Annotated in this window: 55 protein-coding genes (2 of these 55 cut by a window edge); 18 read left to right on the forward strand and 37 right to left on the reverse strand. The window is 44.5% G+C overall.

Translation table 11 applies throughout. The annotated features are described in order from the left end of the window. From AC2YHV_RS18425 to AC2YHV_RS18450, 6 genes are all read right to left on the reverse strand, one after another. Nucleotides 1-779, reverse strand: the 5' portion of a protein-coding gene (locus tag AC2YHV_RS18425; protein ID WP_048687495.1) for an ABC transporter ATP-binding protein. 286 nt of this gene lie to the left of the window's left edge; only the first 779 of its 1,065 coding nucleotides appear in the window; it begins with the start codon at nucleotides 777-779; its stop codon lies off the left edge, out of view. A gap of 15 nt (nucleotides 780-794) precedes the next feature. Next, nucleotides 795-1,583 (reverse strand): ABC transporter permease, encoded by a 789-nt coding sequence (locus tag AC2YHV_RS18430; protein ID WP_048687496.1) that lies wholly within the window; start codon nucleotides 1,581-1,583, stop codon nucleotides 795-797. A gap of 6 nt (nucleotides 1,584-1,589) precedes the next feature. After that, on the reverse strand, nucleotides 1,590-2,414 hold the full coding sequence (locus tag AC2YHV_RS18435; RefSeq protein ID WP_487373789.1) for an ABC transporter permease: 825 nt from the start codon (nucleotides 2,412-2,414) through the stop codon (nucleotides 1,590-1,592). 24 nt (nucleotides 2,415-2,438) lie between these two features. Then, a complete protein-coding gene (locus AC2YHV_RS18440; protein ID WP_098863931.1) occupies nucleotides 2,439-3,368 on the reverse strand; it encodes a nucleoside hydrolase in 930 nt (309 codons plus the stop codon). A gap of 21 nt (nucleotides 3,369-3,389) precedes the next feature. Then, nucleotides 3,390-4,427: an ABC transporter substrate-binding protein gene (locus AC2YHV_RS18445; RefSeq protein WP_487373790.1), complete on the reverse strand. Its 1,038-nt coding sequence runs from the start codon at nucleotides 4,425-4,427 to the stop codon at nucleotides 3,390-3,392. Nucleotides 4,428-4,619: 192 nt separating this feature from the next. Next, entirely contained in the window at nucleotides 4,620-4,970 is a 351-nt protein-coding gene (locus AC2YHV_RS18450; RefSeq protein WP_095679093.1) for a DUF2294 domain-containing protein, read from the reverse strand. 360 nt (nucleotides 4,971-5,330) lie between these two features. Here AC2YHV_RS18450 and AC2YHV_RS18455 point away from each other — a divergent pair, with 360 nt between their 5' ends. From AC2YHV_RS18455 to AC2YHV_RS18465, 3 genes are all read left to right on the forward strand, one after another. After that, nucleotides 5,331-6,866, forward strand: coding sequence for a maltose/glucose-specific PTS transporter subunit IIC (locus tag AC2YHV_RS18455; RefSeq protein ID WP_487373791.1), 1,536 nt, complete (start codon nucleotides 5,331-5,333; stop codon nucleotides 6,864-6,866). Between the two features lie 31 nt (nucleotides 6,867-6,897). Further along, nucleotides 6,898-7,590, forward strand: a complete 693-nt coding sequence (locus AC2YHV_RS18460) for an N-acetylmannosamine-6-phosphate 2-epimerase (RefSeq protein ID WP_057278335.1) — start codon at nucleotides 6,898-6,900, stop codon at nucleotides 7,588-7,590. 154 nt (nucleotides 7,591-7,744) lie between these two features. Beyond that, on the forward strand, nucleotides 7,745-8,587 hold the full coding sequence (locus tag AC2YHV_RS18465) for a MurR/RpiR family transcriptional regulator (RefSeq protein WP_057278473.1): 843 nt from the start codon (nucleotides 7,745-7,747) through the stop codon (nucleotides 8,585-8,587). Between the two features lie 121 nt (nucleotides 8,588-8,708). Here the strand turns inward: AC2YHV_RS18465 and AC2YHV_RS18470 are convergent, their stop codons facing one another. From AC2YHV_RS18470 to AC2YHV_RS18545, 16 genes are all read right to left on the reverse strand, one after another. Next, entirely contained in the window at nucleotides 8,709-9,158 is a 450-nt protein-coding gene (locus AC2YHV_RS18470) for a YfmQ family protein (protein WP_063575182.1), read from the reverse strand. Nucleotides 9,159-9,367: 209 nt separating this feature from the next. Next, nucleotides 9,368-9,562 (reverse strand): hypothetical protein, encoded by a 195-nt coding sequence (locus AC2YHV_RS18475; RefSeq protein WP_063575181.1) that lies wholly within the window; start codon nucleotides 9,560-9,562, stop codon nucleotides 9,368-9,370. Between the two features lie 1,150 nt (nucleotides 9,563-10,712). Continuing rightward, nucleotides 10,713-12,143, reverse strand: a complete 1,431-nt coding sequence (gene pdxR / locus AC2YHV_RS18480) for a MocR-like pyridoxine biosynthesis transcription factor PdxR (protein WP_487373792.1) — start codon at nucleotides 12,141-12,143, stop codon at nucleotides 10,713-10,715. 168 nt (nucleotides 12,144-12,311) lie between these two features. Next, nucleotides 12,312-13,880: a SagB family peptide dehydrogenase gene (locus AC2YHV_RS18485; RefSeq protein ID WP_487373793.1), complete on the reverse strand. Its 1,569-nt coding sequence runs from the start codon at nucleotides 13,878-13,880 to the stop codon at nucleotides 12,312-12,314. 23 nt (nucleotides 13,881-13,903) lie between these two features. Further along, a complete protein-coding gene (locus tag AC2YHV_RS18490; protein ID WP_487373794.1) occupies nucleotides 13,904-15,847 on the reverse strand; it encodes a TOMM precursor leader peptide-binding protein in 1,944 nt (647 codons plus the stop codon). Then, on the reverse strand, nucleotides 15,844-17,787 hold the full coding sequence (locus AC2YHV_RS18495) for a putative thiazole-containing bacteriocin maturation protein (RefSeq protein WP_487373795.1): 1,944 nt from the start codon (nucleotides 17,785-17,787) through the stop codon (nucleotides 15,844-15,846). Before AC2YHV_RS18495 ends, AC2YHV_RS18490 begins: the two co-directional genes overlap by 4 nt. A 146-nt stretch (nucleotides 17,788-17,933) precedes the next feature. Then, a complete protein-coding gene (locus AC2YHV_RS18500; RefSeq protein ID WP_268938442.1) occupies nucleotides 17,934-18,206 on the reverse strand; it encodes a heterocycloanthracin/sonorensin family bacteriocin in 273 nt (90 codons plus the stop codon). A 278-nt stretch (nucleotides 18,207-18,484) separates the two neighbouring features. Next, entirely contained in the window at nucleotides 18,485-19,780 is a 1,296-nt protein-coding gene (locus AC2YHV_RS18505; RefSeq protein WP_095679052.1) for a uracil/xanthine transporter, read from the reverse strand. After that, the gene (locus AC2YHV_RS18510; RefSeq protein WP_487373796.1) at nucleotides 19,777-19,983 is read right to left on the reverse strand and encodes a hypothetical protein; all 207 of its coding nucleotides are present in this window, start codon (nucleotides 19,981-19,983) and stop codon (nucleotides 19,777-19,779) included. Before AC2YHV_RS18510 ends, AC2YHV_RS18505 begins: the two co-directional genes overlap by 4 nt. Nucleotides 19,984-20,204: 221 nt before the next feature. Beyond that, nucleotides 20,205-21,452, reverse strand: coding sequence for an amidohydrolase (locus AC2YHV_RS18515; RefSeq protein WP_487373797.1), 1,248 nt, complete (start codon nucleotides 21,450-21,452; stop codon nucleotides 20,205-20,207). Between the two features lie 27 nt (nucleotides 21,453-21,479). Further along, nucleotides 21,480-22,730: an amidohydrolase family protein gene (locus AC2YHV_RS18520; RefSeq protein ID WP_487373798.1), complete on the reverse strand. Its 1,251-nt coding sequence runs from the start codon at nucleotides 22,728-22,730 to the stop codon at nucleotides 21,480-21,482. A 24-nt stretch (nucleotides 22,731-22,754) separates the two neighbouring features. Next, the gene (locus tag AC2YHV_RS18525) at nucleotides 22,755-24,002 is read right to left on the reverse strand and encodes an amidohydrolase family protein (protein WP_487373799.1); all 1,248 of its coding nucleotides are present in this window, start codon (nucleotides 24,000-24,002) and stop codon (nucleotides 22,755-22,757) included. Between the two features lie 164 nt (nucleotides 24,003-24,166). Then, a complete protein-coding gene (locus AC2YHV_RS18530; protein ID WP_487373800.1) occupies nucleotides 24,167-25,732 on the reverse strand; it encodes a glutathione ABC transporter substrate-binding protein in 1,566 nt (521 codons plus the stop codon). A gap of 101 nt (nucleotides 25,733-25,833) precedes the next feature. Continuing rightward, nucleotides 25,834-27,333: an amidohydrolase family protein gene (locus AC2YHV_RS18535; RefSeq protein WP_487373802.1), complete on the reverse strand. Its 1,500-nt coding sequence runs from the start codon at nucleotides 27,331-27,333 to the stop codon at nucleotides 25,834-25,836. Between the two features lies 1 nt (nucleotide 27,334). Then, nucleotides 27,335-28,843 (reverse strand): amidohydrolase family protein, encoded by a 1,509-nt coding sequence (locus tag AC2YHV_RS18540; RefSeq protein WP_454861753.1) that lies wholly within the window; start codon nucleotides 28,841-28,843, stop codon nucleotides 27,335-27,337. Nucleotides 28,844-28,909: 66 nt separating this feature from the next. Beyond that, nucleotides 28,910-30,466 carry a glutathione ABC transporter substrate-binding protein gene (locus AC2YHV_RS18545; protein WP_487373803.1) on the reverse strand — a complete coding sequence of 519 codons (1,557 nt, stop codon included), beginning with the start codon at nucleotides 30,464-30,466 and terminating at the stop codon, nucleotides 28,910-28,912. Between the two features lie 210 nt (nucleotides 30,467-30,676). On the opposite strand from AC2YHV_RS18545, the gene nikC reads away from it, so the two are divergent. From nikC to AC2YHV_RS18580, 7 genes are all read left to right on the forward strand, one after another. Next, the gene (nikC, locus tag AC2YHV_RS18550; protein WP_063575165.1) at nucleotides 30,677-31,579 is read left to right on the forward strand and encodes a nickel transporter permease; all 903 of its coding nucleotides are present in this window, start codon (nucleotides 30,677-30,679) and stop codon (nucleotides 31,577-31,579) included. 12 nt (nucleotides 31,580-31,591) lie between these two features. Continuing rightward, on the forward strand, nucleotides 31,592-32,512 hold the full coding sequence (nikB, locus tag AC2YHV_RS18555; protein WP_034304259.1) for a nickel ABC transporter permease: 921 nt from the start codon (nucleotides 31,592-31,594) through the stop codon (nucleotides 32,510-32,512). A 12-nt stretch (nucleotides 32,513-32,524) separates the two neighbouring features. Then, entirely contained in the window at nucleotides 32,525-33,547 is a 1,023-nt protein-coding gene (locus tag AC2YHV_RS18560) for an ABC transporter ATP-binding protein (protein WP_377330929.1), read from the forward strand. After that, nucleotides 33,547-34,536 carry an ABC transporter ATP-binding protein gene (locus tag AC2YHV_RS18565; RefSeq protein ID WP_063590112.1) on the forward strand — a complete coding sequence of 330 codons (990 nt, stop codon included), beginning with the start codon at nucleotides 33,547-33,549 and terminating at the stop codon, nucleotides 34,534-34,536. The genes AC2YHV_RS18560 and AC2YHV_RS18565 overlap by 1 nt, the downstream gene beginning before the upstream one ends. Nucleotides 34,537-34,624: 88 nt before the next feature. Next, nucleotides 34,625-35,389 (forward strand): sensor histidine kinase, encoded by a 765-nt coding sequence (locus tag AC2YHV_RS18570; RefSeq protein ID WP_034304264.1) that lies wholly within the window; start codon nucleotides 34,625-34,627, stop codon nucleotides 35,387-35,389. Then, complete coding sequence (locus AC2YHV_RS18575) at nucleotides 35,386-36,084, forward strand: response regulator transcription factor (RefSeq protein ID WP_057278356.1); 699 nt, start codon at nucleotides 35,386-35,388, stop codon at nucleotides 36,082-36,084. Before AC2YHV_RS18570 ends, AC2YHV_RS18575 begins: the two co-directional genes overlap by 4 nt. Nucleotides 36,085-36,087: 3 nt before the next feature. Continuing rightward, nucleotides 36,088-37,413 carry a sodium:solute symporter family transporter gene (locus tag AC2YHV_RS18580; protein ID WP_477590185.1) on the forward strand — a complete coding sequence of 442 codons (1,326 nt, stop codon included), beginning with the start codon at nucleotides 36,088-36,090 and terminating at the stop codon, nucleotides 37,411-37,413. Nucleotides 37,414-37,472: 59 nt separating this feature from the next. On the opposite strand, the gene AC2YHV_RS18585 is transcribed toward AC2YHV_RS18580, so the two are convergent. Then, nucleotides 37,473-38,060 carry an NAD(P)H-dependent oxidoreductase gene (locus AC2YHV_RS18585; protein ID WP_487373804.1) on the reverse strand — a complete coding sequence of 196 codons (588 nt, stop codon included), beginning with the start codon at nucleotides 38,058-38,060 and terminating at the stop codon, nucleotides 37,473-37,475. A gap of 121 nt (nucleotides 38,061-38,181) precedes the next feature. On the opposite strand from AC2YHV_RS18585, the gene AC2YHV_RS18590 reads away from it, so the two are divergent. After that, nucleotides 38,182-38,610: a MarR family winged helix-turn-helix transcriptional regulator gene (locus AC2YHV_RS18590; protein ID WP_063575161.1), complete on the forward strand. Its 429-nt coding sequence runs from the start codon at nucleotides 38,182-38,184 to the stop codon at nucleotides 38,608-38,610. Between the two features lie 83 nt (nucleotides 38,611-38,693). On the opposite strand, the gene AC2YHV_RS18595 is transcribed toward AC2YHV_RS18590, so the two are convergent. Both AC2YHV_RS18595 and AC2YHV_RS18600 read right to left on the reverse strand, forming a co-directional pair. Further along, the gene (locus AC2YHV_RS18595; RefSeq protein WP_487373805.1) at nucleotides 38,694-40,151 is read right to left on the reverse strand and encodes a protein adenylyltransferase SelO; all 1,458 of its coding nucleotides are present in this window, start codon (nucleotides 40,149-40,151) and stop codon (nucleotides 38,694-38,696) included. A 346-nt stretch (nucleotides 40,152-40,497) separates the two neighbouring features. Beyond that, on the reverse strand, nucleotides 40,498-40,917 hold the full coding sequence (locus AC2YHV_RS18600) for a hypothetical protein (protein ID WP_264895603.1): 420 nt from the start codon (nucleotides 40,915-40,917) through the stop codon (nucleotides 40,498-40,500). Nucleotides 40,918-41,648: 731 nt separating this feature from the next. Here AC2YHV_RS18600 and AC2YHV_RS18605 point away from each other — a divergent pair. After that, the gene (locus AC2YHV_RS18605; RefSeq protein ID WP_082854530.1) at nucleotides 41,649-42,347 is read left to right on the forward strand and encodes an FHA domain-containing protein; all 699 of its coding nucleotides are present in this window, start codon (nucleotides 41,649-41,651) and stop codon (nucleotides 42,345-42,347) included. 95 nt (nucleotides 42,348-42,442) lie between these two features. On the opposite strand, the gene AC2YHV_RS18610 is transcribed toward AC2YHV_RS18605, so the two are convergent. After that, complete coding sequence (locus AC2YHV_RS18610; protein WP_487373806.1) at nucleotides 42,443-44,245, reverse strand: hypothetical protein; 1,803 nt, start codon at nucleotides 44,243-44,245, stop codon at nucleotides 42,443-42,445. A 190-nt stretch (nucleotides 44,246-44,435) separates the two neighbouring features. Between AC2YHV_RS18610 and AC2YHV_RS18615 the strand changes: the two genes are divergently transcribed. After that, on the forward strand, nucleotides 44,436-45,824 hold the full coding sequence (locus AC2YHV_RS18615) for a hypothetical protein (RefSeq protein ID WP_487373807.1): 1,389 nt from the start codon (nucleotides 44,436-44,438) through the stop codon (nucleotides 45,822-45,824). Nucleotides 45,825-46,181: 357 nt separating this feature from the next. Here the strand turns inward: AC2YHV_RS18615 and AC2YHV_RS18620 are convergent, their stop codons facing one another. After that, nucleotides 46,182-47,147, reverse strand: a complete 966-nt coding sequence (locus AC2YHV_RS18620) for a quinone oxidoreductase family protein (protein WP_098187588.1) — start codon at nucleotides 47,145-47,147, stop codon at nucleotides 46,182-46,184. 116 nt (nucleotides 47,148-47,263) lie between these two features. After that, nucleotides 47,264-47,410: a hypothetical protein gene (locus AC2YHV_RS18625; protein ID WP_100298038.1), complete on the reverse strand. Its 147-nt coding sequence runs from the start codon at nucleotides 47,408-47,410 to the stop codon at nucleotides 47,264-47,266. 157 nt (nucleotides 47,411-47,567) lie between these two features. On the opposite strand from AC2YHV_RS18625, the gene AC2YHV_RS18630 reads away from it, so the two are divergent. Beyond that, entirely contained in the window at nucleotides 47,568-48,092 is a 525-nt protein-coding gene (locus AC2YHV_RS18630; protein WP_063575155.1) for a GNAT family N-acetyltransferase, read from the forward strand. A gap of 234 nt (nucleotides 48,093-48,326) precedes the next feature. Here AC2YHV_RS18630 and AC2YHV_RS18635 read toward each other — a convergent pair whose 3' ends face one another. Next, entirely contained in the window at nucleotides 48,327-49,157 is an 831-nt protein-coding gene (locus AC2YHV_RS18635; protein WP_328118127.1) for an STAS domain-containing protein, read from the reverse strand. 118 nt (nucleotides 49,158-49,275) lie between these two features. Then, nucleotides 49,276-49,707 carry an Lrp/AsnC family transcriptional regulator gene (locus tag AC2YHV_RS18640; RefSeq protein ID WP_034304284.1) on the reverse strand — a complete coding sequence of 144 codons (432 nt, stop codon included), beginning with the start codon at nucleotides 49,705-49,707 and terminating at the stop codon, nucleotides 49,276-49,278. A gap of 149 nt (nucleotides 49,708-49,856) precedes the next feature. Between AC2YHV_RS18640 and AC2YHV_RS18645 the strand changes: the two genes are divergently transcribed. Together AC2YHV_RS18645 and AC2YHV_RS18650 are read left to right on the forward strand one after the other, a co-directional pair. Then, nucleotides 49,857-50,441 (forward strand): DJ-1/PfpI family protein, encoded by a 585-nt coding sequence (locus tag AC2YHV_RS18645; RefSeq protein ID WP_063575154.1) that lies wholly within the window; start codon nucleotides 49,857-49,859, stop codon nucleotides 50,439-50,441. A gap of 220 nt (nucleotides 50,442-50,661) precedes the next feature. Then, complete coding sequence (locus AC2YHV_RS18650; RefSeq protein WP_487373809.1) at nucleotides 50,662-51,042, forward strand: hypothetical protein; 381 nt, start codon at nucleotides 50,662-50,664, stop codon at nucleotides 51,040-51,042. Here the strand turns inward: AC2YHV_RS18650 and AC2YHV_RS18655 are convergent. After that, nucleotides 51,030-51,185, reverse strand: a complete 156-nt coding sequence (locus AC2YHV_RS18655; protein ID WP_487373810.1) for a hypothetical protein — start codon at nucleotides 51,183-51,185, stop codon at nucleotides 51,030-51,032. The two genes, AC2YHV_RS18650 and AC2YHV_RS18655, sit on opposite strands and share 13 nt — an antisense overlap. Before the next feature lie 61 nt (nucleotides 51,186-51,246). Further along, complete coding sequence (locus AC2YHV_RS18660; protein ID WP_156500248.1) at nucleotides 51,247-51,417, reverse strand: hypothetical protein; 171 nt, start codon at nucleotides 51,415-51,417, stop codon at nucleotides 51,247-51,249. A gap of 321 nt (nucleotides 51,418-51,738) precedes the next feature. On the opposite strand from AC2YHV_RS18660, the gene AC2YHV_RS18665 reads away from it, so the two are divergent. Next, nucleotides 51,739-52,170: a DUF1641 domain-containing protein gene (locus AC2YHV_RS18665; RefSeq protein ID WP_048687523.1), complete on the forward strand. Its 432-nt coding sequence runs from the start codon at nucleotides 51,739-51,741 to the stop codon at nucleotides 52,168-52,170. Nucleotides 52,171-52,208: 38 nt separating this feature from the next. Next, entirely contained in the window at nucleotides 52,209-53,390 is a 1,182-nt protein-coding gene (locus AC2YHV_RS18670; RefSeq protein ID WP_063575153.1) for an NAD(P)/FAD-dependent oxidoreductase, read from the forward strand. Nucleotides 53,391-53,501: 111 nt separating this feature from the next. Here AC2YHV_RS18670 and hxlB read toward each other — a convergent pair whose 3' ends face one another. The 5 genes in view from hxlB to AC2YHV_RS18695 are tightly spaced (each overlapping or abutting the next) and all read right to left on the reverse strand, a layout consistent with a single transcriptional unit that may run on beyond the window. Then, nucleotides 53,502-54,053, reverse strand: coding sequence for a 6-phospho-3-hexuloisomerase (gene hxlB, locus AC2YHV_RS18675; protein ID WP_487373811.1), 552 nt, complete (start codon nucleotides 54,051-54,053; stop codon nucleotides 53,502-53,504). Then, nucleotides 54,050-54,682 (reverse strand): 3-hexulose-6-phosphate synthase, encoded by a 633-nt coding sequence (gene hxlA / locus AC2YHV_RS18680; protein ID WP_098936235.1) that lies wholly within the window; start codon nucleotides 54,680-54,682, stop codon nucleotides 54,050-54,052. The genes hxlB and hxlA overlap by 4 nt, the downstream gene beginning before the upstream one ends. Beyond that, on the reverse strand, nucleotides 54,679-55,962 hold the full coding sequence (locus tag AC2YHV_RS18685; RefSeq protein WP_268565154.1) for an MFS transporter: 1,284 nt from the start codon (nucleotides 55,960-55,962) through the stop codon (nucleotides 54,679-54,681). Before AC2YHV_RS18685 ends, hxlA begins: the two co-directional genes overlap by 4 nt. Continuing rightward, a complete protein-coding gene (locus AC2YHV_RS18690) occupies nucleotides 55,944-56,915 on the reverse strand; it encodes a sugar kinase (protein ID WP_106028579.1) in 972 nt (323 codons plus the stop codon). Before AC2YHV_RS18690 ends, AC2YHV_RS18685 begins: the two co-directional genes overlap by 19 nt. Beyond that, a protein-coding gene (locus tag AC2YHV_RS18695; RefSeq protein WP_063575149.1) for a sugar phosphate isomerase/epimerase family protein crosses the window boundary here: on the reverse strand, nucleotides 56,902-57,671 show its 3' portion. 1 nt of this gene lie beyond the right edge of the window; only the last 770 of its 771 coding nucleotides appear in the window; only part of the start codon is in view: it crosses the right edge, with 2 bases visible at nucleotides 57,670-57,671; it ends in the stop codon at nucleotides 56,902-56,904. The genes AC2YHV_RS18690 and AC2YHV_RS18695 overlap by 14 nt, the downstream gene beginning before the upstream one ends.

The raw sequence follows: 57,671 nt of genomic DNA on the forward strand, positions 1-57,671 counted from the left end.
GAGTATCCAGATTTGTTCAGTTCGATTTTACCGTCATGATCTGTCCGCTTATCGAAGTCAATGAAGTTCTTGAAGCCGATGAAGTCCGCGACAAATTTGGTTTCAGGATATTTGTAAATGGTCGCAGGGTCACTAAGCTGTTCGATGATCCCTTTATTCATGATCGCCACCTGGTCGGATATCGAAAAGCATTCTTCCTGGTCATGGGAAACATATACCGTTGTAATCCCCAGCTCTTGTTGGATACGGCGAATCTCGACTCTCATATTCACCCTTAAGTTGGCATCAAGATTACTCAATGGCTCGTCAAATAAGAGGATGTCCGGCTCAATCACCAGCGCCCTGGCAATCGCGACCCGCTGCTTTTGCCCTCCGGAAAGCTCTTGGGGATATCGTTTTTCAAAACCTTTTAAATTAACGATTTCGAGTACATTCATTACTTTTTTTTCGATTTCACTTTTTGAATTCTTTCTCAGACGGAGACCGAATGCAATATTATCGAATATCGACAAATGCGGAAATAATGCATAGTTTTGGAACACAAAGCCAAAATTCCGCTTGTTGACGGGCACTTTCGTATAGTCCTTTTCCTTGAATAAAAACTTCCCTTCATTCGCCTGTAAAAACCCGGCAATTAAACGCAGTGTCGTCGTTTTCCCACAGCCGCTCGGGCCAAGAAGGGATACCAGTTTCCCTTTTTCAATCTCAAGATTGAAATCCTTTAATATATTCTGTTTGTTATAGGCTACAGATATATCTTGTAAAGTGAATAAAGCCACCCATCATTACCTCCTTTATCGTTTTGTGAAATAAGACAATCCCATGAGCCGTTCCACTATAAACATGAAGAAAGCGGTTATGAACATGAGCAATACGGAAATGGCCGAAATGGTGGGATCGAAGTAGTTCTCCACATACGTCAGCATCTGAATCGGAAACGTACTTACCCCAGGGCCTGTCATATAAACTGAAATGTCTACATTATTGAAGGATTCCAAGAAGGCGATCATGACTGCCGCCAGAATTCCTGATTTTATATTCGGGAGGACGACTGTAAAGAATGTGCCCAATTTACTCGCTCCGAGACTCTCGGCCGCTTCTTCAATGGAAAAGTCAAAGTTTGATAAGCTTGAAGAAATCACACGGATGATGAAAGGCAGCATGATAACAGTATGTCCCACAAACAGGGCCGCATATATCGGAAGCTGATAAGTCCCCACAATGTAACGTAAAAACGCAAAGCCCAGCACAATTCCCGGTATTAATATCGGAGAAACGAAAAAGGCATTTATCACGCTTTTCCCTTTGAAATCAAATCGGCTTAATGCATAGGCAGCCGGCACTCCCAGTAACAGTGCCAAAAGGTTGCCACCCAGTGAAACAAGGATGGACGTTTTAAAAGCGACCAAAAACATGTCCACATTAAAAATATTTTCGTACCATCTGAAAGAAAACTCTTCTGGCGGGAACTTCAAAATATTTCCGCCTTCAAATGACGTAACGGATATGATAAGCAAAGGCCCTAGTAAAAAAAGGAACACCAGGAATGTAAACAGGGCCAATCCTCGATTTTTTTCCTGCATACACCTCTACCCCTTTGGATTTAATTTTTTTGCCAAACCATTCATGATCGATATGATAAGGACGGTCACGGCAATCATTATCGTAGCGACTATCGATGCCACTTGCCATTCGTTCAATGTAATCGCGTTTTGATAAAGAAAGGTCGAAATGACCCGCTGTTTCCCGCCTAATAAAGCAGGCGTAGTATAAGCCGTGAAGCTTCCTACGAAAACAAGGATGCTGCCAATGACCAAACCTGGAACCGAAAGCGGAATGATCACTTTTGAGAATACGGCCAACCTTGATGCTCCAAGGCTCTCCGCCGCTTTTAATAAGTCCGTCTCGATGTTCTCCATCACACCCACCAGCGTCACGATGATCAATGGCAGGAATAAATGGACCAATCCGATGATGATGGCAGTGGGCGTGTACAATATATCAAGCGGCTTCTCAATCAAGCCCATGCCCATCAGCAATTTATTCACCACACCGTTTTTACCGATGATCACCATCCAGCTGAATGAGCGGACAATAGGGCTTGTTAATAGCGGGAAGATCGTCAGCAAAAGCATGATGGCTTTTTTTCGTTGTTTCAGTTTTGAAATATAATAAGCTGCTGGAAATCCCAATAGAATACAAATGATTGTCGTGAACAGACTCACCCTAAGTGTCGTCAGCAGAATTTCAATAAAGTATCGGTCTTGGAAAAAGTCGAGATATCCTTGTATGGAAAAACCGCCGCCTTCATGAAAAAAGGTCGTGCCAATCGTCATTAGGATCGGAATGATCATGAAAATCGTTAAAAATAGAACGCCTGGTAACAGCAACAGGTATAGATAGCGTTTCTTCACCTCGGAACCCCCTGTTCGTATTATTTATGAATTGATTATGCGAATGAACAGGTCGAAAAACGCTTCCGCATCGACGTCCAGACAAACTTGTGCATTCGGCTGCTTCATCAGCCTATTTTGAAAGTCGCAAACCATCTGTCCGTCACAAAGCTCGCTTTTTGTTTCAACATCCACATAATATTCTTCTCTGGTGACAAGATCTTCTTGCAACGCAATGGCTACAGCTAATGGATCATGCATCGCACATGCCCATATGCCGTTACGTTCAAAATACCTTTTCCGGTAATCTGATGTACTTTGCCTTATATAGTCAGCAAGTTCATGATTTTGAATCAATTGGATATGCTCTTCACCCAATAGAACCTTTCTCGTGACATCAAGACCAACTTGCGTGATGGATGCGAATCCCGCCTGTAATACGATTTTGGCTGCTTCAGGATCGACATACGTGTTATATTCAGAGGTCGGCGTGACATTGCCAACCCCTTTGATCACTCCGCCCATGAAAATGACTTCTTTAACGAGCTTGGTGATTTGCGGACATTTTTTCACCGCCAATGCCAAATTCGTAAGAGGTCCCGTCATGACAAGCGTCACTTCACCAGGAAAATTCAAAATGGAATTGATGATGAAATCAGAAGCAAATCCATCATCAGGCCGCTTTTTGACTGGCACATCCTTCAAGGCTCCGCCAATCCCGTCTTCGCCATGGATCCGGTGTTCAAAAAAGGGGCTCCTGATAATCGGGCTATCTGCCCCCTTTATGACTGAAATGTCCTGTTCATTCAATAAATCCAATATTTTGCATGTATTCAATGTGGCCGTATCAAGGGATACATTCCCGTTCACCGTTGTGACCGCCAATATGTCGAATTGACGGCTTTTAACAGCAAGAATGATCCCGATCGCATCATCTATTCCAGTATCCACATCAAGAATCATTTTTTTCTTCATCAAGCACACCTCGTTTCTTTCTTAGTGTGTAAGCTCACGATTCCAGCGATCGATCCATTGTTTCGAGTTTTCATTAACAAACTTCATGTCCAATACACGCAAGCTGTCAATGACGTCATCTCCATAGGTTAAGCCTTTCGCTTCCGTTTCAGAGAGTTTGACTTCCATATTGACTGGAGAATCCACTTTCGCTTTCGCTGATTTTTCCTGAACTTCCTTGCTTAAGATGTAATTCATGAATTCGCCGGCCAATTCTTTTTGATCGCTGGCTTTAACAATATTCACCGTATTCATCACTGCGTAGCCGCCTTCTTGAGGGGAAATGAACTTAGCATTGGGAACGGCTTCCTGTAAATCGCCAAAATACATTTCCATGATCGGGCCTGCAGCGATTTCCCCTTGCGAGAACATGTTGACGAACTCTGATGTTTGCCCATATTCCTTCACCGCATTCGGCATGATCTTTTTCATTTGATTGAACGCTTTATCCTCATTGAACTCTTCACTTCCGCTAGCTTTTGAAGCGGCATCCAAAAACATCGGTCCAGTTGTCGAAGTGATGGATGGGATCGTGATCTTCCCTGCCATATCCTTGCTCCAAAGATCTTTCCAAGAGGTGATCGGTTTACTCAATTCATCGGGATTATAGGCAATCCCAAATTGCGCAATGGTATAGGCTGGTCCATACTCAGCACCATTCGGCGCTTTTGCTTTGTCGTAGATATGATCAATATTCGGAATTTTGCTATGGTCAACTTTCTCAAATAACCCTTCATCGATGCCCTGCTGTGCATAGTAGTCGGATAAATAGATAACATCCACATCGCTATTCGCTTGGCGCACTTTGTTCAATCGATCTGCATTATTTCCTGAATCAACGACAATCTCGACATTATGCTTCTTTTCAAATGGCTCATAGATTTCAGGACGGAAGAAATCATCGGCGAATCCCCAAGTGGAAACGACCAATTTAGCTGGTTTTTCCTTTCCGTTGTCCTTTGAAGAGCATGCAGCTAAAACTAATGTGAACAGTGATAACATCATCAATATTTTTTTCATCATCCAAACCTCCAAGTTCATATTGTTTAAAATTTCCTTTTTACTGATTTACATGTAAAAAAAGACAATCTTAAATAGAATTGAAATTCTACCCAAGATTGTCTTTTCTTTGTAAACAAAGATAAAACTTATCATTTGGTTCTCTAGTGGCGTCCCCTCCAGATAAATCCGAAGGGAAATCCACTTATATGATTAAATAATTTTTTCCTTCAATACTATATTGGTGAATGCCAGCTGCGTCGCTGAGTCATAATCCCTCAGGACAGCTTCGATATCCCAATTCGTTTGCGTTTCCAGCTTTTGTTTCAGTTTCTTTTTATAAAGCAGGGACATATGGAAGTCTACCTCCTGCTTCAGGCTGGGAACTTCCCCTTCTAAAGCTTCAGAGCGCGGGGCACGTCGATGTTTGGCCTGAAATGTAATCACATTCTGCTCAACAGTAACCTTCAGCAGCGTCGTACCAAAGCCGAACAATTCCTTCGATACCTCATTATACATATGAGAAAGCAATTTCTTCGTTTCGTTAGCGTTTATCGGTAAGATGACTATCACCTGCCAAACTATCGTTTGAGGTAATTATATATACTTTTTTTTGATTGCACAAGATAATATTCGGATTTTGGATAAAAAAAATGTTTTTTCTTATTAAATAGTACGTTTACTCACCAATACACGAATTATAAAAATAAGCAATAAAGATTTCAATATATTCATATAACTTTTTATCCAATCCAGCACCTTCTATTATTGAAAACTTTTTCAGAGAAATAGGCACAAGATTGAAAACAGTTGATATAACCTTACATCGCATTGAAAACGCTCTCAAAGGGATTTAATATAGCTAGTATAGAGCGATAAAAAATAAAGAGTATCAAAGGCTCGTTAAATGAGGGAGGAATATTTATGAAGAAAGCATTCGAGAAAGCGCAACAATTCGGTAAATCTTTTATGCTCCCGATTGCCGTTTTGCCAGCGGCCGGTTTATTACTGGGAATTGGCGGTGCTCTTTCCAATCCAAATACAGTTGAGGCTTATCCATTTTTAGACTTTGCTTGGCTGCAGGCCATTTTCACGATCATGAGTTCTGCAGGAAGCATCGTATTCGGCAACTTGCCGGTTATTTTTGCCGTAGGTGTTGCAGTAGGCCTGGCACGTTCGGATAAAGGGACCGCTGCATTGGCAGCCATGATCGGCTATTTCGTCATGAACAGTTCAATCAATGCACTGCTTCAAATAACCGGGGAACTTGCCAAAGAGAATTTGGCAGGTGCCGGACAAGGAATGGCCGTCGGGATCCAAACACTGGAGACCGGTGTGTTCGGCGGTATCGTAGTTGGGATCGTTGCCGCACTTTTGCACAATAAATATAATAAAATTCAGCTTCCGCAAGTGTTAGGATTTTTCGGGGGTTCCCGTTTCATTCCCATCATCGTTTCCTTCGCATCCATCTTGGTTGGAGCCGTGCTTTTTATCGTATGGCCTTATTTCCAACTTTTCATAAACCAATTAGGTGCGCTGGTAACGAGCACAGGTACGATCGGGACTTTCTTTTACGGATTCATATTACGGATGCTCGGGCCGTTAGGGCTGCACCATATTTTCTACCTTCCCTTCTGGCAGACAGCTTTAGGCGGAACGATGGAAATTAAAGGGCAGCTTGTCAGCGGGACCCAGAACATCTTCTTTGCACAATTGGCCGACCCAACTACCGTCAAGTATTATGAGGGTGTTTCCCGGTTCATGTCGGGACGGTTCATCACGATGATGTTTGGTCTGCCTGGCGCGGCATTGGCCATTTACCATTGCGCTAAACCTAAAAATAAGAAAGTCGTGGCCGGTTTGCTGCTTTCAGCTGCCTTGACCTCTTTCTTAACAGGCATCACCGAACCGCTTGAATTCAGTTTCTTATTTGTCGCACCGATCCTTTATGTTTTTCATGCCTTGTTTGACGGACTTGCCTTCATGATGGCAGATATATTCAATATCACGATCGGTCAAACCTTTTCTGGAGGATTCATTGATTTTACTTTATTCGGGATACTCCAGGGCATCGGTAAAACAAACTGGATTTATGTACTTTTCGTCGGAATTCCGTGGTTTTTCCTATACTACTTCACTTTTAAATTCTTGATCAGGAAGAAGAATTTGAAAGTGGTTGGCCGTGAAGATGATGAACAGGCCGCTGTTACACAAGTAACGGCATCAGAGAGAACCCAGACCATCGTTAACGGATTGGGCGGACAGGAAAATATCGAGATCGTCGATTGCTGTGCAACCCGTCTCCGTGTCACGGTAAAGGATGAAACATTGGTGAAAGAAGACGTCATAAAACAAACCGGTTCAAAAGGTGTCGTAAAAAAAGGAAACGGCATTCAAATAGTTTACGGTCCCCAAGTGACGATCATCAAAAATGAAGTGGAAGAATTCTTGGGACATTGAGAATATAGACAACGATAAGGACGTGTTAAACATGCAACAGGTGCTGGATAAAATTCACAAGGGCTTAATTGTATCATGTCAAGCATTGGAGAATGAGCCGCTGCACAGCTCTTTTATTATGGGACGCATGGCCATTGCTGCCAAAGAAGGCGGTGCGAAGTGCATTCGCGCAAACTCTGTAGCTGACATAATGGAAATCAAGAAAAATGTGGACCTTCCAGTCATAGGGATCATTAAACAGGTGTATGGACAAAACGATGTCTATATCACTCCCACCATGGCCGAAATCGATGCATTGATGGAAACCAAAGCGGAAATCATTGCGACGGATGCTACAGCCCGGGTAAGGCCGGACGGTAAAACGCTAAAGCAGTTTTATGGTGAAATAAGGGCAAAATATCCGGATATCCTGCTAATGGCGGATGTATCCACCATTGAGGAAGCCAAATACGCTGACGATTTAGGATTCGATATTGTGGCGCCCACTTTATACGGCTATACGAACGAAACTCTCGGAGAGAAAATATATCAGGATGACTATGCTGTGCTCAAAGAGATTGTAAAAGCAGTGAAAAAAGCGAAAGTGATCGCGGAAGGAAATGTCATCACACCAGAAATCGCCCGCTCTGTATTGGATATGAACGTCCATGCAGTAGTGGTGGGCGGTGCCATTACCAGGCCGCAGCAAATCACCAAAAGATTCGTGGACGCTATCCAAGAATAGAAAATGACACATGGTAATGAAAAGACCCAGACTGGTAACAACAGTTTGGGTCTTTTCTTTTTCATATTCCTGTTTCCGTTCCTCCGGTTATTGACGTCCCTGCTGGATACATTAAACTATAAATACAGATAAGAAATCCGAAATGGGTGATCAAATGGAATACCTAGCAGAAAACCTCATATACGGCATAGAGTGCAGCATGGACAAGTTCACCAAAACAGAGGAAGAATTGGCCCATTATATTCTGCAGCGCCCTGAAGAAGTAAGTCAGTTAACGATCAGTCAAATAGCTAAAAAGCTCCATATTTCACCTGCAACCATTACGCGTTTCTGCCAGAAATTAGCCTTTTCTGGGTTTAATGAGTTCAGGCATGAGTTAAAAAGGTTCGTCGATCTCCGAAATACGCCGAAAAACATGAAGAACATCAAGCAGGTGGATTATTTCGCTAAATTGTATCAAGATCACTTAGGTATCATTGATAATACCTTTCATATAACGACATATGACAATATCCAAAAAGCTGTCTCTTTCCTTACAAAGGCAAATAAGATTCATGTATATGGAATAGGGAGTTCCGGTATAGCGGCCCAGGAGTTCAAGTCCAAGTTCTTTCGTATCGGCTTAACTGTCGAAGCCATTACAGACCCCCATCAGTCCATGATGGATGCAGCTTTAAGTAACGAGAATAGTGTTGTCATCGGCATTTCCATTTCCGGAACGACGAAAGAAGTGATTTCTGCAGTTAAAATCGCAAAGAAGCAAGGCGCATGCATCTTGGTCTTTACTGGAGATAAGAATTCCGCACTCTCCCAGCTTGGCGACCTAACACTATTGGTCACAAGCAAAAACAGCATGCATATGGGACAAAACATCTCTCCATTGCTTCCGCTCCTTTTGCTTTTTGATTTATTATATACAGAGTTGGTAGCTAAAGATTATAAAAACCGGATAAGCATCAGGGAAAAGACTTTAAAGGTATTAACCGAGACCGACTGACTTTCGGCATCTGAAAGTTATCAGTTTGCTTGCTTAGCTGAACCTTGTGCAATAGTCCTTGTCGTTATTCTTCATAAAAAAACTGCATCTCCAATTGGGGTGCAGTTCACTTTTATTCCTTTTAAACTAAATTCCTTATTACTGGCATGGAACGTTCTTGGAGGCTCTCGGAAAGAAGACTATACGCCACTACTTTATTCTTGTACTGTTTGACTACGTCCACATGGTCGTTGTACATGTACACATATAATCTAACATCGTTTTTCCCTCTTTTTACATCCATTATAATGGGAGTCCCGCTGTTCTCTGGATGTAAAAACAATTTCTCGTTCCCGGGAAATATATGATTTTTTTTCAAAAACTTAGCTTCGTTAAAATAATGAAGCACTTGAACTTTATCTTCACCTTCCAAACGCTTTCCATCAAAGGTCACGATTGCATCCGCGTCACTAATTTCAGAATGTATTTTAAATTTACTCATAATCCAATTCACGGCATCGGTTGGAAGACACGTAACTAATAATTTAAGCAAACTTAAGATAATTGTCAAAATCAATACTGGCCATGTCATATCTGATCATCTCCGCTACTCTATTATTTAATGATTCATCTATATTTTTTTCATCCATAATTATGTCGAAAGGATTGTTCACTCAGCTTACAAAGGTATTGTTTCCAGGTATCGATCAGATTCTTTTCGTTCATATTTTCGACACATTTGTGAACAAATTCACATTTCCATTCATTTTGATAGGCTATTATATAATCATTCACGGTATCTTAGGCTGATTTTATTACGAAGTAGATGATGCCCACAGTTAATATTAGGGCGAGACCGATATAAATATAACTAAGGTTCAATAAATTCCCTCTCGTTGCTGCAGAATAATCACTATCACTTTTCCCCGTTAATGAAAGGGTGCCGACCAGGGCAACTAAACAAATGACCACCACTGCTATTACACTTACCGTCATGAATCAACGCCTCCCAATATTATTTTCTATTTCCTTGAACCATTTAAAATCCTTCCGCTTCTCATCCTATTTCGCAGTGTAACTACATAAAGATCGCACCTAATTTGCATGTCAAAATGACAGGTAGATCGCTCTTTGTGTTTACTGAGTAAATATATTAGTAAAACCCTTCCCCTCTATAATAAAAGAACAACCATTTTTAGGACCATCCAATTCAGTAAAATTTCCACCATCCACTTGTTGATTTCCACTCCAGGCACTCGCTTTCCGCGGGCGGGCGGGAGCCTCCTCGGCGCGCCTGCGGGGTCTCCCTTCGACGCGCTTTTCCCACAGGAGTCTCGTACCTTCCGTTCCCATCAACTTTGTTTTAACATTCAGATGAAACCTTTTTTGTCGACAACAGGAATATGCCATGATGCACCTTACAACTGTAGATAAATTCGATAATAATGGCGTTGCCTACCCTTTTTATATGGCTTGTACAAAGTAGATATTGATTTCCACTCCAGGCACTCGCTTTCCGCGGGCGGGCGGGAGCCTCCTCGGCGCGCCTGCGGGGTCTCCCATGCCACGCTTTTCCCGCAGGAGTCTCGTACCTTCCGTTCCAATCAACTTTGTTTAACATTTAGATGAAACCTTCTTTGTCGACAACAGGAATATGCCATGATGCACCTTACATACTGTATAAATTCGATAATACTGGCGTTGCTTACAGTTTTTTATGGCTTGTACAAAGTAGATGTTGATTTCCACTTCAGGCACTTGCTTTCCGCGGGCGGTCCGCCCTCGGCGCTCGCCTGCGGGGTCTCCTATGCCACGCTTTTCCCGCAGGAGTCTCGTACCTTCCGTTCCAATCAACTTTGTGTTTTAAAATAAGAAACTGTTGGCTCGTCTTATTCCAAACACTCTTTAAGACTAGCTTATCCTTCATGTTTTTCTCCTGTACTCCTTAATGGATGGAAGAAATTTGCGACACTCCTGCCGAATTACTGGCTTGCCGAGACCCCACAGACGCTTGCGTCGAGGAGGCTTGGCAGACAGTCGGCGGAAAGGGAGCGGATTTCTGAAATCAACGGAAATTTTTTAATAAAAAAAACTGCAGGCAAACTTGAGTTTTCATCAAGTTTGTCTACAATCTGGAATCATATGATTATAAACTTTTTACCGCCTCTGCAAACCTTTTGATGCCTTCGTGAATGGAATCCTCATTTTCCCTTCCAAATGTAAAGCGTACGTATTCCTTATTTGTACCTAGCGTTGAACCCGGAACATATATGACTCCTCTTTTGATGGATTCCTCCAGTAACTCTATTTCGTTCAATGGCACTTTCAGCTTACACCACAAATGAATTCCGCCATTTGGCGAATGATAATCTACTTCCTTTTGCAGGAATTGTTGAAGACTCGAAACCATTGCATCCCTTCTTTTTTCCAGTTGCCCCCTTAAGCCGGCAAGATGGGCAGGAAAATAATCTGAATCCAAAAAATCATTCGCTATCCATTGAGTGAATGAGCCATGACCGAAGTCAACCTGCTGCTTAGCATCCGATAGTCTATCTATGACTGACTTCGGTCCAATTATCCACCCAATTCTTAAACCGGAAGCAACAATTTTTGACAAAGAGCTTATGTATAAAACATTTCCGTTGTTGTCCATCGATTTAAGAGTGGAAATTTCTTCCCCGGCAAAGGACGTTAAACTATAAGGATCGTCTTCTATGACCGGTATTCCATATTCGGATGAAAGCTCAAGAATCCTTTTACGGCGGTTGATATGAAGGACAGTTCCTGTAGGGTTTTGAAATATAGGGTTCAAAAAAATCATCCTGATCCGATGTTTTTTATGGAGTTCCAGTAAATCCTCTGGGTTGATGCCATCTTTATCAACCGGCAAAGGAAAGGTTCTTAGCCCCGCGGATTGAAAGATGGGAAGGTTGTAACTATATGATGGGTCTTCCAATACAACGGCATCCCCTGGCTTTAACAAGCATTGGACAACCAGATGCAGGGCTTGCTGTGCACCAGAAGTAATGAGTATAGAAGATGGATCCGTGTCAATTCTCCTATACTGTTTAACATGATTGGCTATCGTTTCCCTTAAAATCGCATTGCCTTGAGGGTGATCATAACCTAAGCTGCCAATGAAGGATCTATTGGAAATGATCTCACGTAAGGATTGGACTGGAAATAAGTCTTCTGAAAGCTCCCCGCTAGCTAAGTTAATAAGGTTATGCCCTTCCGTCTCTTTACGTATTTTTTGGGTTACTGGCATATTGGGCAAAAAAGAACCCGCTTCGATATATCTATTCCAGCTAGGGATACGTTTTCGGGTAATTCCCCAGATATCTTTGCTGATCATCGTTCCGCTTCCTTTTTTTCGTTCAACCAGCCCATTTGCTTCCAATTCATCATAAGCCGCAACAACTGTGCTTCTGTTAACTCCCAGTTCACTTGCCAGGAAGCGTTCAGACGGTAACGGCTTATCCAATAGGAACGTTCCATCAGCTATGCCACTCTCGATGTAAGCGGCTATTTGTTTATATAAAGGCTTCTTGGATTTTCTGTCCGTTTTCCATTCCATAAGCTACATCCTTTAAAATGTTTAGTTAAAAGCGTACTGCATTAATACTTTATCTACTTATTCATTCAGTATAATCTTCAGCAGAGATTATTGCACTCTGCCATACTGCAATATAAAAATGAAGGCCTCCATTCCTTAAATGAAATGGAGGTTTTCGTTTCATCTTCTTCAACTATGCAGACTCCCCTTCAGCCAAGGGCGATTCAGAAAGTGTCCGATAGGGATTTGAATCAGGCTCGTTTTCCTTTGCGGACCGTCTATCTTATAAAGCTCATCACACATATTCACATCAAAGCCGAGCAGCGGGTGCCCATTCATTCCAAGGGCTGACGATGCCAGCAGTAATTTCTGAACGAGCATCCCCGCCTCCATTTGCTGGATGCGGTATCCTCTATATCCAAGTTGCGTTTTGGAATGGTCCCGCTCACCAACTACATGCATGCAGATCGGCACTTGCTGAAAGTTCATGATATCGAGGGACATTCCGTATTGCAATAGGAGCCGATGATCTCCTGGTTGTATCTGCCGTAATGAATGTGTGGTGTTGTCATAATGGTAGGCACCATCTTGTATGTCTTCCACATTATATAAACAAGCATAGAGGGAAACGCGATTTCCATTGTTCCCGTTTGTACCATCCAAGTCATTTCGATAGGAGAACGAAGCGGTTGCCTCCTGCAGGAGAGCGGCCAGTTGCGATTGACTGACTTTCCCGAGTACAAAGTCCATTTCAGGTGAAAATCTCTTCCGGCAAACTGATGCCAAGTCATAGGACAACCGTTTCACGATAGGAAGGGCTACAATTTCCCCTTCTGATTCCGTCCCATTCTTTGGATGGATCCGCCGGAATGATTGGGTGGATTCGATCATGGATGCTTCATTCATTTTGGTCAGCATCGGAAATTCCTTGATCCTTTGCGACCGAACATAGTGCTCAGGTTGAATTCCCTTCAATTCCAGCAATAATTCCGTCGAAGTGACAGGTCGGTCCATACTCCTTTCTTCCCTAAATCTCCAAGAAGGCTCTGATGATAAGGGGATCGCCACATACGTGCTCTCTTCGTCCTCCGAAAGCCCGAGCAGATGATTGATGGCCCGATCAAGGAATTGGAAGCACACCCCGGCAGCGATTCCAAAGCGTTTCGCCACTTCGAGCAACTGTCCAAGAAGCACCCCTGCATCAAGACCTTGCAGACGGTATGAAAAGTTATTATATTTGTAGAAGTTTTTCCAAAACATCGTCGATACGAAAACCGTGCCAAAGCAAGCGGACATATCAATGGTTCCACCAAGAGCCTTTGTTACATATGAATCGAAATTCCCTTCCCGCAGCAAAACCAGTCGGTGGTGTGCCGCATCATAATGGTATACGCCAGCAGGTAATCCCTCGATCTTCAAGTATACGTACAATTCGCTTGGATACAAAGCTCCCCCTGATGGCGGAAAACGCCGGAATGACTGCATGAGGTCCTCAGATTCCGAGGATCTCGGTACCTGACTGATTTGGGTTAGGCCATAGGCATACCAGAGGAAATGACCGATTCCTTCGAAGTCCTGCTTTGAAGGCCCGCTCTCCCCCTCGAGCGTCAGCGGCACCTCCAGTGATAGCGGAAAAACAGGCAAGTCACGGTAAAGCTTATACGTTAGCGGTGCATCATCCCAATCCACTTCCCAATCCGGCGGACTTGCCTTTTCGATATCAAAATGTAAATTGTGCAAAAATGCCTCTAGACTCATCCTCCAACCTCCTACGTCACCGCTTATGGAAAAGGATGCGGATGCGGATTGAGCTGTTCGAAATCAAGCGGCCGTTCAGCATATCCAAGTTCCATCGGAACCCTCAGTATTCTCTCAAGCCCCGTTATGCGGGTAAGATGATGGCCGAATGTCATCGGCAGCATCCCCGGGATCAGGACTTTCACGCAATGTAATCCATTCCGTGCAATCTCCGGTGTCGTCTGATCCACCACAATCACCTCGAGTTGCAATCGGCGAAACTGCTGAAGGATTTCCTGCAAATCTTCCGTCAAGTCCGGATGGTTCACCTTTTCCCCATATTCTTCAGCGAAGGTTCTCATCGGGCGGTCATCATCCAGCAGAAACTGCAGTCGCTCTTCGGCTAGCGGTAAACCGTACAGCATGCCATGATCATCCATTTTCCGTACCAGTGAGGAATCCTGCAGCATTTTCTCAACCTCATCCCGGTTCTCTTCCAATTTATCGTCAAGTGTCAGCATCATGCCGGCCATCTCGAAGACTGCGCTTTTCACAGCCCGGACCGGGTCGAGATGGGCCCCTGCCGCACAGATGATATTCAATCCTTTTTGTTTCCTGTTTTTCGCCAGCGCCCATACGCTCGGTATACCATGTTCCATTGTCGCATTAAACAAATGGATGTCATATCCCGCTGCCGCCCTCGCCCTGTCAATCATCAGCTCAAGTTCTTTGTCATTTGCAGAATAAGGGTCAAGGCGTGTGAGTGGCAGCTGCGCATACCAGGTCAGAAGGAACGAATCACGTTCGACCACTTCCATGATGCCGTAGAAAATGGCCTCCTCCAAACTTCCCCCTAAAGCACAGCCATTGGAAGTTTCATAGACAAATCCATGACCGCAGCCCAAGCTGTAATAGGAAAGTAATTCCGGGACCAAGATCGGCCTCTCTTGCAAGAATGAGTGGCCCCATACCCAATCTATCGAGCGGTCGGGATTAAACGGTTGAAACGGGAAATCATGCTGTGCGTAATTTTCCTTCGAGTGCACCCCGATCCTGGTGGGGTCGAGCGCAGAATCTTTCAGGTTGTTGTAGCTGTCATGTATGACTGTCCGTTTACCTCGGGGCTCCATTCCGCAATACCTTTCCAATCCCTCCAATATGGCCGTCATCTCACTGACCGCATATGAGAGAGTCCGGCCAGCCGCCCCCTCATCGCCTATGAATAAAGGCAAATTAACACTTACATCGGCAAATGGCGGCACAAGGTCTATCATTTTATTATTCAGAAATCCTGTGCGGTGGTCCAAGTAATCCTTGGCCAGCACTTCATTCAGCTCATCCATTGAACGGGTTCGGTAACTGTCGGGACTGATTTTCGGACTTGGCTGCAACGAAATTCTTGCACGCTCTTTCGAGTCATCAGGTAATGTTGAGCAAACCGGACACAATGGATCTGGTAAAAAGGAATGCCAAGAACCATTCAGCGTTTTCAGGCTGATTAAAGATACATGCCCTTCCGAACGGACGCGCTCTCCTTTCATCACCTTCCTTACCTCTGCACAAATCAAGTGGGCCATCTGTAAAAGGCCAGTGCGGGATGCCGCCGGATCACGCTCCATCCCCCCATTTTCCTCCAGCTGCTGGCGGATTCCCCACATTTCTTTTCGATCACGCCCGGCCATGAGATGCCTTTGGTCCGCACACTGTGAGCAGCCAGGAACACCAGGGTGCACCAACGGCCCTACCACTCCCTCTCCAAATGATACGAACCCCCGCAGCCATGGAATGCCCGCTTGCCTTATCACCTCTTCCGCCTTTACATGGACAGCGGGATTCCAAGCATCTTGCAGCAGAAGGACCATCGCCGTGGTTTGCGGGATTCCTGCCTCGAAATCGGTTTGGCGATTCACCTGATATTGGCCGGACAGGTCCCCATGAACATGGTCGGCCAACACTCCTTCCCCGACAACCAATACGTCAGTTTTCACCCTGATTCCTCCTCTCGCAAAAACACCCCGAACACACCTGCCATTTCTTCCTTCAAGAAAGGTTCCAGATCCATTTCGAAAACGTGAATTCGCTTACTGTTCTTCTTCAAAACTTGAATGGCGGACTGTACCAGTTCGGAATTCCCTTTCACCCCGCATGAAGGAATCACAAGATCCACCTTTTCTTCTTCAAGAACAGGTGATGCCACTAAACCTGGAGCTGTTAAGCAAACGGTCTGGTTTTGGACTTTCATGACGGCCTTTTGCAATGCGTTCCGTAATGCGATCGTTACATTCAAACCGACAGCGCCGGACCAGCCATCGCTCGTTCCTGCCCAAACTACCGGGAAGCCTGACACTCCCTCACCCAAGGCGATGATCGGATCTCCCTGTAGCCGGGTCAACGCTTGTAGATAATACCTGCAGCGCTCATCTTCCACTTGAGCCAATTGCACCGTCACAAGTTTCTCTTGGTTGAATCGCTCATTTAAAAACTCTGTATCCAAACTGCTTTGCAGTCCACGGCAGACACATTCAGCAAATGTTTCCCCTGCTCCGACACCGATCGATTCCTTTATTTCATCTGTTCCCTGAACCGGAGGAAGAGTCGCAACGAGCTGGCTGAGCGTTCTGGATGCATATGCTTCAACTCCTGCAAGACCGGTTTCCCTCCTCGCTTCCTCATGCGTCAGATCTGAACGGATGATTTCGGGCAGGAGTCCGGCCGGACCGGATGATAGCGGATCCACGACCTGAACGCGGCATTGAGCCAGCGGCAGCTGTTTTAAATCCCCCTCATCCCAACGATGAAAGATACCGGATTCCGCGGATGTCAACCGGGTGAAATACATAAATACTTTCCCCGGTTCAACCGGGTCCGAATTCTGTTCAAGCCGCCGTTCAAAATCTTCAACCCATTCAGCAGTCCCTTTACCCGTCACGCCAGGGTGGGGAATGAACGGATGCCATTTCCCCTCCAATGTATCCATATCCAACAGATAAAATTGATTGGCTTGTTCTGCTGTCGTAACGCCTGCAGCGTCTTTAAACCATTCGAATACCATTATATTGGCTAACATCGCTCCGGCTGTGGCGGAAAAAGAAGATGATGCCTGATTCTTTTCCAGCTCAGCTTGATGTAAACGATGCCACGCTGACTCCCAGCACCCCTTGGAATCCGGATGGACGAGCGGTCCAGCCATGCCTGCTTGATTGATGATCAACGCAGGAAACAGGATCTTTTCCCCTTGCCTGCAAACCGAATGAAGTTCTCTTAATTCCTCTATATCACCATCCTGTGACACATATAAGATCGAGTCAAAAGGCCGCACGATCTCCCGCCATTCAATCTCATTTCCCTTTTCAAGCATGACCTCCTCTATGGCAACCTCGTCGTCTGTCTTACGGGCATGTGCCACGATCTCGTTCAATCTTTTTCTATTGGTCGGTACCGTGTCCGTAATGAAGATATGGAAAGCAGGCAATCCGGATTCGATCAGGGAGGACACCAATGAAAGGAACAAGGGGCCAGAGCCTATGGCCAACGCCTTTTGCTTTCGATAAGTTTCAAAACGGTAAGCCCCCGAATCGCCGCAGCTTTCCAGGAATTCGATTTGCGAAGCATACCTTTCAAGAACTTGTTCCCTTAATTGATGGGGACTGTCCTGGCTTACATCCCGAACAAACCCATTCCCGTACAAAACCTCGGCAATTTCCATCACCCGCTTCCGGTATGGGTCAGGCAATCCATCCGTCAACTCGCTTAATGTATGGTTCCCGTTGAACATCGGCAATAACTTTTCAATCCACTGGACGATCGAGCTGCCTTCCATACGGAACGAACTTATGTTATTCCTGAAATACACTCCTCTGTTTGGTTCCGGAAGAAAAAACGTATCCCTTTTCACTTTCAAACGCATAGAAGGGGTCAAATTCACCATTCCGCTCCTCCTAACCCGAAGCATTCTAAGTTCTGCTTCATCAATTCACTATCATCCTATGTACGACAATTTGTCTCTTATGTCTAATGCCATAAAGAAAAGTCCCTGCTGCACCGCAGGGACTTTTCTTTAGAAGACCTGAAACCTTAACCGCCGCAACGTCCGCAACGACCGGCGCACCCTCCGCAACGACCGCCGCACCCTCCGCAACGTCCGCATCCACCACAGCGTCCACAGCGACCGCCGCAACCAAAGCAACCGAAGCACAAGAAACAGCCAAAACAACCAAAGCCGCCCACACCAATGAATTGCCGGGACGAATCATCCAAACTATACTGGTTTTGCTCCCAAGGAACTGGCTGAGTCACCTGGAAATCATCGACATTCAGATTTTGCAATTGATTTTGAAATTCATACATTTTATATAACCTCCGTTTATTATTTATAAGGTAGAGCTTAGATTAGAAAGGGAAGCGAGAACGAAATGGTCAGGGAATTAACACCACGTCAAGTATTCCCTCCAACAAAATATGTAAAGGGAGTGGGTATTGCTACTGATTAAAAGGCCCATTTCACATTAAAAGACCAATGAAAAAACAGAAAACCGGAAGGGTAATACCCTTCCGGTTTTCTTGATCGCCTCTTCAATTAGCATTGTCGTTTCCCTTTATGTATAGCCTTTTCAATCAAAGTCCCATTAGTTATGCAGTTGTTCATAACGAGTCCAGTTGACCGATTTTTCCAGCACGATTGATATCAATACTCCCATTATGAGCCCATTCGTCAAAAAGGGCTGTAATAGCGCGGGCAGGTTCGAAAATGCAGTAGGCAGGACATTCATCAAACTCACGCCAATCAATACTGGTACGGCAAGCCTGAATATCGTGTCTGAAGTGAAATTCTGACCCTTGACGCTGTTGAAAGCCGTACCGAACAGCTGAAGGTACGCAACGAACAATACTGCATTCCCGACTGTTATCGGCATCGTGGCCAGGAAAGAGATGAAAGGGGGAATGAGCCCGATTATGGTCAATAACATGCCTCCAAGCAAGAAGGGCTTCCGCTCATAGATTTGGGTGCTCTGCAAAAATCCAATCGATGAAGTAAAAGGTGTATACGGAACAAGGCCAAGCAGCGGAGCGAAAATGGTAAATCCGCCAGTCATGAATAAAGAATTTCGATACTGCTTGTGTTCAGCTTCATCACCGATTAATTCCGATGCAGCCTGAATGGAAGCGAACGTGTTGCACAAATTCAGCAATCCTGCAAAAAAGGAAATCGCTATGATCCCGAATTGAAGGTTTGGAGCACCTAATGGGAAAAATGAAAAAGCGGCACCCGTCGATCCCATTTCTCCCCCGGCCTCCGGAAATAGCAGCTCGTAAAAAATCCATCCCACTATAATCCCGATCAATATCGAGAAATTGCTTATTGTCCTTGGTCCTTTTATTTTTAATATACTGACTAGAAGTACAATCCCCACTGATAGGAAACTGACCGGGATGTTGATTTCGCCATTCTCCGTTATCCCCAGCATCCCCTTAAAGAAGACAAAAATGAGCTGGAACGTCAAAAGGAATAAATAAACCGTCATGACCATGGGAGTGAAAATCTTCTGGACATGAGATATCAGGTTGAAGGCAGAAATAATGAGGGTCACGACACCCGCAGCAATGAGGCCAGTAGCTATGCCCCCTCCTATCTCAGCATAACCGAGACCTATGGATGGTGCAGATAAACCTAAATTAAGCATCACTCCCCACAATAGACCGGAGTGACCTTCCATAAGTGGATACTTATGCCCCTTCCACCCCTGAAACACGCAAGCGATCCCCGTGAAAATGAGCGAGCTTCTCATGGTCATTTCCGTAACATTGGGAGGAAGATCAAAAGCTGCGCCAATCGATATGGGCACAACTACCGTATTTGCAAAAATAAAAAACAACCATTGAAAAGAAGAAAATAGAGTCACAGAAGATCTCCAACTTTTCATAGATTCCATCTCCTTTGAACATGATACTTTTCAAACTCATGGTGAATTTCACTTGTCCTTCCCTTGAAAATGGCGAAAGGACACCACCATGTTAATAGACGCGGTCCCGGATGGTCCGCTTCTGCATTGCTGGACACATGACTTATGTCATATGACCTTTGCAGATGCATGAGAAATGATAACGTTCCCATTAATAGTAACAAAGACTGCGGCTCCCCGCTAATTTGTTTGCTTGGATAAAGGATGCAAGGCAGGCAAGCAGAGCGTTTTAAAATATAATAATGATAAAGACTGGGGGGCTAATTTATATAGCCAAAAAAAATCACTTCCACAGCATATAACATATGTAAATAAAAGTACACGGAAGCCGCCAAAAATGAAAAAGGAAATCCGGAAATATCCAGAAATCCTTTTTTGGTTCAGTCTACCGTTCAATGGACTGCTTTTGTTTATATAGTGAACCGGAAACCAAGTTCCCCTTGTAAATGACCGCTTTACGTTCCGAACGTCTGGCAACTGCCTCTGCAGAACAGCTTGCGTCAATTAACACCAGACTTCCGGCATCCCCAACTTTCGGCCATGCCTGGTTACCCTTATCATCCAATGGGGTTTTTCCGCCAGTTATATATCCGAGTGTCCGGGAAAGCGAGACTTCATCAATCCATTTGAAACGTTCTGCGAGCCTTCCTGCCCTCTCCAAAATGTCACCATTCCCAAGAGGTGACCATACATCAAAGATATTATCATTTCCTACTGATACTTCAACCCCTCTTTCATGCAATAAATCAACAGGGGGCATCTGCCTGTTGATCGGGACACTGGTGACGACGGAAATCCCCGCCTCCCTAAGAATGTCAGCCAGTTCATAGGCTTCTTCCCTGGATACGTCCCCGATTCCGAACGCATGGCTTAATGCCACCCTTCCTTCCCAGCCCGCTTGCTTGGTCAGAGCTGCCAAACGTTTCATGGTGAACGTGCCCAGATGGCCGGGATCATGTAAATGCAAGTCCACATCAGCATTAGCTTCCACTGCTAAATCCATCAATTGCACGAGCGATGCTTCAATATTGTTATCGACTGTGGCCGGATCCACCGCCCCGACGATTCCTGCTCCGTTTCGTAATGCCTCCCTGACAAGCTTGACAGAGCCGGACCGCAGCAAACCGTGCTGCGCAAATGCGACGATTTCTGAACTGAGTCGATTGGAATAGCCAGCAAGCGCCTGCTGAACTTGCTCTAAGTTTTGCAAGCCCGCTTCCGGATAGATATCAACATGAGTCCGAATATGTGCAGATCCGGAAGCTAACAGGATTTCCAGTAAAGATTCTGCACGTTTACATGTACTTGTTGCAATGGAAGGCAGAACCCTCTTCTCATTTTCAAAGCGTTCAATGACACTTGAAGAAGGAGTGCACGCTCTCCAAGCATCCCCCATCAGCGTCTTATCAAGATGGACATGCTTTTCAATGAAGGTTGGAAGCGCCAGCAATCCTTTTGCATCTTCCACTGGTAAATCATCACGTACGGCTTCCCCATCTTTGACTATCTTCGTGACCCTGCCATCCTCCATCAACAGATGAAATAACCCGGTGATCGTTCCTGTAACTCTTTCATTCTCTTTTCGATAACCACATTCCAAACGAACATTCTTTAACCAATAGATTCTATTCATGATCTTCTCCCTTCTTGAACCATATCTTCAATTCGACTTCAAGGCAAATTCGCGATCAAGTCCGCCGTAAACCAGGTTTCCATCGACCATGACCGCAGCCCGCGTCGATCTCCTGGCAACTGCTTCGGCAGCACATGATGCATCCACAAAAACCATAGTTGCGTCATTTCCCGCTTTCGGCCATAAACGATTTCCATCATCGTCCAATGTCTTGACTCCGCCCGTAATGAATTGGAGCGATTGAGACAATGCATACTCGTCCTTCCAGTTGTACCTCTCAGCCAATCGGCCTGCCTTTTCCAGCATATCCCCAGTACCGAATGGGGACCAGGAGTCGTAAAAGCCATCGCAACCGAGAGCAACATGGACACCTTTCTCATGCAGTGAATCAATCGGGGGCATGACCCGGTTAATCGGAACTGTAGACATGATCGCTATCCCCAGGTTTGATAATTCACTGGCCAGTTCATTCGATTCTCCTATTGAAACATCACCAAGTGCAAAAGCATGACTGATGGCCGCTCTGTTTTTCCAGCCTGCTTCATCGATCAAAGAAGCCAGTTTCTTGATCGTATATAAACCAAAGTGACCGGGATCATGTATATGAATATCAATATCTGCATCAAATTCAACAGCCAAATCGACCATTTCATACAGGGAAGCTTCTATATTATTATCCACCCCGCCAGGATCCAGGCCGCCCACCAAGGACGCCCCTTCTTTCATCGCTTGTCTCATCAACCCTTTTGAATTCGTTCTTAGCAGTCCGTGCTGCGGGAAAGCCACGATCTCGTATGTCATTTTCCCTTTGAAACGATATAGGGCACATTGAATCTCTTCCAAGTTCTTCATACCAATGTATGGATCGATATTTACATGCGTCCTTACATGCGTTGCCCCGCCGCTTAACAATAGTTGAAGCATCCGTTCAGCCCGGAGCTGTCCAGTTTCAGCCAGTTCTGCAAGCTCTTTTGCTTCTAATTTTAAGCGTTCGATTAAGTTCGGAACCGGAGTGCATGATTTCCATGGCAGTCCTAAATACGTCTTGTCGAGATGGTTATGCATCTCTTTAAAAGGAGGAAGTGCAAGCAGCTTTCTCGCGTCGTGAACAGGACCATCCGTTTTCAAAGGCATAGTTGAAGCCAATTGCAAATCCTCTATGATCCCATTTTTTATATACATGTTGTATGTAGCTGTTTTCGTCCGATCAATTCGTTCATTCTCAAAAACAAATCCACTATCAAGCGTAACGTTTGTAAGCCAGTATGCTTCATTCATCCAATCACTCTCTTTATTAAAAGATTAAACACCTGTCGTCTCAAAAGATGAAATGGATCCGCTAACAACATTGCCCCTGAAGATGACAGCGGCACGCTTTGCCCTTCTAGCCACCGCTTCCGCAGAACAGCTGGCTTCAAGCAACACGATATTCGCCTCATCCCCGACATTAGGCCATGCCTTGACCCCGTCTTGGTTTAATGGGGTCTTCCCTCCTGTTATGAATTGCAGGCTTTGCGCCAAGGAACGTTCTTCAATCATGCGAAACCTCTCGGCAAGGCGACCGGCCTTTTCCAGATTGTCCCCGATGCCAAATGGTGTCCAATGATCAGTGATGCTGTCATTACCCAATTCCACTTTCACCCCTTTTTCATGAAGCAGGGGGATGGGGATCGTTCTGAAGATGGGCACTGTGGATGTAATCGATATTCCTGTTTCCGAAAACCTTTCGGCTATGCCCGTAGCCTCCGGGACTGAAAGATCTGCCAAACCGCTGGCGTGGCTAACCGTGACCCTTCCTTGCCAGCCTGCGTCTTCCGTCATTGAAGCAAGTCGCTGCATGGTGAAGAGACCAAGGTGATCCGGATCATGTAAATGGACATCGATATCTGAATTGGATTCAACCGCGATATCCATGATCGTTTCAAGTGACCGCTCTATGTTTTCATCAATGGTGGCGGGGTCTACGCCTCCTAGCAGATTCGCCCCATTCTTCATGGCTTCCCTTATTAACCGAACGGAATCGCTGCGTAAAAGTCCATGCTGTGGGAATGCGACGATTTCATATGTCAATTTATCCTTATAGCCTTCCAGTGCCTGAATGGTCGCTTCCAAGTTCTTCAATCCTATGACGGGGTCGATGTTGCAATGTGTGCGTATATGGGTAGATCCGAAGTTCAATAATAAATCGAGCATTTTCTCTGCTCTTACTTTAGCGGTAGGCAATAATTCGGGCAGCAAGACCTGCTCTTCCTCTATCCGGGTTTTCACGCCATTAATGGCAGGCATGCAAGCCTTCCATGGACCGCCATAGTACGTTTTATCAATGTGGATATGCATTTCCTTAAACGAGGGAACCATCAGGAGACCGTGAACATCATGCTGCGGATCCTGATCCGCTATCAATTCCTTCGCCGATAAAATGGAAGAAATTTTCCCACTTTCAATCTTGATGTGGTAATTGCCGGTTTCAGTGCCGGTGATCGTTTCATTTTCATTATATATAAAACCATTTTCCAAGCGAACATTCGTTAACCAATACGATTGAGACATTACACTCACCCTTTCATTCCAGATTGACTATGCATCACTTTCATTATAGTTTTAAAGATCAACAAATAATTTCAGTATTTTTACTCGTTTTTATGTTATTTTTACTTATTGTGCCAAAGAAAAAGGCTCACCCTAATGGATGAACCCTTTCTTCTTATCTCACATCACTTGATCGTTACGTCATTTATCTCCAGGTAGCCTGAAGGGCTGATTGAAAATCCTTTTACTTCTTTGGCGACTGCAGCAACATTTTCTATGACCCTTACAGGAATGTACGGGGTGTCAGCCATTTCGATTTCCTGTGCCTCTGCGTATAGTTCTTTGCGTTTCCCTTCTTCTTTTTCCTTCCTGGCGGCATCTATTAAACGATCAACCTTTTGATTGCTGTAAAAGAATGTGTTACCTGCCGCTCCCTGTGATTCCGTATGAAAAAGGTTATATTGATTATAATCAGCATCCCCGGTCGCGTTTCTCCAACTGATGATGAACATTTCCGATTGTCCTTTATTCACTTGTTCCACGAATGAACCGTACTCCATGACCTGCACTTTCAAATTAATCCCGATCCCTTTCAGTTGGGATTGCAGGACCTCAGCCAAGTTGACTCTTTCTTTACTGTCCATTGTCAGGATGGTCGCATCCAAGCCTTTTGAATATCCAGCTTCGGCCATCAGTTTCTTTGCTTCCTTTAAGTTGTAATCATAGGCTTCGAGATCTTCGTTGTACCCGAATACTTTAGAGCCCATCAAGGAGTTCGCCTTTACACCCACATTATTGAAGACACCCTTGATAATCGAGTCCATCTCAATGGCATGGGCAATGGCTTTACGGACCCTTTCATCATTGAACGGCTCATTATTGACATTGAACCCTAAATATTCGGTACCATACCCTTCACTGCGGTAAACATCCATTGACGGTGATGATTCCACCTGGTCCATGACCGCTACAGGAAGAGGCTCGGCGATATGCGCTTCACCGGTTTCTATCATCGATATCCTCGTGGAGTCTTCCGGGACGACCTTGAAGATGACCTTGTCCACTATTGGCTCGTCTCCCCAATAGCTGTCGTTTTTCGTCAATGTGATTTCCTTGCCTGGGGACCATGAATCAAAAGCGAAAGGACCGGTTCCATTCGGTTCCTGGATAATCTTTTTGCCGTACTTTTCAATCGTTTTCGGACTGATGATTCCGCCTTCGTGATTCGCCAATATGGAAAGGAGAGGGGAAAAAGGCTCCTTCAGGATGAATTGCACGGTAAATTCATCAACCGGTTTCACCTCTTTCACCATATCGAATACTACCGCTCTGGGAGAAGCGACCGCCGGATCCAATAGCCGATCAAACGTCTTCTTTACCGCATCTGCATTAAATGGTGTGCCATCATGAAACTTTACATCTTCCCTAAGCTTGAATTCCCAGGTCGTGTCATTTATTTGCTTCCATTTTTCTGCTAGCATTGGCTGTATCTCACTATTCTCATCCCGCTGTACAAGACCTTCATAGATTTTATGGTGAGTGACGCTAGCGGCGTTAATCGTGGACATGAACTGCTGATCCAAGTTCTCAGCGTCGGATAGGCGGGCAATGACCAATGTACCCCCTCCGTTTGATGCTTTGTCCGGATCACTTTCTGTTGTGCTTACGTCATTGTTAGAAGAACAGCCTGTAATGATGATAGCCATGATCATGACTAGAAAAAGCTTTCCTGCCCCACGTTTTACCCCCATGGTCTTCTACCTCCCAATTTCATTTTTTGAACATTTATCTAATTATATGAAATATTCTGACTATTTTTTTTCGAATATCTTTACTATGTTTTTCATTTTCTTTACTTGTTTTCACAAATGGCTTCTGTAGCGCTTACCGATTCAACGACCTTGAATGATGGCTTAAACAAATCATTCTCGGGAAGCTCCTGATAGTCCCTTTCCATATAGCCTCTTCTCATCTTATTGAAATATTGCTGCCCCTTATATTTGATTTCCGTTAAATCAAGGTCAGGGATTATTTGATCCTTCATGACCACCTTTCCATTGATAATCGATAATTTAACGTCCCTCCCGGATCCGCTTGCGAACATGGTTCGAATCGGATCATCGATTACCCCCATATGGAAACCGTCCAGGTCAATCGCGATGATATCCGCCTTGGCCCCCGCAGCGATGCGTCCTAGATCGTTCCTGCCAAGAAAAGCGGCCGCATCCAGTGTGGCTGACCGGAAGAAATCGGCATAGACAGAGCCTTCCGTTTCTCCTGCCGCCAGCCGTGAGAGCATGCTGCCTGTCCTGACGTTCTGGAACATATCAGGAGGGAATGTGTCCGTTCCGAGGGCTATATTGATCCCAGCCCGTTTATATTTGGCAAAAGATTCTAACGCTTCCCCATGCCTCCCGATGATCAGCGGGCAATGGATCACCGTTGTATTCGTTTCCGCAAGCAGCGCCAAGTCATCACCCTGGCCATATTTCGCTTTGCTGTATCCTGAAATAAAGTGGGCGTGCGGGATCCCTGTTCTTGGACCGAGAAAGCCAAGGTCATACAAATATCTGATCGGTGTAACATGATGGGCTTCCCAGATGGTGCTGAATTCAAAACTTCCTTGTGCAGCATGAAGCTTTATGGGTACATTCAATTTTTCGCTGTAATATTTAATCTGTTTTAATTGATCGGCCGTTTGAGACTCAATCCGTTCTGGAGCAAGCATCCCCCTGACCATGCCTTCATGGGCTCCATCGAACTTTTCCACAAACTCGACCGCTTTCCGTAACCCCGCTTCACCGGCTTTTTCATCCCAATGCAGTTTGATTTGCCCGTCAGGCTGGACGGCTCTCATTCCTGATTGGAAACTCGGGCCAAGGTAAATCCTTAACCCCAAGCCAGCGGCATGATCTGCGGCAGCTGCCAATTCATCATAGGTTTCAGCCCAGCTTTTATAAAAGACGGAAGTAATGGGCATCGCCGTCGTCACGCCATGAAGTATGAGCTGTGAATAAGCATATAGTGATTTAAACGCTTCTTCTTCCTTGGTCATTAATGCGGGATGTCCGCTTTTTATATAATTCTCCGACCAAAGAAGGTTTTTCTGTCTGTCGGCACCGGCTTCAAAATGTAAAATATCATGGTCAATGTCCCCTAATGCATTTAAATCTATGAACCCGGGACTGATAATCGCATGACCGGCATCCATTACCTCGTCCACTTCTTCTGGATAATTTTTTCCGACATACAAAATCGTGTCTTTTTCATAAACGATCTCCGCGTTTTCCAAAATGACATGATCGCACCCATCATACCCGATTACATATCTTCCTTTAAGTTTGGTTTTCATCTTATTCCCCTTTCACCATCGCGGCAGCGTCTTCGCGTTCGTCATATCGCTTTTCATCTACATAGGCCCTGGCATGGCCCCAGAAATATTTAGTCGGCTGCATATACTTTTCGAGCCCTGCACGCTTTATCGTTGAAAAGGCCTCCTCATTCGCTTCATCAAGCACTGTACTTTCATGGACCGTCCGTACATTCCTGCCTTCCATGATCAATTTCCCATCCACGATGACATGCTCCACATCATTCGCCACAGCTTGAAATACAAGCCGGTGAACATGCATGAATTCAGGGGTCAGGTGAGGCTGATGAAGATTGACCGTAATGACATCCGCTTTTTTCCCGATCTCGAGGGAGCCTATTTCATCATCCCAGCCAATGCATTTCGCAGCATCTATCGTGATCATTTCCAACAGCTTGCCTGGCGGTAAATAATAGTAGTCCCTAAGGGCGGCCTGGTGAACGAACTGTGTTTTCCTCATTGCCTGGAACATATCGAAACTTGTCGAAGGGGACGTCCCATCCGTGGAGATTGCCACAGTTGCACCCATCTCCAATAATTCAGTTATCGGGGTACGGGCATGAACCTGGCCAAATCCAGGTGATGCACTGACGTTGGTACCTGTTTCTGCCAGTATTCTTGCTTCATCGAAGGAAATGCCCCGACAGTGCTGTAGATGGACATCCGGACCCAATAGGGCATTTTCCTTATCCTGTATCGCTAAATGGATCATCCCGCCAAAGGCATCTGAGTGAATGCGTGTGTTATATTTCCTGGCAATCTCCCTTATTTTCTTCGCTTGATACAGGTCATGATCAGTAAGCCCATAAAGCCTGTCAGGAGATGTCGGATTGGAGGGATCCACCGATGTAACGATGACAAATGGTGTAATGAAGGCTCTCGTGCGGTCCTCATTTGCATGGTTCAGCGCCTCGATCACCGCTTCCGCCCCCTGTAATACTTCTTCATAGGTAACTTCCTTTACCACTCTCTTTCCGTCGATCCATCGGCTGAATGAATGGGGCCATGGAGGATTGCAAGGACCCGTGCATACCACTTCCCTGATTCCCGTTTCGGCGTATGCTTTTGCATGATTGATGGCGAAAATCGGTTCATCGGACCGCGGCATGGATCCTAACACGCTCACCCCAGTCGTCACGCCAGCCTTCAATCTCTCAAGGGCGGATAGCTTTCCTTCGTAATACCAAAAGTCATCCGTTACAAAATGCTTGTACGTATTCGTCATGATCGGCATCCAAAAATCAATATTCTCCATGGCAATCGTTTTGAACATGGAATGTCCCCCATGCCCATGAACATCTATCAATCCGGGCAATATGCACTGATGGCTGCAATCGATGACTTTTACTGCCTCATACTTCGATTTCAGTTTTTCGGTCGCATCTACAGCTAAAATCCTTCCTTGATGTATGGCGACGGCGCCATCTTGCAGAATTCTCCTGTTTTGATCCATGGTAATGACGGTCCCATGGATTAGCAGTAAATCTATCATACTTTCCCCTCCTAATTGAGAAGACAGCATAACATCCTTATGCTGCCTTCCTTTTGTGATGAATTCCTATTTCACGGTTACGTCATCAAGCATTAAATAATTTGCCGGATTCAGCCAAAGCCCTTTAACTGTCCCGCCATACACGGCCAAGTGTTCATAGTTACGGATAGGAACATATGGAACTTCTTCTCTTTCAATTGCCTGTGTCTTCGAATATAGTTCCTTACGTTTATCGCCATCCGATTCTTTACGTGCATTTTCAATCAATTTATCCACTTCCGGATTGCTATAGAATGAACTATTTCCCGCAGCACCTTGGGATTTACTATTGAATAGATTGAATTGATTATAATCTCCATCCCCGGTAGCATTGCCCCAGCCGCCTATCGCTACCTGGTGCTCGCCCTTGGCTGTCGCGTCAATGTAAGCCCCGTACTCAAGGACTTGAATCTTGACCTTAATTCCAATTCCTTTTAACTGGGATTGAATCACCTCGGCCATATTGATCCTTTCCTTACGGTCACTCGTCGTCAGGGTAAACTCCAAACCATCCTTGACCCCCGCTTCAGTCAAGAGCTTCTTCGATTCATTAATATCATAGTCATAGCCTTTTATATCCGGATCATAACCAAACACCTTTGGGCTCATTGTTGAATTTGCCCTCGTGCCGACATCGTTATAAACTCCTTTGATGATGGAATCGACCTCGATGGCATGAGCGACCGCCTTACGGACCCTTACATCATCAAAGGGCTTTTTCTTAACATTGAAGCTTAAGTATTCGACGGCAAGTCCCTCTGTGCGATATAAATCCATCGTGCCCGACGCTTCGATCCTATCAATCTCCGTCACTGGCACTTGATCGGTCACATGCGCTTCACCCGTTTCAATCATCGCAATCCTCGTGGCATCTTCAGGGACCACCTTGAATACCACCCCATCAATCTTAGGCTTATTCCCCCAATAGTCCTTGTTTTTCGAAAGGGCAATTTCTTCACCAGGCTTCCACGATTTAAAAACGAATGGACCTGTCCCAACCGGGTTTTGCCCCAGTTTGTCACTATTTTCCTTAATCGCTTTAGGGCTGATGATGCTTCCTTCATTACTCACTAAAATCGATAACAGCGGAGCATAAGGATATTTCAGCTTGAATTGTACGGTCGTTTCGTCAATCACTTTGATTTCCTTGATCATTTCCAACTTACCAGCCTGCGGAGAAGCTGTTGCCGGATCCAGTATCCTGTCGAAATTGGTTTTCACCGCTTCGGCATTGAATGGAGCTCCATCATGGAATTTGACTCCCTCCTGCAATTTAAACTCCCACGTGACATCATCCAGTTGTTTCCACTCTTTTGCGAGCAGCGGTTTAGGATCCATGTTCTTGTCAGGAACGACCAATGTTTGATAAACCTTTTCATAAATGACGTTTGCAGATGGAATGTCTGTTATGAAATGGGGGTCAAGTGTGGTCGCGTCAGATAAGCGCGCGACGATCAGCGTACCTCCTTCTTTCGCTTTTTCTACTGTTTCCTTACTGCCGGTTTCTTCTGTTGCACACCCTGATAAAACGGATGAGATGCCTAATAAAGAAGCAAAAAGCAACCCAATCATACCTTTTCTCATTCTATTTCCTCCCTTTTTAACCTGCCTTTGTTTCTCCAAGTAACTTACAGCTATGAGTACATCGGGCTTACTGTAAATTATAAAAAAAAACCGAATTTTATATTTTCAGAATCTTTACTCTTTTTTTAATTATCTTTACTGCTTTTCCGCATCATATTTACTTCAATCCTTTTTTTGAATAAATTGAATGAAAGAAAAGGAGGAAATCCAATGAAGCCAGAGGTCGTCATCAATAATACCGAATTGAATGTAAAAGAAAGAAAATCTCCGAAACTAAGACACTGGAAAGCCTTTTATAAAAAGTTCAAGCGAAATAAATTGGCATTGGTAGGCGGGTACATCGTACTTTTTTATATTTTATTGGCTATCTTTGCCCCTTTGATCTCCCCGCAGGATCCCTATGAAATTGATTTGGTCAACAAACTCCAGACTCCATCAGCCGAACATTGGATGGGTACGGATGATAAGGGAAGGGATATTTTAAGCAGATTGTTATATGGAACACGGCTTTCATTAACGGTTGGGTTTGTCTCTGTTTTCTTCGGGGCGTTCATTGGCATACTCCTCGGGTTAGCAGCTGGTTATTACGGGAAATGGATCGATACCGTCATTATGAGGATTGTCGATGTGCTGCTGGCTTTCCCGGGAATACTGCTTGCTCTTGCCATCATTAGTGCCCTTGGTCCGAGCTTGATCAATGTAATGGTAGCCGTCGGCGTCTTTTCGATACCGATGTTTGCCCGGATTGTACGGGGTTCCACATTGTCAGTCAGGAAGCTGGAATATATCGATGCCATTCGTGCTTTGGGAGCGACTGACTTCACGATCATATGCAAGCATATTTTTCCGAATATTCTATCACCGGTCATCGTACAAGCTACATTACGTCTGGCAACGGCCATTCTGTCGGCAGCCGGATTGTCATTCCTGGGACTGGGAGCCCAGCCGCCCTCACCAGAATGGGGAGCGATGCTGAGCAGCGGACGGGATTATTTGTTCAGTGCCCCCCACATCGCTTTGTTTCCGGGGATAGCGATATCAACACTGGTACTTGGTTTCAACATCTTCGGGGACGGACTTAGAGATGCCCTTGATCCAAGAATGAAAAAATAAGGAGGAGAGAAAATGTTCGTATTCATTATCCGGCGGGTACTTCAAACGATACCGGTATTACTGGGAGTAAGTCTTGTTGTTTTCCTCATCATGCAAATGGTCCCGGGAGATCCGGCAACACTGCTTGCAGGTGAAGGAGCGACTAAAGAAACGATTGAATCGCTGCGGCATGAGCTTGGCTTGGATCGTCCAATCCTCTATCAATATGTTGACTATGTCCTTCATGCCGTTCAAGGTGACTTTGGGGAATCACTCCGAAGCAGCCGCCCAGTTTTGGACGAAATCATGGTCCGCTTGCCCATCACCCTTGAACTGGCACTTGCCAGCATATTCATAACCGTTGTGCTTGGAATGATCGCAGGAATCATCTCGGCCACCAAGCAATACTCGGCAGCTGACATTTCCATCATGATCGTTGCTTTATTGGGAATCTCGTTACCTAGTTTTTGGCTGGGTCTCATGCTTATCTACTTCTTTTCCGTGAACCTTCATTTGTTTCCGGTTTCGGGTTGGGGAACATTCAGCCACATGATTCTCCCAGCCATAACCCTCGGGGCCGGCGGAGCGGCCATCGTTGCCAGGATGACCAGGTCGAGCATGCTTGAAGTCGTTCGCCAGGACTACATCCGGACCGCGAGAGCCAAAGGATTGAAAGAATATATCATCATTTATAAACACGGCCTGAAAAATGCGCTCATCCCCGTCATTACCGTCGTTGGCCTCCAGTTCGGTGCACTCCTTGGCGGCACGGTATTGACAGAGTCCGTTTTTGCCATCAATGGACTTGGGAGATTGATAGTCGATGCAATCAGGACGAGGGATTTGCCGATGGTCCAAGGCGGGGTCCTCATCGCTTCCGTCATCTTCGTATTCATGAATTTGGCAGTGGATGTCCTCTATCGATACTTTAACAAAAGAATAGACTTGAACTAAGGAGGTATGATGATGAAAGAGGTTGCTGATAAAATACTGGAGGTAAAAAATCTGCAGACCCACTTTTTCACTGATGAAGGAACGAGTAAAGCAGTCAATGGGATCAGTTTCTCCCTCAATAAAGGGGAAACGCTCGGAATCGTCGGGGAGTCGGGAAGCGGGAAAAGCATAACATCGCTTTCATTGTTAAGGCTCATTCCATCGCCACCCGGCAAGATTGCCGGCGGCAGCATCCTTTTTAAAGGGGAGGATCTGCTTACGAAGTCTGAAAAACAGATGCGGTCCATACGCGGGAATGAAATTTCGATGATTTTTCAGGAGCCGATGACGTCATTGAATCCCGTATATTCAGCGGGCGAGCAAATTGCGGAAGCGATCCGGCTCCATCAAAAGCTGGGAAAAAAGGAAGCATGGGATAAAGCCGTCGACATGCTTCGGCTCGTCGGGATCCCTTCACCTGAAAAGAGGGCAAAACAGGAGCCGCATGAGCTAAGCGGCGGAATGAGGCAAAGGGTCATGATTGCCATGGCACTTGCCTGCCACCCTGAGGTTTTAATAGCCGATGAACCTACAACAGCACTGGATGTGACAATCCAAGCCCAAATCCTCGAACTGATCAAGACGCTGCAAAAGGATTTCGGGACGGCTGTCATTTTGATTACACATGATTTGGGCGTCGTATACGAAACCTGTGATCGGGTCGCTGTCATGTACGCAGGGAAAATCGTTGAATACACCCTGGCCAAGGAAATATTCACAAACCCTAAACATCCTTACACCATTGGTTTATTGAACTCCCTTCCCCGTCTGGACATGGACCAGGAAGAACTGACCACAATTCCCGGGACCGTTCCAAGCCCTTACAACATGCCCAAGGGATGCAGCTTCGCTCCCCGCTGTGCACATGCGAAGAGCATTTGTGAACAAGCCGTACCGGATCTCCAGGCCATCGGCCCAAGCACGGAGGTCAGCTGCTGGATGTTCACCCCCCAATGGGAGAAGGCATATGAAGCTCAAGAGAAGGTGGGGATTTAATGATGGGTGTACCAGCTGCAGAGAAAAAGGTTCTGCTTAAAGTGGATCAATTGAAGCAATATTTTCCGATCAAGGGTGGATTTTTCGGAAGGACCATCAATCATGTAAAAGCCGTTGATGACATTACCTTCGATATCAAACAGGGTGAAACCTTAAGCATCGTCGGCGAATCCGGCTGCGGGAAATCGACTACCGGAAGGGCCATCCTTCGATTGGATGAACCGACGAGCGGGAGCATTCACTTTCAGGATAGGGATTTACTGAGTTTAGGCAAAAAAGAAATGCGGCGTACCAGGAAGGATCTGCAGGTTATTTTTCAAGACCCCTTTGCCTCCCTCAACCCAAGACAGACGATCGGCAAAATTCTCGGGGAAGCTTTGGCGATCCAAAATGTAGTCCCTAAAGAAAACCGGAAGAGCCGGATTGAAGAATTATTGGGACATGTCGGGCTGAGACCTGAATCCATGGAAAGATACCCGCATGAATTCAGCGGCGGCCAAAGACAGCGGATCGGGATTGCGCGGGCTCTGGCCGTGGACCCCAAATTGATCATATGTGACGAAGCTGTATCTGCACTGGATGTCTCCATTCAAGCGCAAGTGCTGAATTTATTAAAATCCTTGCAGCGCCAATTCGACCTTACCTTTCTTTTCATTTCGCATGATTTAGGTGTGGTCAGACATATCTCGGATCGGGTCATGGTCATGTATCTCGGAAAAATAGTCGAAATAGCCGATAAAAAGTCCATTTTCGAACAGCCGCAGCATCCATATACAAGGGCATTGCTATCGGCCATCCCAGTACCGAATCCTGTACATGAAAGGGAACGGATCCTATTGACGGGTGATGTCCCGTCACCCATCGACCCGCCAAACGGCTGCCGCTTCCATACACGGTGCCCGTTTGTACAGGATATCTGCAAAACACAGCTGCCCGAACTGAAACGATCGGCACAAAACCATCAAGTGGCTTGTCACATTGTGTCTTAAGCTGTAGATTTCCGGAGGGGTCTTTAGTATGATACTAATAAACAGAATCATTCAAGTTATTTAAAAATATAACAAGCAGAGGTTCTCCATGCTAAGTTACGAGGGATTCACGTTAATTATCATGCTCTTCATTTTAGCTCCCATCATGGGAGCTATCGCTCTTTTATTTCTATTCATATTCGAGAAAAGGATCGATCTTCTTGAAAATAAAAACAAGGAGATCCGCCTGGAGCAAGCACTGCAAGAAGCACAATATAATAAATTGAACCAGCAGATCCAGCCTCACTTCTTGTTTAATACCCTGAATGTCATTCTGGGCTTGGCCCGCCTGAACAGGACGGCAGAATTGATACGGGCCTTAGAGGCTTTTTCGCAATTCCTGAAATTCAAGTATAAAGCATCGGAACCATTGATCCCCCTTTCCCAGGAAATCCAGTATACCCAGCATTATCTTGACATCCAGACCCTTCGCTTCGGTGATCGGCTCAAGATTGATATGGAGTGCCCGGAACCGTTATCAACCGCACTGGTCCCGCCCTTCATTCTCCAGACCTTGGTGGAGAATTCATTTAAACACGGGTTGGAAAAAAAAGTGGGTGAAGCCCTGCTGCATATCCGGTTCTATCTAGAATCGCAGATGGTGTATCTGGAAGTGGCGGACAATGGATTGATGGGAAATGAATCTTCCGTTACGGACGATGGCGGCCATGGCCTCGATAACATCCAAAAACGTTTATATTTGTATTTCAATGACCGTGCACAATTGCATATAGCTTCCAATGAATCGGGAACAAAGGTAGAGGTATCATGGCCGCTGGTTTTTGATAGGAAAATGGAGGAGGCGGAGGAATGAATGTATTATTAGTTGATGACGAACCATTGGTCCTTGAACAAATGGAATATATGATTCAGTCCATATACCCTTTTTGGAAATTTCACAAAGCTGCTGATGCTTGTCAGGCACTGACCCTCAACCAAAATCATAAAATCAACCTCGCTTTCCTGGATATTAATCTGCCGGGGCGATCGGGTCTTGAATTTGGTGAAGACCTAAGGGCGCTGAACAAAGAAGTCGAAATCATCATGGTGACCGCGCATCAAAGTTTCGATTATGCCCAGCAATCCATCAGGATAGGCGTGGTTGATTATTTAACGAAACCTGTAATAGAAAGCGATTTGCATAAAGTCCTTGCCAAGTATGACAAAAGGGAATCTTCCCATAACTATTCAACGCTTATTCACCATTCGCTTTCATTCATTCATGAAAACTATGCCGAAAAACTCTCCCTTTCGGACATCGCCCGTGAAGTGCATACCAATCCGACTTATTTAAGCAGGAAATTCCATGAAGAAGTCGGCACTTCGTTTTCGGAATATTTAATGCACTATAGAATAAAGGCCGCAAAAAGGGCCTTGACCAATAACACCAGCTGGAGCATATCAGACGTCGCTGAAAAATCGGGTTTCAATAGCCAGCATTATTTCAGCACTTTATTCCGGAAGATAGAGGGAATCACGCCAAAGGAGTTCCGCGAGAAAGGAAAATGAACATTGCGATCACGTACATTTCAAGAATACGTACAAGGCCCCATTCAAATCGGGATGGGCTTGGGGATCATCTCCCTCCTGGCACGCTGGGTGACAGGCACCACAATATTATCCTCCCCTGAATCGATGGTGAAGTATGGAGTTTTCGGAGGGATCGGATACGCCCTGATGGGAGCGATCGCCCTGTTCATGTTCAGCTTCATCGGGAAGAGGGTCCGGCAGGATTTCCCCGAGGGCTTGACCATCGGGGACTATTTAAAAGCCCGGCTCCATCCCCTCGGATATTGGATATTGATCGTGATCCTGGTCATAACCAGCTTACACATTTTATTCATTCAGGGAATGGCCGCGTCCACCCTATGTCAGTTTCTTTTCGATACGCCCCTCTATGTCGGGCTGTTCTTTTTTTTCGCCTTCTGTGTCCTTTATGCTGGATTCGGCGGGTTAAAGCTCATTCATGGATTCGCCGCTTTTCAGGTCATATCCATGTTTGCCGCAGTTATCTTGATTCCTTTATACTTTTTCGTCAAGGAAGGGATTCAGCCTGTTTATGATGGGATTCGTTTATACCATCCATACATGCTCGTAATCAATAAGTATGATCTATGGAGTTTTCTTTTTGCAGGACTTCTTGTCGGGTTCGGCCAGTTTTTCTTTGACCTGACTTCGTGGCAGCGATTATTCATGATAGAAATGAAAAAGGTTCGATTGACATTCTCTTTATCCGGCCTTATATGGATCATATTCCCGCTCTCCTTTTCATCCCTGTTCATCATGGTAATCTTTACGGGCGGCTTCACTGATATACACTCGATTCTGGCTGGATTGGCAAATAAAATAACGACACCATTCTTTTTCATCCTTTTTGTGCTCTGCGCCATCAGTGCAATCACCTCAACATTCGGTGCCTGCCTGCATTCATTGGTAAGCCTGATCGTAGCCAATATTCTTGAACCATTACAAACAGAAAAAAGCGACCATCAAAAAATAAGGATGGCCTGCCTGCTTTCGATCTGTATTGGAGGATTGGTTTTCGTTGCCACACTCTTCTATTCCCCAAACCTATTGGAGCTCTTATTTTATTCAGGCAATATATATTCGGCATTGCTGGCTCCGATCCTGGTTATCGTATTCAGTAAAGGAAAAGTCGCTGATTACATACCGATAAGCGCGGTCCTGGCAATTGTGGCTTCATACATCATCCAGCCTCATGTAAGTGAATTCCAAAGCATATGGTTCAGCGGATTGGCCTCATTGACGATCCTAGTGATTTGTACGATCCTAACCCTCATCAAGAACAAATGGAGGATCGTGAAAACAAAACCATGAATACGGCCACCCCCCATTCATTATGCATGAATGGGGTTCTTCTTTAATCTCGTAAAAACTTAGCTAGCCACCTTCCTGAAATACCGATAAACCTTTTCTAGCTTTTGCGTTTGTTTCCCCTTTGGGCTTTCCATATTACCGAATTCGAAAAACTTCACCTTCTTGATTCCGACAAAATTGAATAGTGCTCTTTTCATCAATATTTTATGCGCATCATTCAACCAGAGAAGCGGATACTTTGCAGGTCCCTTCATCGTGGACACACATACGACCGACTTTCCTTTCAGAAGGCCTTCCGGGAACAAGCCCTGTTTATCCCTGTAGGCAAAATTCGCAGAAAATAATTGATCGATGTATCCCATCAGCATGGCCGGTGGCCTCCCCCACCAGATCGGATAGACAAAGACAATCTTGTCGGCCCAAATAATTTGATTTCTATATTTTTCAAACTTAGGATCACGATGCATATCACGCCTTCGTTTATGCTCATTGAACTCCAAGAGCGGATTGAAGCCCTCTTCATATAAATCCAAGACCTGCAGCCCCTTTATGTTCGGGTTCTCCTTACTTCCCTTGACGACTTTTTCTAAAAAAGCATGGCTTAGGCTTTTATGATTTGGATATGTGTAGATGACCAGCATGTTCATGACGCACCCCCCTATTTACTTATCATTTGATAACAATCATATAACACCATCTCTTTTATTGTCAAATGATAATTGTATTTTGATAATATTTTTGATATCTTCTCAGTAAGAGGTGAAAGTTATGGACAAAAAAGCTCTTTTTGAAAAAATGGTCACATTTACAACTTCCGTACATCAAGTCACACACGAATTGACACAAAACGCCAAATCCGATTCCATCACGCCGTTACAATATAAAATTCTTGAATATATAACCGTCAGTCAGCCTGTTACACCAAGTGAAATCAGTGACTGTCATCATATCTCCATGCCTAACACGAGCCGTGAACTGAAAAAATTAAGCGAAAAGAATTTAATTGAAAAAATAAGTGATTCAGAAGATAGGCGGAAACAATACATCCGCCTCTCCAAAGAAGGGGAAATGATGATGAACGAGGCTTTTGCAATCGTGGAATCCCGTTTTCAAAGCCGGCTGCAACATGCATCAAAGGAAGATTTAGCGGAGATTGACCGTGCCCTGGACATTCTTCAAACAAAACTTTTTTACTGATGAACACAAAAAGGGCTCCCGCAATTGAAGTTGACGAAGAATCGACTTCAATCGCGGGAGCTCTTACATTATCTGTTTTATGATCAGGTACCGCAAAAAGTCCGGTAAGGTTTTGTTGACTCAGGCAGTGCGGCGTATTCTGCTTGTTTTTCGCAGTGTGCATAAGGATTTGCAAGAACATCCAACAGCCGTTCCATCACACTGTAGTCCTCTTGTTCCACTGCCGCCTCCAACGCCTCTTCCACCCGGTGGTTCCGCGGAATCACTGCAGGATTGCTGTTCTGCATCAACTGATTCGAAGACTCTTTCGATTCCTTCTGCCTCCCTAGCCTCGCCTGCCAAAGCTCCTGCCACTGGGCGAATTCCGGTGTCCCGAAAAGGACCGTATCCTCCTTTTTATCAAAGGTCAGAGCACGAAAAGTATTGGTATAGTCGGCACCATGCTTCTTCATCATACTGAGGATGCCATTAACAAGGGCTTCATCCTGAGTCTCTTCGTTGAATATCCCCAGTTTCGCCCTCATTCCCGCTAACCAATTGGAGTGATACAGATCATTAAAAAGGGAAATCTTTTCTTGGGCCAGTGAAACGGCCTGATCCTCGTCATCATGCAACAGCGGCAATAGGGATTCAGCGAATCGTGCAAGATTCCAACCCCCAATGACCGGCTGGTTACCATAGGCATAGCGGCCTTGCCTATCAATTGAACTGAATACGGTTGCAGGGTCATAGGCATCCATGAAGGCGCAAGGTCCATAATCGATGGTTTCCCCGCTGATCGTCATGTTGTCGGTGTTCATCACTCCATGAATGAAGCCGACCAGCTGCCATTGGGCAATGAGCTCAGCCTGACGCTTGACCACTTCCTGCAGCAGCGAAAGATAACGGCTTTCATCTGCTTCAATGTCTGGAAAATGACGCTCAATGGCATAGTCGGCAAATGTCCGAAGCTCCTCGATCGTGCCCCATTTTGCAGCGAATTGAAAAGTTCCGACACGAAGATGACTCGAAGCCACACGGGTCATGATGGCACCAGGCAGCCCAGTTTCACGGATCACCGTTTCACCGGTCGTCACCACTGCCAGACTTCGGGTGGTAGGAATGCCGAGCCCGTGCATCGCCTCGCTGATGATGTATTCGCGCAGCATCGGTCCAAGTGCAGCCCGGCCATCGCCACCGCGGGAATATGGCGTTCTTCCTGGACCCTTCAGCTGGATATCGACCCTCCCGCCTTCTGGCAACACCTGCTCGCCAAGCAATATCGCCCGGCCGTCCCCTAACATGTTAAAATGACCGAATTGATGCCCAGCATATGCCTGGGCAAGAGGCGAAGCACCTTGCGGAATCTCGTTTCCGGCAAACACCGCCACACCATCCTCGCTTTGAAGCGACTTCACGTCCAAACCAAGAGAATCCGCCAAACTCTCATTGAGAATGATCAACTCCGGTGAACGTACAGGAGTCGGGTTCGTGCTCGTGAAAAACTTTTCCGGTAGACGTGCATAGCTATTGTCTAAATTCCATCCTGTTTCAGTAGTCATGGTTTCTCCTTTTCTTAATTTGACTTTTTTATAAAAGATATTTCGCTCAAGATTCAGTTAAAACACGCGATAAAACTAAGTTGCAGTCCATTTTTTAATGTCTGCTTCTAACAATTAATTATACCTTTTTTGCATAAAAATGGCTCTTTTAAAGTCGTGTTAAATCCATTACGTCCCGGGATTTCATAAACCGTTTGCGGTTTCTTAGAATGAAATAAAGCAGGTACCCTTAATGGGTTCCTGCTTCTTTTCCTAAGAATACCTTTGTCGATCATCGTTCCGCTTTTGCGATGTTGATACGGTTTACGGTCCCGTACGGAATTGATTCAAGATTTAAGGTTCTGCTCTATTGATTTTTAAGTTCATCTTCATTTATACGAATCATTGCATCATGGTTCCCGCTATTTAGTTCTATTTTTATGATTCCTTCTCCGGATATTGATTCAAATGAACGAATTGTATCTCCTTTTATTTTTTCAGAGAAAACCTTTTCCCCCGTTGAATCTATTATTATATATTCTGATTCATTGCCAGTTTGATCTATGGAAATTGTATTTTTTTCTTTTAAAGCAGTTTTCATTTCTAGCGTTTTCTTTTTATGAATATAGCCAGAGACACTCATATCAGCCACTGATTCTTTCGAGTTTTTAATATAGGATGTATTAATTTCAAGTCCATCAGGTTTCATTTTTCCTGAATCCGTATAAACATTCATTAAGATTAGTCCAAACAGCAAGGATCCTATTAGCACTATTAATTTTTTCATAATTAAAATCTCCTATCTCATTTTTCCAATCATGATATGAATACTCACTTTAGTGGCCTCAATCAATATTACTACAATTACGGCTGATATAGGTATATTTTAATATAAAAACTATTTTTTTTGATAAAAATAACAATTACATATGCCAATAGTTATAATTCCATTATGAAACATTATGCATCAAAAAAGCCTGCCATTGATTCGGCAGGCTAGTTTCTTCTCCTCTTATTGGTTCCATCCTCCACCCATTCAAAGATAGTCTTAATTCAGTAAAGTCAGGCTGATAAAGGCAATGCCAAATATACAGTACAGAATGAGGGTAAAGGGCTGGGGAAAAATAATATATACGATCATACTGATGATCATCAGCAGGATGCTGAAGGCATTTATCCTATCTCTCCACATACTCACCTTTGGTCAACTCCTTTTCCACAAGCGTAAGGTACATTTTCATCGCAAACTTCTTCCGGTGCTGCCTGGCCGGCTTTGAGGAACCACTTCTCCCACAGTCAAAGCGAACATCAGCAAAAATAGAGTTTCTTCTTCATCCTTCGTTCCTCTTTGTTATAATGGCTGTGTGCCTAATTTGGATTTTTTTCATTTTTCGTTAGTAAGTAAGCGACTGATAATTTATAATTATAAAATTGAACCCACTAAACAGCCATGTAGCCAAAATGATAAATTCATGAAAATAATTTAAATTTTCAGATTTTTTAAGGGGTATGAAGTGAATGATCTATAAAACTTTCAAGGTTGTATTGAGGACCATGCACAAAGGCCAAACCGAGGAATTCGCCTATGTATATGAAGGGAAAAGCCTGCTGATCGGCCGGGCAAGCCAGCACTCCAAAGCTGATTTCAGGCTTTACAATGACTTTGTTTCCAGGGAACATTGCCGGATTTATATGGAGGAAGGACAGCTCCTCATTGAGGATTTGGGAAGTAAACACGGCACCTCCGTGAACCAGATGCCGCTCGTACCGGGCAATCCCTGTCACATTGAACCGGGGGATTCGATTACGTTGGTCAATGGATTGATTGAATTCATAATCTCCATCGACAACGATTTAACAATGGATTTCACGCCGGTGAACCCCGCCGAATTCCTGCAAACCGTCGCTATCAATGAGCACCTTCAGACCGTGATCATCAATGAAGAAGCACCCATTAAAATGCCGACCAAGGAATTCAATTGCTTTAAACTGCTATATGAAAATTTGGACAACCTTATTTCAAAGGAAGAAATTGTCCAGCAAGTCTGGCCAGAGCGAGTCGGTGATCCCGAGCAAATTGTGACGGCAGAGGAAATCGCTTCACTGCTGTACCGCGTGCGGAAACGGTTAAATGGGCACTTTGCAATAAAGGCCGTCATTCAAAAGGGATATTATATGGAATCCATCCATTCATTCAATTTATCGGACTTATCATGACAATCATTAGAAAACATGAAAAAAGCATTGTGGATAACAATGCTTTTTTTCATGTTATATTGGATATGGAAAGTGTATATGTCCACGGTCCATTATCATTTCTTTGGCAAATCCAGATTAGTGAATTCATCGACTGGAACGATGTCTTCTTCCATATCCATCACCTTCAGCACAACCCGGTCTCCTACATTCGTCAACACCACATCAGATAGCGCATTGACACCTGGGTCCACCGAGAACCTCTTGGCATTGCCTTCGACGATTAAATGGAATACGTAGCCATTCGAGAGATTGGCATCATTGATCCTCATTACCTTCCCCTTTATTTCTTTCATCTCAAATCCTTTTTGAGGCGTCACACCGCTTACTTTCCCTAAAGAGGCAATCAGTTTTTTATAATTGCGGAAAGCTTCGTCTTTCGTTTTCCCAAAGACCACTTGGGGATTATCGCTATTGGCATAAACGATCGCCACACCTTGGAACTTACTGCCCTTTGTAACCGGAATTACATATGTGGGAGCACCGTAGATCGTATAGAAAATTCCATTAGTGGCTTTCCAGCCTGGATATTTGGACAAAAACTCACTCGCATTCGCGTTGGATTTTGCTTCCTTTCCGGTCAGAACGGACGTGACGCCTTTGTAGTACGTCATTTCACCTGTTTTGGCATTGAAAACACCATAACCTACAAGGGTTTTGGAGTTGCCTTTTGATTTAGCCCGGGTAAAGTCCACTACATAAATCAATTCGCCTTTTTCATTAAACGTAACCTGCATATTATCCTCATTAGGAATCAGGACATCTTTCTTCGGCCCAATCAGGGACTGGTTTTTCCACCCGTGAATATATTTTCCCCAGTAAGTCCAATATTCCAGGGCTGTTTCCAATGTGAATGTCCGATCTACCCATTTAGGTTCTTTTCCTTTTGGATAGTATTTCGTGTCCCCCGTTTCCGGATTCACCAATACCACCCCGTCCACCACGGGACCGCTGCGGTATTTCAAATAATGTCCGACTGAAGCTACGAAGAAGGGCTTTCCTTCTTCATTCGGTTCCAAATATGAATCATGGATGATTTTATTCGGATATGCCTTGCGGATGGTCCTTTCCAAATCATGATCAAGGTACTGTGATGGAGCATACAGCATCTTCCCTTTGACAGTACTTGCCCCTTTATCCGTCGATATGGCGGAAATCAGATTATAACCTGGCGTGTATTCCGCTTTCCCGGCTTTTAAAAACCCGTCCATTTCAATGGGTGATGTATAAGCCAATTCATCATTGATATTGGTCAGACGGTATTCGCCTTCAGTGAAATATGATGCATTTTCTATTTTATTAATCGCCGCATCGCCTTTTGCGTCAGCCATTTTCACTGTAACGAGCGGCATGGTTTTTATATCTTGAACTTCTTCCAGCTCTTTTTTCTTATCGACCTTCGCCAATCCATGCAGATCTGCGGCAAAAGTGAGCGGGTAGAACAGCATGATGACCCATGCGGCAATCAACACGACACCCATCAAACTGTTGAGATGTACATTCCAAGGTGTTTTTGGCTGCTTTGCCGCTTCATTTCCCCTCCGATTCCGTCGGGTGCTTGAAGATTCAGTGGCCCTGTACATATACATGCTTGAATCGATGATGAGAATGAGCCCGAGAATAATGGCAAAACACGAAAAGAATGCAGCGGCAGTAAGATCCAGCAGCATGATATCGATAACGAAAAACAATATCGCAGCAGAAACTAAAAGTCTCAGCACTTGTTCTATGAAAAAAGGTATATCTTTTTTGGTGATTGCGTTCGTCCATCTCTGCGGAATCAAGGAAAGTCCCAATATGGCAAATGGTATTTTCATTAAAATTCCTTTTAAGATGAAACCGAGTAGTGAAAGTATCATGGTTTGAAAAATCTCTCCTTGTCATGTATGTTCCTATTTACCCATTTTACCACTTTTGTGCAACTAATTTACTATTTTTTAAAACTAGCGAAATTACGTCAAAACTATTTGTTCCACCGATGCTACTTTTTCCGATTCAATGTTTATATAGACTCTAGAAAAGAATCGATGCCAAAGGGGGCGAAGCCTAATGATTTATGAAGAAACATACCGATACCTATTAAGAAATGTATCCTCCACTGAATTCGATACGTGTTTGTACGCCTTGCTCCACAGTGATTGGGATGGGGTCATTCAGAGCCCGCTTCATATGATGGCCCGGGGAGTCGGAACGACAGAAAAGTACTTAAGGCAGATCATCCATAAATTCACCGCACCACAAGGATCACTAAAAAAAGTGTTTGTGCCTGTTCATCTAGGTGAAGATGTTTTGTACAAGTTTAACCTTGGTCCTGCAAGTAATCTTGGCTATAACAGGAAGACGGACCGTTATTGCAAAAAGTACCGTTTCTTTTATAGTGCTGCTTTCAAAGCCCTAACGATTCATGGAAAAAGGCTGCTGCTTATGGGTGCCTTCCGAATGTCCGTTTTGAAGTCTGAAGAAGTACTGTTCGATTATCATGAAATCGTTCCTGATTCCCGCTCGCCATTCACAAGGCAGCGCTTATTGGATGCAGTCGCTGCAATCCATGACGCTTTAGGCCATATCGTAAAGATTTCTTTTGCGAGCAGGGCTTTTTCAAAAAAAGAAGTTCTGGTATTCACCTTTACCGAAGGCGTCTTGGATGAGTATAAGGAAAATAGGGCGGAACGGACATTGTTGCGGAGAACGATTTTTAACTCTGGCTACCTTGGGCATATCAATGATTCTGTATGCAGGGAATTGGAACGGGTCGGCAAATATATTTTCCGTTCATTTCTGCAAGAAGCGACGAACATCTCCCATGATATCCAAAAGGAACTGCAGAAGTTAGCCCGTTTCATCTATTCTCATTCCCTTAAGAAATTTGGCCAGGCTCTACCTGCCAATAAGCAGTTGCTTCTTGCCCCAAAACAAGCCTCTGCTTATTTAAGCAAAATCATGTACAATGAAGCATTGGAACAGATGGTCAAGTATGCCCACCAGGCAGAATCCATCAAAAGCCTGCTTGAACGCGACCATTTTCATAGAAACATCTCCGAGAAAGCTCTCCGCCGGGAAGTGAATGATTTGGAAATGGATGAACATATCGAGCCCATTCTCCGTAAATACCATCAAGCGGACTTCATCCGCCATGTGCTGAACGACTGGTGCGAAACATGGCTCATTTCCCGTGTAAAGACAGTGACCGATGAATTCCGTGCGGAAGGAAAAGGAAAAAATACCGAAGATAAACAGGTCGCGGCCGAATATATGGCCCGCATTAGAAACGATGCATATGGCCAGTTGGACAGGCTGTTGACCTTGCTTCTCCAATTCGGCAATCATGCAGTGGCCCCGGACGTCCGGAACTTCCCTCTCACAAAGAAAAAGGAAACCCTCCAATCCTATTTCGCGATCCAAAAGGAGCGTCTCGATGTTCTCTCCATTTCGTCTTAAAATAATATGTTTTCCAAGAGAACGGATCCGTTCTCTTTTTTTTGCTTGTAACAAATGCCGACTGTGAATTGCAGAATGACGATTGTGGTTTGGTGATTGGCGCACTGTGGATTTCTCCTCTGAATTCGTGTATTGCATATGGCTTTTGTGGATAAGGGGACTTGGGAAGCAAGTTGTTTTGACGGCAGGCCATAAGACTTGTAAGGGCAGTGGCATTTATTATGGAGTTATTCCAAGGGTCTAAGCATGGGTTTATATAAAGGAACTGAAAAAGGTTTTAATCATCAGTATGAATAAGGGGTTGAATCTCGGCAGACAAACAGGCCCCCATTTAGAATGGAAAGCCCTCATGATTTGTTATGGTATTAATAATAGTTTCCCCGAACTTTTCCTGCTTTCAAGAAGTCGATGTGCATCCGCCCCATTTTCCAACGAAAAAAGAGTCGGTTCTTTGATGTGGATTTCCCCTGACAGAATCCATTGGAACAGCTCTGCTGTTCTTCTTGTCCGTTCTTCATGGGTAGTCAGGACGTTCCAAAGGTCTCCGCCAATTAATGCCTTGGATGTATCCATTAACATCCTGGGATCGATTTTCTCGGGATCACCGCCTGCCATCCCAAAGAATACGACAGCTCCTCCAGTCTTGGTCGCACGGAAACTATCCATCAAGGTTTGGCCCACTGATTCATAAACGACATCAACGCCTTTACCGCCGGTAACATCCTTAATGGACTCCACCCAGTCCGATCCGTAAAGGAAAACATGATCCGCACCCATTTGTTTGGCAACAGCCGCTTTATCATTTGATGAGGTCAACCCAATGACCTGACCGCCCTTCATCTTGATCATCTGTGTCAGTAATTGACCGACTCCGCCTGCAGCGGCATGGACCAGAATGGTTTCCCCTTCTTTAACTCGATGGCTGTCATGCGTTAAATATTGGGCAGTCAATCCTTGAAGTAAAACGGAAGCGGCCGTTTCGAAGGTAATGCCCTCAGGCAGCGGCAACAGCTTATCAGCTGGAACTGAAACCAGCTCCGCATTGGCATGGGGAACATCAGCGAACCCGACACGATCTCCTGCTTTCACATGATGGACATCTTCCCCGGCATATTCGATGACCCCTGCCCCTTCATACCCTAGAATGAATGGGGGATCACCCACCAAATGATAATTCCCTTTCCTTCTATATACATCAGCAAAATTCAATCCAATTGCTTTCATTCGAACGATCACGGCTGATTTTGAACGTTCAGGTTCTGCAATTTCCCTTACAGACAGAACTTCCGGCCCGCCGAAATCATCAAAGACAAGTGCTTTCATCATCCTAACTCCCTTCAATGTATCTTCATTATTTAAGATATAGGATGGACCCTTCGATGGCAAGAAACACAAAAGACCGCCCAGCCATTAAAGGCAGGAGCGGTCACTACGTTTACTCAATCTGTATTGGAACCAGGACCGTTCTTTCGTTTATTTGCAGAATATTCCTTACCGTGTGCTTCATGTTCTGCAATGATATCCGCTTTCGGTATATGGTTATTCTTTTTTGGTGAAGCGATGCGGTTGCGATGTTTTTTTCCCATGATCTATCTCCCCTTCAAACAATGTATTTTTTAGTTGAACTAATGTTAGCTTGTCCGATTACCACCGAAAATACCGGCAAAATAAGCACTTCATAATAAAGGAAAAACCCTTATCGAGACCGAATAGATAGAAAACTGATTTATGAGGAGGGAAAAAATGTTTCCTGAATTGAACACGGAAAGGTTACGCTTACGGGAAATTCGTGAAAGTGATGCGGAAGCTCTTTTCCAATGCTTATCAAAAGATGAAGTCACCCGCTTTTATGGACAGGATTCATTGGAAAATGTCGAACAGGCCAAGGATATTGTAGCAGCCTTTGCGAAAAACTATCATGAAAAACGAGCCGTTCGATGGGGAATTGAAAGAAAAGATACACAGGAATTGATTGGCACCATCGGTTTTCATGCCCACAGTCCCAAATACAGACGGGCGGAAATCGGTTATGAAATCCATCCAGCACATTGGCGTAAAGGATTTGCGTCAGAAGCGCTTAAGGAAGCTATCGCCTACGGTTTCAACGACCTTGATTTAACCCGTATCGGCGCGGTCGTTTTTCTGGAAAATCAGCCATCAAGTGAGCTCTTGCTTAAGCTGGGTTTCATCCAGGAAGGAGTATTAAGGAGTTATATTTACCAAAACGGGATCCCTCATGATACATATGTCTATTCCTTGCTGAAGTGAAACCAACTTCTTTGGAAGGTTGCACCTGAAGAAATTCGCGACACTCCTGCCTATAATAGTCAGTCGGCGGAAAGGGTGCGAATTTCAGGTACCAAGATTCGGTTCTGTCCGGAGCATTCTTCCCCCATTCCATTTACTTATTTTGGTAGAATAAAACCACAAATAATCTTCCTTAATATTCCAAATTACCTACAAAAAAAAGCCACCAAAACATGGCGACTCCCACTTCACGATTTAGGTGACTACAAGATAGTCCTTCAAGGCCTGCTGCAGCGTTCCCTTTGTTTCTGCTTTATTATCGAGCTGAATCCCTGAACGGATCATTTTCGTAACAACCTCTGGGCGTAATCCAGTCACCACAGCTTTACACCCCATCATTGCCGTTCCATCGAGGATTTTCATCAAATCAGTGATCATTTCAACTTCGATTTCGATGATACCGGACAAATCCAAGATCAAGGTTTGTATCCGAAGTTTACCTATCTCCATCAATACCTTTTCTTCGATTATCTGTATCCGTGAATAATCGATTGTCCCAATTAACGGAAGGACACAAGTGGTGGAAGTGATGGGAATGATCGGGACGGATAGATTTTCCACCAAGTTTTGCTGAGCGAGAATCAATTTGTCTTTGTAATCGGAGTAACTGACGAAAAAGGATTTAAGAAATTCATCAACCTTTTCATTCACTATTTTTTCTAAATCAAAAAAGACCTTGGAATCCTCAATAAACGCTTTCTTTTCTTGTTCGAACTTATAAAGAAAGGTCCAAAGCGTTCTGCGGAGGGCCTGAATCCATTCCAGCTTGAATGAAAGCGTCAAGGAGTGGGTTGCCCACGTAACTCCCTCTTGTTCGGCAAAGGAAATCAAATCCGTTTCATTCTGCTCCACTATATAACGGACGAGCTTATGTGCATTATTCAAAAGATCGACATTTCCAATCAGAAGGATTTCTTCGATTTTATCCCTGACATTGACCGCTGCTGATAAAAGATATTCTTCAAACTCACTTTTATTCTGCAAAAGGAATTCCATTATTTTATCTTCATCATAAACAAAACTCACTCTTCTCCACTCCCTTTTTGAACATCCAACTGTGATTTTTGTTACTATTTACTTTCTATATGTGTGGAGTTTTTTCCTGCTAATCGCTCATATATTAAAGAGAAGGTATTGAAGCTGGTTAAATCTCCTCTCCTGAAAAAACATTTTTCGATGCGGAAGAAAAGATCAGATGGGTGGAAGATTTCCCGTATTTAATGGCTTCATCGACGAAGTCTTCCAGCGTTTCCATCGAATATGTACTTATTTTAATAAGATAACTGTATTGACCGGCTAACCGGTGGCATTCCAGTACTTCCGGGTGACTCAAGCTAAATTGATAAAAATCTTTGCATCTATCCGTTTCGAATAATATGAATGCCGTAATGCTCCTATCAAGTTTTTCAAGTGATATTTCCGTTTTATACCCCTTTATCACTCCGCTTTCCTCTAATTTATTCACACGTTCTTTCGTTGCTGGTGCCGTTAAGGACACTTCTTGCGCCAGTTCTTTCATGGACATGCGCCCATTATTCTCCAGCAAGGAAAGTATTTTTTTATCCGTTCGATCCAACTCAATCGCCCCCACTTTTTATTATTAACAGAATCCTTTCAAATACATTATAAAATAAAAAGAAATGAGATGAATACGTAATTAATCACATGTATAAAGGAATTTGCTTTTTATATAATTAATTCAAATATAAATAAGGGGATGCTGTTATGAAAAAAGTATTGATGCTGCTATCCAATGGATTCGAAGCGGTTGAAGCAAGTGTGTTTACAGATGTATTGGGGTGGAATAAATTAGAGGGCGATGGCACCACTGACCTGGTTACGGTGGGACTTCACGAACGATTGAAATGCACCTGGAATTTCATCGTGCAGCCCGAACTGACCCTCGATCAAGTGAACCTTGATGACTACGATGCTCTGGCCATTCCAGGAGGCTTTGAAGAAGCCGGTTTCTATGAGGATGCCTATGATCAGAGGTTTCTTGATGTGATCAAGCATTTTCATAATAAGAACAAAATCATCGCAACCATTTGTGTAGGTTCCCTCCCACTAGGAAAAAGCGGGATATTGAATGGAAGAAAAGCCACAACATACAACCACCCAACCAGTAAGAGACAGGGGCAGCTAAAAGATTTTGGGGCGATTGTCGTGAACGAACCGATTGTCGTCACGGACAATATCATTACATCCTACAATCCATCCACAGCATTCGATGTTGCCTTTACGCTCTTGGAAATGCTCACTTCCAAAGATAATTGTGAACATGTGAAGGAATTGATGGGTTTCCATTAAGAATATCTTCGAAACCTACACGATTGGGGGGTGATTTCCGCTCAAGAAACCTGCTTATCCGCGGGCGGTCGGGGAGTCGCACTTTGTTACAAAATACAGATGGAAATCATACTTGGAGTCGAAGGTAATACTTTAGGTCAGTTGATTCAGGAACCTTATTTAAATACTTTTTCTGAACTCTTTCTCCTACAGTCTTTTTAGAAGGATGAAAACTTGAAACATGGAAGATATCAAAGCAATTATGAAGTACAACGGACCGAGAAAGCAGCGGCAAAAAGAGGTACGGAATGGTCTAATTCCAAACCATGATTTTAAAAGAAACCTTTGGTTATGTTTTTTACAATTTTATATGGATGAAACCCTTAAAAGATTGAAGAAAATTGCGACACTCCTGCCGAATAACTGGCTAGCCGAGACCCCGCAGCCGCTTGCGGTGAGGAGGCTTGGCAGACAGTGGAGGAAAGGGAGCGGATTTCTGAAATCAACTGGATCCTTTTTTTACACAAAAAAAACTGCAGGCAAACTCGTTTTGTTTTTCGAGTTGATCTGCAGTCTGGGGTTCCGAGTGAATTCGGAACCTGTTTCACGTTATTTCCAATAAGCCAATGAACGGGTTTTCATGGATGCACGGAACTGTTTTGTTGATTCCGGCAAGGCTTTATTCGTTGCATAATCGATGATGACACCATACCGGCGAATGACATCGAGACTACCCAGCTCGCCATTGGCGAATTTATCTTCCACGCTTTGTATGTTTTCCTCGAGCCTGTTGTTCCTGCTATTTAAGTATGCTTACACAACAATATTATTTATCAGGTGTTTCCGATGTGCCTTCCTCGCTGTTTTTGAGGTAAACTTCAGAAATTCCATTCATACCTTCCATTAGTTGCGTTTTAGTATATTCCATACTGCCAACCAGTTTATGAAGCTTCTTATCATTATTCTCTTCTGTAAGTTTAGATTCTGGATCCGTCACATTTTTTCACCTCCATCATTTAGGATGGCAAATCAAGATGGAAATATGTACGACAGGCGTCGATGGCAGACACCCTCTTACAGTACACTTTAGGTAAAAACAGGTAACTTTCATTAATATCTGTACTTCAAATAAGCAGGAAAAGATGATTTTATGAATCTTTTTTAAAAAATCAGCTGTTTTCAAGCCACTAAAGGGATATACTATAGTTTAGCTTTTATTACATTTTTGTTAGTATTTTTTCTCGTCTCACATTGTGTAATATTTTACAAGTTTTTCTAATTACATCAACAAAATGCTTATTGCAAAGGAGAATTGGATATGTCAGAAACGATTACCCAATCACAAACTGAACAACTTAATGCCCGCCAAAAACAATTAGATGTACTGGACCAATTATTAAAGCCTGAGGTTCAGGAATCATTGAACACTTTAGTCGAGCAGTTACCAAAACTAACTGAGTTAGTGAATATTTTAACAAAGTCTTATGATTTCGCTCAATCGGTTGCGACTGATGATGTGTTGAAAAATGATACGGTCAGCGCCATTTCGGAGATCGCGACACCTGTGGTCCATTCAGTGAAAGGGCTTGCTGCTAATGCCATCGAGGCTAAGGATCGTGCAGAAGCGAATAATGATGTAATCGGTCTTTTTGGTTTGTTAAGGATGATGAAAGATCCGGAAGCACAAAAGCTTTTCCGTTTCGCCCAAGCATTTCTTGAAGTCTCTGCAGAACGTAAAAACCAAAAATAATTTGATAACTTTCAATCAGTAAGGACGGGGGATTAACTATGTCAAAACAAATCGTCATCTTAGGTGCAGGTTACGCAGGATTACTATCTGCCTTATCCGTACGTGAATATTACAAAAAGGATGAAGTGCAGGTCACAGTGGTGAACCAATTTCCAACGCACCAAATCATCACCGAATTGCACCGTCTTGCAGGCGGATCCATTTCTGAACAAGCCGTTTCCATTCCTTTGGAAAAGCTTTTCAAAGGAAAAGATATCGACCTTGTCATTTCCAAAGTGGAGTCATTCTCGGTCGATAATAAAGAAGTGAAACTTGCCAATGGTTCCACATTATCTTATGATGCCCTGGTTGTTGCTTTGGGAAGCCAAACAGGATTCTTCGGCATTCCGGGACTTGAGGAAAACAGCATGGTCTTGAAATCCGTAAATGATGCAAACAAGATTTACAAACATATCGAAGATCGCATTCGCGAATATTCTCAAACGAATAATGAAGCGGACGCAACCATCGTGATCGGCGGCGGCGGATTGACGGGCGTTGAGTTAATCGGTGAAATCGTGGATCATTTCCCTAAAATCGCCAAAAAGTTCGGAGTGGACTTCAAGGACTTGAAAATCAAGCTTGTGGAAGCTGGTCCAAAAATCCTTCCAGTACTGCCTGATCACTTAATCGAACGTGCCATGACAAGCTTGGAAGCACGCGGCGTTGAATTCCTGACAGGTCTGCCTGTAACGGGTGTTAAAGGAAATCAAATCGAATTGAAAGACGGACAAACGATAACGGCCAATACGCTTGTTTGGACAGGCGGAGTTGCGGCTCTTCCTATCGTAGGCGAATCAGGCCTTGAAGTAGATCGCGGCAAAGCAACCGTCAATGAGTATTTGCAATCCAAATCCCATAAAGACGTATTCGTTGTCGGCGACAGTGCCGTTGCGTTCCCTCCAGAAGGCGGCCGTCCATATGCTCCTACTGCACAAAATGCTTGGCAAATGGGTGAGCTCGTTGGATACAACCTATATGCAGCATTTGAAGGCAAGAAACTTGAAGAATTCTCACCTGTAAACTCAGGTACACTTGCGAGCCTTGGCCGTAAGGATGCAGTGGCAACCGTTGGGGCCAATAACACGTCCCTTAAAGGCCTTCCGGCTACATTGATGAAAGAAGCAAGTAATGTTCGCTACCTATCACACATCAAAGCCCTATTCAGCCTGGCTTATTAATTCTAATTGACGTGACATGTTCACGGTACATGCCCTTTATTCCCGTTTGGGAGTAAGGGCATTTTTCATATCAAAAAAGGCGGGCACCCGCTGAAGGGGTCCCGCCATATTTCACTCTACATTACTATGTTTGGAATAAGTAAGCTCGTGGCTGATGGACTCGGTTAATGAATAGTCCAAGCATACTGCATCACATAAAACATGTACACATTGATCAAACAAAGAACTTAAAGGCTGGACGCTTTTCGTTTCATGTTCCAAGCGATTTTTCGTTGCTGCCGGTATCACCAAGACCTCATGAGAGACATTCGCCAATTCCGATTGGTCATTCGTCGTGATCGAAAACACCTTGCATCCCACTTCCCTGCCTTTTGCTGCAACTGATATCACACTTTTGGTCGAGCCGCTCCCGCTAATGGCTATGATCAGATCGCCTTTCGAAATAGAAGGGGTAATCGTTTCCCCGACTGCATAGACGTTTACGCCAAGGTGCATCAATCTCATCGCAAAGGCTTTGGCCATGAAGCCCGATCTGCCTTCACCAACGATGAAGATCCTGGTGTCGGTCCGTAAATTTTTTAGGAGCACATCCGTTACCCCTCCGTCCATTTTGTGAAATACACCGTTCATTTCTTCTAAAATAACCCCAATTTCCTTCTTCAAACTTCCTTCACACCTTTCTTTCCATTCACCGTTTCCTTAAATAGACGGGCAGCTTCTGCTGGATTCTTTGCTTTTGTAATCGCCGAGCCAATGATGATGACATCCAGCCCCTTCCTGACCATTACAGGCAAGGACGAAAGAGTGATCCCTCCTGCTGCAGCCCTCATGGACCCAGCATGATTTCTCATATTGATCATGGCATGACCTGAATTCTCCTGGCTGTCCTTGCTTACATGCTCACAGAATATCGCCTGACGGTAAATCCGTAATTGCTCAAGCCGGGTATCGGATACATTCAATAAATCAATCATGATCTGCCCCTTGTATTCACGCGCTTTTTCCAAGCATTTTTGGATGGTTACATCCGATGCAGCCCCCATTACCGTAGCTATATCAGCCCCGCTTTGAAAGCAAAGATCCATTTCATAAGCCGCATTGTCCATCGTCTTCATGTCGGCAACGATTTTTTTATCCGGAAAGTGATTTTTCATTTCTTTGATGCTATTCACTCCGAACTCTTTAATCAGGGAAGTCCCCACCTCAATCCAATCAATCGAGGCTTCCACGCTTCGTGCCATTTCAATGGCTTCCTCCATATTCATGCGATCCAACGCCAGCTGTATTTTCATGACGAAGCCACCTTCATTTGCTTGACTGACGTAACCGCAGGCTTTTTAACCATCAATGTGAGTAACGCTGAAATCAATAACGATCCCGCCATGAAAATATAGGATGCTCCAGGCCCGCCGGTCAATCCGTTTAAATATCCGACGAAATAAGCACCTACAAATGAGCCAAGCGCTCCCATGCTATTAATCAGGGCCATTGCTCCGCCTGCCACATTCCTTGGGAGAATTTCAGGAATGATGGCAAAGAACGGTCCATATGGCGCATACATCGCACCGCCTGCAATAACCAACAGGGCATATGAAAGCCAGAAATTCGATGTGCCGAGCATGAAAGACCCGAAGAATGCGATTGCCCCCACAAGCAGCGATGTCCAAACGAACGTTTTTCGATTCAATGTTTTATCCGAAAAATAGGATAGTGCCAGCATCGAAATGACCGCTAACAAATAAGGTCCGGCTGAAAGCCAGCCCGTTGCTACTATATCCATGCTCGACGCTTGTTTAATAATGGACGGCAGCCACATGACGAACCCATAAACCCCGATGCTCCACATGAAGTATTGGATACTGAGGACGATGACCTGCTTTGACTTAAAAGCTTCCCTATAATTTTTCACAGGTTTTAATGCAGCCTGTTCTTTCTGGAGGGTCGCTTCCATATCTTGCTTTTCCTGATCTGTAAGCCACTTGGCATCTTTGGGACGGTCATTGACGACCTTATACCAGATAAACGCCCACAGGACAGCCGGAAGTCCTTCAATGATGAACAGCCATCTCCAGTCGAATGCCTTCAATAGGTAGCCGGAAAGGATCGACATCCACAATACAGTAACTGGATTCCCCAGAATCAAAAAGGTGTTGGCCCGGGAGCGTTCTTCTTTTAGAAACCAGTGGCTTAAGAAGACGAGCATCGCGGGCATAACAGCGCTTTCAACAACACCAAGCAAGAAGCGAATCGGATAGAGCCATGCCACACTTGTTGCCATCCCCGTCAAGGTCGCCAGTCCTCCCCAGAGAATCAAGCTCCAAAAAATCAGGATTTTGGCACTTTTCTTTTCTGCGTAATGTGCACCTGGAATTTGAAAGAAGAAATAACCAAGGAAAAACAGCGCGGCCAGAAAGGAGGATACCCCGGCTGTGATATTAAGGTCTTCCCCCATTCCTCCCGCTACGCCAAACCCATAGTTGGCACGGTCGAGATAAGCGAGACTGTATGTGATGAACACTAAGGGGATCAATCTCATCCACCTTTTTCTCGAAGCTACTTGTAATTGAGACATGATTGAAGCACTCCTTTTTTCATAAAGTGTTCTAGCTCTTCCATATCAGGAAGGCCTTCGTGATCTCCGGAAGACATCACGGCCTTAGCCCCTATCGCATTTCCGCGTAAAACTGCTTCTTCATTCGATGCCCCTTCCAGTAAAGCGCTGATTACCCCGACAGCAAACCCGTCTCCTGCCCCTACGGTATCCACGACTTCCGCTACGGTAAAACCCGGTACCTCCTTCCTTTCATCTTGGGTTGCAAAGTAGGCTCCTTCTTCCCCGAGTTTAATCACTACAAGCTTAACACCGAGTTCGAGGTAGTAACTGGCGATATCCTCTTTGTTGCTGTATCCTGTAAGAATTTCACCTTCCTGAATTCCGGGAAGCAGCCAATCCGCCTCCTCCGCAAACATATTGACGATGCTGATCATCTCCCTTTCATTCGGCCAGAGTGATGGACGCAGATTTGGATCGAATGAAACGGTTACACCCTTTTGTTTCAGATGTTTCAAGACTTGCCATGACAGATCTCTGAAACTGCCGGAAATGGCAGGAGGTATCCCCGTTAAATGCAGGTGCTGAGTTGAAGGGAGTTTCTCCAGGGGAAAGTCCTCCAGGGAAATCTTACTGGCGCTTGAATTCTTCCTAAAGTATTCAACGACCGGATCTCCTTGTTCGACTTTGGATTTTAACTGGAACCCAGTTGGATTGAATGGATCCATCAAAACATGGGAGACATCCACCCCCTCATTTGTGAGCGTTTTCATAATCATGCGCCCGAACGAATCATCGCCCACCTTGCTCATCCATGCAGTTTTAATCCCTAACCTTGACAGGCCAATTGCTACATTCGTTTCGGCCCCTGCCACATAACGCTTATAACGCATGCAATCATCAAGGCTGCCCGAATCCTCAGCAATGAACATCGCCATTGCCTCTCCCATCGTCAGTACTTTAAGCTCGTTCATGGCTGACCTCCTGTTCCATTTTCATAAGTGAAATATAAGTCGCTACATTTTCCAATGTTACCGGGAACTCAATCGCTACCGGACAAGCGCCATTAAACTTTTCCAATAACTCCATTACCTCAGGCAGCAGCGGCATCGATACCGGCTCAGTCACCCAACCCTCTTTCTCGCGCTTCACTTGCTTCAAATGAATATAGTCCACATATCCCGCTAAATCCTTCGCAGCTTCCATTGGAACTTCTTCTGTATACAGCCAATTGCCCGTATCAAATGTCAGTCTAATCGGGATATCGAACTTTTCGGAGCAACTCAGGAAATGAGCGATCCGGTTTACATTTCCACCGCCAAGCGTCTGATCATTCTCGATGGTGATTTTCATTTCACGGTTTTGCAGATTTTCCACCAAGGCTTCATTCATTCGAAACATATCTGTTTCAAAAAAATCGTAGTTTCCTAGAGGCATCTTCAGCAATTCCGCTCCCAATTCATCCGCTTCCCTTGCCAAGCGTTTAAAACCTATTTCATTCATTTGATGGTTCGAGCCGATCAGGAATTCAGGAGCGGAATAATAAATGTCCAAGTTAAGCTCCCTGCATAAGGCACCCAATTCTTCCAGAGAATCATCCGGCGTCAATAATTCTTTTCTGATTTCGATTCCATCAGCTCCAGCGGCTGCTACTAGTTTTATGATTTCAAGATGTCCGAGCGCTTGAAGCTTTTCGGCCGGTATTGAATTCATGCATACAAAGACTTTCA

Source organism: Peribacillus sp. SRI_006 (assembly GCF_057586375.1).

What these genes read in the sequence shown, in the direction of transcription:
- AC2YHV_RS18460 (WP_057278335.1), top strand. Translation starts at nt 6,898, where the DNA reads ATGCAACAGGTGCTGGATAAAATTCACAAGGGCTTAATTGTATCATGT.
- AC2YHV_RS18605 (WP_082854530.1), top strand. Translation starts at nt 41,649, where the DNA reads ATGATCTATAAAACTTTCAAGGTTGTATTGAGGACCATGCACAAAGGC.
- AC2YHV_RS18595 (WP_487373805.1), bottom strand. Translation starts at nt 40,151, where the DNA reads ATGACTACTGAAACAGGATGGAATTTAGACAATAGCTATGCACGTCTA.
- nikC (WP_063575165.1), top strand. Translation starts at nt 30,677, where the DNA reads ATGAAGCCAGAGGTCGTCATCAATAATACCGAATTGAATGTAAAAGAA.
- AC2YHV_RS18560 (WP_377330929.1), top strand. Translation starts at nt 32,525, where the DNA reads ATGAAAGAGGTTGCTGATAAAATACTGGAGGTAAAAAATCTGCAGACC.
- AC2YHV_RS18665 (WP_048687523.1), top strand. Translation starts at nt 51,739, where the DNA reads ATGTCAGAAACGATTACCCAATCACAAACTGAACAACTTAATGCCCGC.
- AC2YHV_RS18685 (WP_268565154.1), bottom strand. Translation starts at nt 55,962, where the DNA reads ATGTCTCAATTACAAGTAGCTTCGAGAAAAAGGTGGATGAGATTGATC.
- AC2YHV_RS18590 (WP_063575161.1), top strand. Translation starts at nt 38,182, where the DNA reads ATGGACAAAAAAGCTCTTTTTGAAAAAATGGTCACATTTACAACTTCC.
- AC2YHV_RS18525 (WP_487373799.1), bottom strand. Translation starts at nt 24,002, where the DNA reads ATGTCTCAATCGTATTGGTTAACGAATGTTCGCTTGGAAAATGGTTTT.
- AC2YHV_RS18455 (WP_487373791.1), top strand. Translation starts at nt 5,331, where the DNA reads ATGAAGAAAGCATTCGAGAAAGCGCAACAATTCGGTAAATCTTTTATG.
- pdxR (WP_487373792.1), bottom strand. Translation starts at nt 12,143, where the DNA reads ATGGAATGGAAAACGGACAGAAAATCCAAGAAGCCTTTATATAAACAA.
- AC2YHV_RS18650 (WP_487373809.1), top strand. Translation starts at nt 50,662, where the DNA reads ATGGAAGATATCAAAGCAATTATGAAGTACAACGGACCGAGAAAGCAG.
- AC2YHV_RS18620 (WP_098187588.1), bottom strand. Translation starts at nt 47,147, where the DNA reads ATGAAAGCACTTGTCTTTGATGATTTCGGCGGGCCGGAAGTTCTGTCT.
- AC2YHV_RS18505 (WP_095679052.1), bottom strand. Translation starts at nt 19,780, where the DNA reads ATGAAAAGTTGGAGATCTTCTGTGACTCTATTTTCTTCTTTTCAATGG.
- AC2YHV_RS18585 (WP_487373804.1), bottom strand. Translation starts at nt 38,060, where the DNA reads ATGAACATGCTGGTCATCTACACATATCCAAATCATAAAAGCCTAAGC.
- AC2YHV_RS18430 (WP_048687496.1), bottom strand. Translation starts at nt 1,583, where the DNA reads ATGCAGGAAAAAAATCGAGGATTGGCCCTGTTTACATTCCTGGTGTTC.
- AC2YHV_RS18570 (WP_034304264.1), top strand. Translation starts at nt 34,625, where the DNA reads ATGCTAAGTTACGAGGGATTCACGTTAATTATCATGCTCTTCATTTTA.
- AC2YHV_RS18610 (WP_487373806.1), bottom strand. Translation starts at nt 44,245, where the DNA reads ATGATACTTTCACTACTCGGTTTCATCTTAAAAGGAATTTTAATGAAA.
- AC2YHV_RS18625 (WP_100298038.1), bottom strand. Translation starts at nt 47,410, where the DNA reads ATGGGAAAAAAACATCGCAACCGCATCGCTTCACCAAAAAAGAATAAC.
- AC2YHV_RS18545 (WP_487373803.1), bottom strand. Translation starts at nt 30,466, where the DNA reads ATGAGAAAAGGTATGATTGGGTTGCTTTTTGCTTCTTTATTAGGCATC.
- AC2YHV_RS18465 (WP_057278473.1), top strand. Translation starts at nt 7,745, where the DNA reads ATGGAATACCTAGCAGAAAACCTCATATACGGCATAGAGTGCAGCATG.
- AC2YHV_RS18600 (WP_264895603.1), bottom strand. Translation starts at nt 40,917, where the DNA reads ATGAAAAAATTAATAGTGCTAATAGGATCCTTGCTGTTTGGACTAATC.
- nikB (WP_034304259.1), top strand. Translation starts at nt 31,592, where the DNA reads ATGTTCGTATTCATTATCCGGCGGGTACTTCAAACGATACCGGTATTA.
- AC2YHV_RS18670 (WP_063575153.1), top strand. Translation starts at nt 52,209, where the DNA reads ATGTCAAAACAAATCGTCATCTTAGGTGCAGGTTACGCAGGATTACTA.
- AC2YHV_RS18445 (WP_487373790.1), bottom strand. Translation starts at nt 4,427, where the DNA reads ATGAAAAAAATATTGATGATGTTATCACTGTTCACATTAGTTTTAGCT.
- AC2YHV_RS18475 (WP_063575181.1), bottom strand. Translation starts at nt 9,562, where the DNA reads ATGACGGTAAGTGTAATAGCAGTGGTGGTCATTTGTTTAGTTGCCCTG.
- AC2YHV_RS18575 (WP_057278356.1), top strand. Translation starts at nt 35,386, where the DNA reads ATGAATGTATTATTAGTTGATGACGAACCATTGGTCCTTGAACAAATG.
- AC2YHV_RS18470 (WP_063575182.1), bottom strand. Translation starts at nt 9,158, where the DNA reads ATGACATGGCCAGTATTGATTTTGACAATTATCTTAAGTTTGCTTAAA.
- hxlA (WP_098936235.1), bottom strand. Translation starts at nt 54,682, where the DNA reads ATGAAAATACAGCTGGCGTTGGATCGCATGAATATGGAGGAAGCCATT.
- AC2YHV_RS18520 (WP_487373798.1), bottom strand. Translation starts at nt 22,730, where the DNA reads ATGAATGAAGCATACTGGCTTACAAACGTTACGCTTGATAGTGGATTT.
- AC2YHV_RS18645 (WP_063575154.1), top strand. Translation starts at nt 49,857, where the DNA reads ATGAAAAAAGTATTGATGCTGCTATCCAATGGATTCGAAGCGGTTGAA.
- AC2YHV_RS18630 (WP_063575155.1), top strand. Translation starts at nt 47,568, where the DNA reads ATGTTTCCTGAATTGAACACGGAAAGGTTACGCTTACGGGAAATTCGT.
- AC2YHV_RS18485 (WP_487373793.1), bottom strand. Translation starts at nt 13,880, where the DNA reads ATGAGTCTAGAGGCATTTTTGCACAATTTACATTTTGATATCGAAAAG.
- AC2YHV_RS18440 (WP_098863931.1), bottom strand. Translation starts at nt 3,368, where the DNA reads ATGAAGAAAAAAATGATTCTTGATGTGGATACTGGAATAGATGATGCG.
- AC2YHV_RS18690 (WP_106028579.1), bottom strand. Translation starts at nt 56,915, where the DNA reads ATGAACGAGCTTAAAGTACTGACGATGGGAGAGGCAATGGCGATGTTC.
- AC2YHV_RS18495 (WP_487373795.1), bottom strand. Translation starts at nt 17,787, where the DNA reads ATGGTGAATTTGACCCCTTCTATGCGTTTGAAAGTGAAAAGGGATACG.
- AC2YHV_RS18615 (WP_487373807.1), top strand. Translation starts at nt 44,436, where the DNA reads ATGATTTATGAAGAAACATACCGATACCTATTAAGAAATGTATCCTCC.
- AC2YHV_RS18535 (WP_487373802.1), bottom strand. Translation starts at nt 27,333, where the DNA reads ATGAAAACCAAACTTAAAGGAAGATATGTAATCGGGTATGATGGGTGC.
- AC2YHV_RS18565 (WP_063590112.1), top strand. Translation starts at nt 33,547, where the DNA reads ATGATGGGTGTACCAGCTGCAGAGAAAAAGGTTCTGCTTAAAGTGGAT.
- AC2YHV_RS18500 (WP_268938442.1), bottom strand. Translation starts at nt 18,206, where the DNA reads ATGTATGAATTTCAAAATCAATTGCAAAATCTGAATGTCGATGATTTC.
- AC2YHV_RS18540 (WP_454861753.1), bottom strand. Translation starts at nt 28,843, where the DNA reads ATGATAGATTTACTGCTAATCCATGGGACCGTCATTACCATGGATCAA.
- AC2YHV_RS18530 (WP_487373800.1), bottom strand. Translation starts at nt 25,732, where the DNA reads ATGGGGGTAAAACGTGGGGCAGGAAAGCTTTTTCTAGTCATGATCATG.
- AC2YHV_RS18515 (WP_487373797.1), bottom strand. Translation starts at nt 21,452, where the DNA reads ATGAATAGAATCTATTGGTTAAAGAATGTTCGTTTGGAATGTGGTTAT.